Source organism: Rhizobium sp. NPDC092011 (assembly GCF_044756305.1).
In the GTDB taxonomy this organism is placed as follows: Bacteria; Pseudomonadota; Alphaproteobacteria; order Rhizobiales; family Rhizobiaceae; genus Rhizobium.
The window spans coordinates 499,939-555,481 of the sequence record NZ_JBIVSO010000002.1; the positions used below are offsets into that span (position 1 = coordinate 499,939).

The following is a 55,543-nucleotide window of genomic DNA, read 5'->3' on the forward strand; positions in this document are numbered from 1 at the left end:
TGGTGATGAAATGGGATCAGGGATGAGCGAGCTTAAAAACGCGCTGGAAGATGCGGCCGGCGAGGGAATTATCTCCGCCACTCAGGCGGAGCGGCTGCTTCCCTATTTGACCGAAAGAAACATCGGTGCGCGCGCGGGGAGCGGCCTTTCGGGCACGCGTTCGGGGGATGCAGCCAACCCGCTGGAAGACACGGAAGCCCCACGTTTCGTTCGCGGCTTCCACGATGTGCTGATCACGATCGGTATCATCGTCCTGCTCGTTGGGCTATGGGGGTTGGCACACCAATATCTATCGGTGCTGGCGATCATCCTTCTAGCGGAGATCCTGGTGCGTCGCCAGCGGTTGGCGCTGCCGGCGGTTGTCCTGACAATCGCCCTTGTCATCTGGCTCTGCTACACCATCGTAAGCTATGTCAGCGCGACGCCGGCCCTCTCCGATAATTTCACCATTGGCGCGCTGGTGCTGACAATTCCGTTTCCGCTGGTGCTGGCATTGTTCTATTGGCGCTACCGGATACCTCTGTCGCTGGCTTTGCTGCTTTTCTCCTTGTTCGGGTTACTGCTGGCGACGGTCTTCTATATCATCGGCTCGGCCCTTCGCTCTACCGACGTGCCGTCCGACTATCCGACCGTAACGCTCGTGATCCTGCTGGCGGCGGCTGTCGGCAGCTTTGCCTTGGCGATGCGCTTTGACCTGAGCGACCCGCAAAGGGTCACGCGCCGCTCCGACGTTGCCTTCTGGCTGCATCTCGCCACGGCCCCAGCCTTGCTCTATTCGACGATCCTGCTGGCGCTGCGGCTCGAGCTTGGTGACGGCGCTGCGGCCTTCGCCAACCTCGCCAATGTCTTTTTTGGGGGCTATGCGCAGGCCCTGACGGTTCTCGGCGTGGTTATGGTGATGATGCTGATCGGTCTTGTCATCGATCGCCGCGCCTTCGTCACTGCCGGTCTCGTGTCGCTCGGTCTCGCGACCGGCGCGCTTCTCCGTCACAACAATGCCGGGCTCGACCAGGTCGGCTTTCTTGTCTTGCTGATTGTCGGAGTGGTGGTGCTTGTTATCGGCATCGGCTGGACGACATTGCGTCGCGTCGTCGTGTCTCAACTGCCGGATGGCCTGCAAGCGCGGCTGCCGGCGCTCAGATAGGCGCCGGCAGCCAAAAGCTGTTACGTGTTGAAACGGAAGTGGATCACGTCGCCATCCTGGACGACATATTCCTTGCCTTCGTCGCGGGCCTTGCCTGCTTCCTTGGCGCCAACTTCGCCATTAAAGGCGATATAGTCTTCATAGGCGATGGTGTTGGCGCGGATGAAGCCGCGTTCGAAGTCCGAATGGATGACGCCGGCGGCCTGCGGGGCCTTGGTGCCGCGCTCGATCGTCCAGGCGCGCGTTTCCTTCGGTCCTACCGTGAAGTAGGTGATGAGGTGCAAAAGCTTGTAACCGGCGCGGATCAGGCGGTCGAGGCCTGCTTCGTCGAGACCGAGCGCGGAGAGGAATTCCGTCGCCTCTTCTTCGGGCAGCTGTGCCACTTCCGCTTCGATGGCGGCGGAGATGATCACCACTTCGGAATTCTGCTCCTTGGCCATGGCGGCCACGGCGGCCGTATGCTCGTTGCCGGTCACGGCATCGGCTTCAGCGACGTTGCAAACATAAAGAACCGGATGCGAGGTCAGAAGGTTCAGGCTCTTGAGGATGCGGAGTTCCTCGGCATCGAGCTTCGACAGCAGCGTGCGCACCGGCTTGCCTTCGTTCAGCAGGCTGAGCGAGGCTTCCATGATCGGCAGCATCGCCATGGATTCCTTGTCCTTGCTGGTGGCGCGCTTGCGCGTCTGCTCGGTCCGGCGCTCCAGGCTCTCGAGATCCGACAGCATCAGCTCGGTCTCGATCGTCTCTGCATCGGCAACCGGGTTGATGCGGCCTTCGACGTGCGTGATGTCGCTATCCTCGAAGCAGCGCAGGACGTGCACGATGGCGTCGACTTCGCGGATATTGGCGAGGAATTGGTTGCCAAGACCTTCGCCCTTCGACGCGCCGCGCACGAGGCCGGCGATGTCGACGAAGGAGATCCGCGTCGGGATCAGTTCCTTCGACTTGGCGATGTCGGCAAGCTTGCGCATGCGTGGATCGGGAACGGCCACTTCACCCGTGTTCGGCTCGATCGTGCAGAACGGATAATTCGCAGCCTGCGCCGCCGCCGTCTTGGTCAGCGCGTTGAACAGAGTGGACTTGCCGACATTCGGCAGCCCGACGATACCGCATTTGAAACCCATGGCACCTTGTCCATATCTTGAAAATCTTTGCAGTGCCTATGGGGGAAGGGCCGTTGCGGGTCAAGTCTTGTGCGGAAGCCGAGCCGATTTTCCGGCAAAAAGGGTCGTTTTGGAGGAAATGTCCGGCCCGTTTTCGATCGGGCCGGACATCCTTTCAAAGTCGGAACACCTTTACCTCATTGCCGCGCTCCAGCTCCTTGTTGGCAAGGAAGAGGGCGGTCTTGGCGTTCTGATTCTGGCGTTCTGCCAGCAGTTGCAGCATCGCCTCCAGCCGTCTTACCGCCAGCGCCTTGTTGCGGTGCTGAGAACGTTCATCGCGGCAGGTTACGGTAATGCCGGTCGCGATATGCGTCGCTCTGACGGCGCTGTCAGTCGTGTTTTGATGTTGTCCGCCAGGGCCGCCGGCACGCAATGTCTCGAAGCGGATATCGTCCCGCTGAATGCTCGGGATCTCCTTTGCCGTATCGGGCAATTCGATCTGCTTGACGCCCACGAACCAGTTTTGCCGTTTGTGTCCCGGCCTGATCCTGCTTTTGAAGATGAAACGGATCGAGCCACAATATTCCGCCGCGAGGCGATGAGCCTCCGCACCACGCAGCGTGACGATTGCCGAAACGGGGCCGTGCAGATCGGGTGCCCGCGACGCGGTAACCTCGAGCTCGCAGCCTTTGTCGCGGGCCTCGCTCTCCAGAATGGACAGGAGGGATCTCAGCGCGACCCGGCATTCTGCCGGGCCATTGCCTGAGGTTGCGAGAAGATGGATCTCAGACATCCCAGTGCCTCCCGCTTACTCTGCGGTTTCGCATGCGATCCTTCTTCGGCTCGTCTTGATCGATGCTGACTTTCTTGTAGGTGATCAGCGGCTTCATCGATGCCAGCGGCCGGATGAGGCCGTGATCGGCCAGATCGGAGATGACCTGACCGGCATTCTTGTAGGCGCCGGCCGCCTCCTCGATCGCGAGCTTGCGATCGTCGCAGATCGCGATGCCGCCCCAGGGATTGCGTAGCAGCGCCTCCCGCTCGGAGCGTGTGGAACCCGTCCGGCCATGCATGTTGCGACGATCATACTTCCGACCGGCTCCGTGCGAGATCGCCCAATGAGACTTAGCAGTAGCCGCAAGCGGTTCGACGACATAGCTGAGGCTTGCCCTGGAGCCGGCGATCGGTGCGATCGCGGAATCCTGGATGGCACCCGCGCCCTTATAGTGGACGTAACCGTCGGCCGTCGCCCGCACGAGATTGTGCGGGACGTCGGCGATCAGCCTGCAGTCCGTCCGCAGGGCTACAGCGGCCCGCTGCGCGATCATGCGCCGATTGAGCTTGGCCCACTCGACGCAAAGATCGTGAAGCTGCAGCCACTGCATGCCGGCTTCGGACATCGGATCGAAGCCTTCAGCCAAGCCGCCACTCACGGCGATGGTGCGGTTGAACACCTTGGCGCCGAGGTCGCGTGAGCCGGTGTGAACGAGTAGATAGAGCTTCTGCTTGTCCAGCAACTGGCCTGCATCTTCCTCAAGCAGGTCTTCGACTGCCTGGATCTCGCAGAAATGATTGCCGCCCCCAATCGTACCTAGCGTCTCTGTGCTGATTTCGAGTTCGAGCGATCGGTCGATTTGCGAGACATCCGGCACATCGAGCCTGATGTTTTCCAAGCCCCGCAGCATATCCGCCGCCTTGTCGAGCTTGAACTTACGCTGTGTCAGATCGAGTTCAAAAAGAGCCATGCCGCAGCCGATATCGTTGCCGATCAGTTGCGGATAGAGCCTCGATGCCAGTGCGGCCATGCCGACTGGCCCATATTTGCCGGGATGCAGGTCGGGAAAGCCGGCGACGGAAAGCATGCCGGGGAGCTTTGCGATCTCTCCGAGCTGTTCCAGTGCCGTTCCTTCGATCCACGACTTCGATGTAAAATAATGTGCGACCGCGGCAGCAGGCTGACCGCAGCGCATAGATATGGGACCGGAGGTCCCTATGCAATTGCCCATGAATATATTCCCAGGATGGGTCAATCTCTCGGCGTCAATGCCGATCGAAAAAGCTCATCGCAGCGCGTCGGCGCCGCTTAAGCTTGTGCCCCTAAGGGGCGCGATGAAGCTGTGCTCTTCATTTTGCTGCTCCCAAACCTGAGTTAATAGATGGCGCTTTATAAGCGAAATCAAACGGATTGCAAGTCCTGGTTTCGGTGAGGGCCGCTGCTGACCACGTTGTCACCTTGTCAGGACCGTCCTTGAACGATGTGGTGCGCTGCACTATAGTGACATCATCAATCTAAAGCCCTTTTCCTGTCGTCAACGGTGATGCCGATGAGTGACAATGATGTTGTCCTGAAACCCAAGATCAAAACGAAGCCGAAGGTCGATCGGCCGAAGCTCTATAAGATCATTCTCGTGAACGACGATTATACGCCGCGGGAATTCGTCATCATGGTGCTCAAAGCCGTCTTCCGCATGAGCGAGGAGACCGGCTATCGCGTGATGATGACGGCGCACAAGCTTGGCACCTGCGTTGTCATGGTTTGCGCGCGGGATATTGCCGAGACCAAGGCGCAGGAGGCGATTGACCTCGCGAAAAGCGGAGGCTTTCCGCTGATGTTCACCACCGAGCCGGAAGAATAGGTGCAATGATCTTCCGTCAGCTACAGCGCCGCGCGTCATCTGTGACACGCAAAAGTCGCAGCAGCACTTCAGATCTGCCGCATAATTTAATCCTCAGATCGATTCCGACCTAAGGAGTTATGCAATAGGGCGACGGATCTGAAAGCCGGTCTTGTCCTGCGTGAAGCCGCAATTGGCGTAGAAGCGCAATGTTGCAGGCTCCTTCGACCCGGTCAGCAACATGACCTTGTAGCAGTTTCTTTCCCAGGCGGTTGCGATGGCTTTGCGGATGACCGTGCCCGCCAGGCCGCGCTGACGGTAGTCGCCGTGTGTCACCACATTCTCGATAAGGGCATAGGGTGCCCCGCCGCGCGTGAGATTGGGAATGACCGCCAGTGTCACCGAGGAGACGGCTTTCTCGCCGTCAAAGGCGGCAAAGATGGTCATGCCGGGATGGGTGAGGATGTCTGCAAAGCGGCTCTCGGCCACCGACAGCTCCAGCGGAAGATCATCGACGTTGAGGTGCCGGTAGAGCGTGAGCAGCGTCGACAGATCCGCGCTTGCTACCGGCCGGATGACGATATCTGCGGCACATTCCATAGTCGCTTCCGGCATATCAATTGTCTTTCTTGCCGAACATCCTCTTCAGCATCTCGGCCATAGGGCCGCTTTCCGGGATCTTCGGCTGGCTGTGATTGCGAGCCTGATGAATATGCGACTTGGCCGTCGGCGCCTTCTTTTCAGGTTTTGGCGCGTCGTCTTCCGCCTTGCCGCCCAAAGCGAGCGCGACCTTATTCATCAGCTGCGAATCCTCACCGCGCACCAGCATGTCGGCGTTTTCAGCAAGCGTATCGAACAAGAGGTCAAGCCAATCCCTGTCCACCTTGGCGAAATCGCCGAGAACGTGATTGTGCACGAGTTCCTTGGCGCCGGGATGACCGATGCCCAGGCGCAGGCGTCGATATTCGCGGCCGACATGGGCGTCGATGGATTTGATGCCGTTGTGACCGCCATGGCCACCACCGGTCTTCAGCCGAGCCTTCCCGGCCACCAGGTCGAGTTCATCGTAGATCACGACAAGATGGGAGGGCTCCAGCTTGTAGAAGCGCATGGCCTCGCCGACAGCTTCGCCGGAGAGGTTCATGAAGGTTTGCGGCTTGATGAGCAGGACCTTTTCGCCGCCGAGTTCGCCTTCAGCGATCTCCGCCTTGAACTTCTTCGACCAGGGCGAAAAGTTGTGGCGGCGATGGATCGCATCGACGGCCATGAAGCCGATATTGTGGCGGTTGCCCTGATACTTGGCGCCGGGATTGCCGAGACCCGCGATGAGAAGCATGCGCTTCACCCCTTGGAAAATGCCGATGCCCTTCACCACAAGGATTTGACGGCAAAGTCAAGACGCGATGCGCTCAGTTCCCGAGGTGCAGGCCGTACTTCAGGAAAATCCGCTTCTGTGTGCCATCCGCGATCAACGCGCTCAGCCGGGTCTGCATCCTGCTGAGGAGATCGTCGGGGAAATCCTTATGGCAAGCGATGCCCATGGATTGCTGGGAAAGGACCGCTACCCTTTCCACAGCGTTGCCTTCACCTTTCAGCTTGTCGAAGTAGAATTCGGAGATCGGCATCATGTCGATGCGGTCGCTCATCAGTTTCTTCAGGCTTGCCTTGAAGTCGTTGCCGATGTCGAGGCGGGGAAAGTTGTTCCGGCGCAGTATCGTTGCCGTATAGTCCTCCCGCCAGGTGCCGACGAGATATTGCTTTGCTTCGTCCAGATTGGTTGCCGCGACTTTCGAACCGCGGCGCTTGATCAGGACGCTGCGATCGATCAGCAATGGCTCCACCCATTTGAACAGCGAGTTGCGCTCTTCATTATGTGCGGTCGCGAAGACGCAGGTCATGGGATCCGTCAGTGCCTGATTGTAGGCGCGGATCCAGGGCAGCACGGTAATCGTATAGCTCACCCCGATATCGGCCATCACCTTCTGGACCTGTTCAGTGGTGGCTCCGACCGGCATCTTGCCGTCGCGATAGTTGAAGGGCGGATATTCTTCTGTGGTGAAATGAACCGTTTCAGCGCGAGCTGGAGAGAGAAGAAAGAGCGAAAACAGGCTGTTTGCAAATATGAGCAGCGGCTTTCGCATGCGGTTCCTCGTCGCTAGGATGCTTGAGCTACAGGGGATGGGTGGTCTTGATGCAGGCCTGTCAATGTCTTCATCAGATTGTCCGGATGCGCCGGCCGGTAGAAGAGGTAGCCCTGGCCATAGTCGATGCCCATGGTCCGCAGGGTCGCGCATTCCTCTTCGGTCTCGACGCCTTCGGCTATGACCGTGCAGTTCATCTTGTGCGAAAGCGTGGTGATGCTTTCAACCAGCATACGGCTCTTGGCACTCACGTCGGACACCGTGTCGTTGATTGCCCGAACGAAGGACTGGTCGATCTTGATGATGTCGACCGGGAAGCGGTTGATGTAGCTCAGCGACGAATAGCCCGTACCGAAGTCGTCCAGGGCGATGCGGCAGCCATAGCGGCAGATTTCGTTGATGACCATGCGCGTCTCGGGATTGTCATCCATGAGCACGGCTTCGGTGATCTCGACGACAATGCGCCGCGGCGAGATATCGTGGCGCGCGAGCAGGGCGGCGATGCGCACGGGCAGCTCTGGCTCGAACTGCAACGGCGAGAAATTGATGGCGAGGTAGCTGTCCTGCATGCCGTCGAGACGTGACAGGTTCGCGAAACTGGCGATCGCCTTTTCCATGATGCGATTGCCGATGCGCACGATGGAACCTGTTTCCTCCGCGACCTCGATGATGCGGGCAGGGGGCAGGATCCCCTTCTGAGGATGATGCAGCCGCATCAGGGCTTCGAAGCCGGCGACCGAGCGGTCGTCGATATTCACGATCGGCTGCAGATAGGCTTCGAACCAGTCTTCGTTGAGGCCGCTTTCGATATTACTTTCCAACTCGGCGCGGCGGCGGGAGTCGTCGAGCATGCCATTGTCAAAGATTTGCGCGCCGTTCTTGCCGTCGCGCTTCTTGGCATACATGGCGATATCGGATTTCAGCAGTAGCTCGGCAGCGTTGGCGGCCTGGCGAGGATAGATGGCGATACCGATGCTTGCGCTGAGGCGGGCGTCGCCTTCGAAGGGCGCGTCGAAAATTTCGGCGATGCGGGCGGACATGTCGAAAGCCCGCGCTTCGGCGTCTTCCGCCAGCAGCAGGATTGCGAATTCGTCACCGCCCAGGCGAGCTGCAATATCGCCGGGCTTCAGGCATTCCTGCAGGCGCGAGACGAGTTCCCGCAGTGCTGCATCGCCTGCCGCATGGCCCATATTATCGTTGATCCACTTGAAGCGATCGAGATCGACGAAGAGGCAGGCAAGTTCACGCTTGCGCAGGTCTGCCTCATTGATCTTGGCGTCGAGTGCCGTCTCAAAGCCCTGACGATTGAGAAGGCCAGTCAGGTGATCGGTGATCGCCTGCCGCAGATTGCGGTCCTCGGACTGCTTGAGTTCGGTGACGTCGGTCATAACCGAAAGCGAGAGGCCGTCCTGGATCGCGGTGGTTTCGAGGATGAGGACATCCATAACCTGCTCGTCTCGGCAGAGGAATTTCACCGTCACGGCGAGGCGAGCGGCGCTGTCGGGATTGCTGTGTTTGCGCTCGGTATATTCCGAGCGTGACTCCGGCAGGACCAGGCTTGCGAACCGGCGCCCCAGCACTTCGGTTCGGTCATAGCCGGTGGCGGCCAGCCAATAGTCGCTGACGGCGGCGATGCAATCGTCCTTGTCGAGCGAGAACAGCATGGCGGGCGTCAGATTATAAGTGTCGGTTGCCCGGCGATGGGCAAATTTCAGCTCTGTTTCCTCACGCTGCAGCTTGCTCTGCATGTCGTTGAAGCTGCTGGCAAGCCGGCCCATTTCGTCATTCGACTGCCAGTCGACGTGATGACGCGAGCCCAGCCGGCGGGTGGCTTCGATCGCATGCGTCAAGCGCATCAAAGGCTGGATGACGAAAATGCGGTTGCCGATCAGCGCTGCGCCGAAGACGGTCAGCACGGCAAAGATGAAGATCGAGATGAAGACGATTTCTTCGTTCTTGAGGCCGTCAAAAAGACCAAGCTCGGGATAGAAAACGGTGATGGTGCCGAGCCTCTTGGCGCCGTCGACTCCATTGTAGATGATCGGGCGGGAGACGGATTCCAGATTGCCCTTGTAGGATTTCGGGATGGTCGACTGCGTAACGTCGAGCTGGCCGGAGAGGTCGCGAACATTCACCCTGACGATGGCACCTTCGGCGACCGTCGTGGCGCTGATCTGGGTAACGCTATCTTCGTCCAGATCCCATAGGGGCTTTGCCAGTGCCTGGGCATTGGCGACGAGCAGAACGGTAATGTGATCCTTAATCTCTTTTACTGCGCGTTCTGACGAGAGGAAAAGGAATAGAACGAAGAGCGGCGCTACGAAAACAAGTAGCGCACCGCAGACGATCGCGAAAAACCTGTTTTCGACCGAATGGCTCATTATTCCGTTAGCTCCCCAGTTGCAGGCCAGCCGCATCCTGGGCATGCCACCCCCTACAACTCTTTCGCGTAGATTTTCATGAATCTGTTAAATGTTGCTGAAACTCTGGGGTTAATGGAATTCAATTAAAGTATAGATTCAAGAAATCCTTATTTTTACTTTCTCTAATATTCTCGCAAAACGCGAAAAACCCGCCATCCCCAGGGGGAGGCGGGTTCGAATGCCTGCGATGAAGAGGCCGATTAGGCGCTGGCTTCTTCGCTGCCTTCTTCTTCAGCAAGGCCGGCAGCCGGAGCAACGATCGTTGCGATCGTGAAGTCGCGGTCGGCGATAACCGGCGTGACGTTCTTCGGCAGCTTGATGGCGGAGATGTGGATGCTGTCGCCGCTCTTCAGGCCGCTGAGGTCAACGGTGAAGAATTCCGGGATGGCATCGGCCGGGCAATGGACTTCGACTTCGTGACGAACGATGTTCAGCACGCCGCCAGCCTTGAGGCCCGGGGACTTCTCGTGGTTTTCGAAGTGAACCGGGATTTCCACGGTAACCGCGGTGTTGCCGGAAACGCGCAGGAAGTCGACGTGAACCGTGAAGTCACGGACCGGATCGAGCTGGTAGTCCTTCGGCAGAACCTTGATCTTCTTGCCGTCGACGTCGATCGTTGCGATCGTCGTCAGGAAGCCGCCGGCGTGGATGCGCTTCGTCACCTCATTGGTGTTGAGAGCGATAGAAATGGGGGCCTGCTTGTCACCATAGATGACAGCGGGGATCAGACCATTGCGGCGAAGTTCACGGGCGGACCCCTTACCAACCCGTTCGCGCGCCTCGGCCTTGAGCTCGTAGCTTTCGTGGCTCATAGCTATTCCTTTCGAGGTTATTTGGAGAGTTCATCCGGTCGGTCATACGCCGTACCGATTGAACTGGAGGAGGGCGTGCCCTGCCTCATCCGCGTTGCCTCCAAGGGTGTCTACGCGGACGCGTGGCGTATAATACAAAGTGGCCGAAGGTGCAAGCACCCCTGGAATGCGAGGGCCTGTGACGACATTGCAACTGAGGCGAAGGAGCCGCAGGTGTCATTTCTATCAACGACTTGACATATACCCTCGGCCTCTTCAACAGTCGAATTCAATCGATCAAGGTCAGAAGGTGAGGTCGAGCATGCGCTCCAAGGTTATCGTCGCTGCGATTTTCTCTATGGGCTTTGCTGGCATATCGAACGCTGCCGACATCAATCAGCAGGGTGCAGACAATCTGCGTGACATCCTGATCTCTCCGCTTTCGCGCGATCTCGCCAAAAGTGATTTCGTGACCGTGAAGCCCGCAGGCGACCAGTATGAGATTACTTACGATCTTGCGAAATTCTTCGACAAGATCAACTCCAGCGTGCTTTCCGTCACCGGTTTCAAACCGCTCTCTCTATTTGCAAAGCCCGTCGAACAAGGCCGGTGGCATCTGAACGGCGATAACAGCCTTGATGTCGCTGTGCATTCGCCGACCTCGGATATTGCTTATTCGATTGCATCAAGCTCCTTCGACGGCATATTCGATCCTTCGATCGAGATGATGCGCTCCATGGGCATCAAGAGCAGCGGCGTGAAATTTTCGAGCGTCGGCAGCGGAGCCAAAAGCGACCGCAAGGTCGATGCGACCATCGACAGCGTGTCGTTTGCCCATACGGTGACCGACAGCAGCGAGGCGGGCAAGGTCGACCTGCAAATGCAGGGTTCGCTGCAGCGCCTGAATGAGCAGCTCATCTTGCCGCAGGGCAGGGCTCTCAGCCTCAGCGCCGATAGCGTCAACACCAATCTCACCGCGACAAGCCTGCCCGTTCAGGAGTTGCGCGCACTCATTCGTTTCTTCGTGCAGCACGTCAAGACAAAGCAGCTTTCGGAAAGCGGCGGCGAGAAATTCGAGCAGCTGGTCCACAAAGCCCTGCCCATGTTCGGCTCGCTCGGCAAGACGGTGACGCTGAGCAGCGCGGTGATCGCGACGCAAAAAGGCAAGGTTGGCATCAAGCGGATCGACTACAGCTTCAAGATGGACGGCCTGACCAAGGCCTCCAATGTCAATCTGGAGCTTCGGGCCGAGCATTTGACGCCGGATGCGGACCTTGTTCCTGCCGCCTATGTTTCTTTCCTGCCCGAGACGCTGGATGTGCAGCTTGGCGTGCCCAACATCAATTTTTCCGGCCTCATAGATACGGCCCTCGATGCGATCACCACGCGGGCGACGCCGATGTCGGCCGAAGTCGTCAAGCGCACTATGTTCCCGAATGGATATGGCACGCTTGAATTTCCAAAGATCAGCGCTAGTTCGGGCGTCTACGACGTAGAGGTTTCCGGCGCATTGAAGGGTTCGACCAAGGCTCATTCCGATTATTCGCTGCAGGCGACGATCCTGGCGCGCGATTTTGACAAGACCGTCGCCGCCATTCAGGAGGCTGCGAAAGCGGATAGTCGTCTGAACAAGGTCTCTTTCGGTCTGCTGGCTGCCAAGGGTTTTGCAAAGACCGACCCCGATGGCCGGCTGCGCTGGGATGTCACGATGGACGAAGATCGAACGGTAACGGTCAACGGACAGGTGATGAAGAAGCCCTGAAGCGGCGCTGATGCGCGCCATGCCACAGGGCAAACACAAAACTCCGCTCGAAGGGCCAATCGGCCAATTTCGAGCTTTCACAATCTTTTTCCATCATATTTGGGGGTGAATTATGCGTTTCAAAGCGGTTGCCGCGGCAGCTGTTCTTGCGGCAGGTGTGGCCGGTGCCACGCAGGCTGCGGATGTCAGCGAACAGGGTGCGAAGGATCTTTTCAACAACCTGACCTATTTCCTGCCCGACGATATTGCCAAGAGCGGCAGCATTTCGGTCAAGCCGGCCGGTTCTCAATACGAGGTCACTTACGACCTGAAGGCGCTGTTCGACAAGCTTGACATCACGGGTTTCGAAATCAGCGGCTTGAAGCCGTTGACCATGCTCGCGGCACCGCTGGATAGCGGTCTCTGGAACGTCGAGGCCAACAATGCCCTCGATATTACGGCAAAGTCCAAGCCTGGCAGCGGCCCCGACACGGAGTTCCGCTATGCTTTGGCCTCGTCGGTTTTCAAAGGTGTTTTCGACCCGGCACTTCACTATCTGCAATCCGCAGATCTGCAGGGCAAGGGCATCACTTTCTCCACGACGACCAGCGATGCCGGCGTCCAGAAGAATGACGGCACGATCGACAGCATAGGCTACACGCTTTCTTCCGCTGATAGCGGTGAGGCAGGCAGGCTCGACGTCAAGATGAACGGCGGCCTGCAATCGTTCTACGACAAGATTTCGTCGGGGGATGCGACGCTTGCCGAGATCAAGGTGGCGGCGATCGATTTCGATGCCGGCGTGACCAAGCTGCCGTTGAAGGCTGTGAATTCCATTCTGCACTTCGTTTCCGAGCATAAAGACCAGAAGACCCTTTCGGATGCGGACGGTAAGGCGCTGAAGGCGCTGCTGATGGATGCTTTGCCGGTTGTCGGTTCCTTTGACGAGGCCATTTCCGCCAAGGATATATCCGTCACGACGCCTTTCGGCGAAGGCGGCCTGCAGAAGCTCGGCTACTTCGTCAAGCTGGCCGGACCCGCCAAAGCGATGAATTTTGACGTCGGTCTGAACGCGGCGAAGCTCACCCTGGCCACAGGTCTGGTGCCGGAAGACTATATTGCCTTCATTCCCGATTCAGTCGATTTCCAGATACAGGTGCCGGACCTGAATTTCTCCGCGTTGACGGAGGTCTTCCAGGAGACGGACTTCAGCAAGCACGATGGTGCGGAAGCCGTCGACGCCAAGTTGCAGAAGGCGATGTTCCCGGATGGAACCGTAACGATCAACTATCCGAAGATCAGCGCCGTCTCGAGCCTCTATGATGTCGAGGCGAGCGGCAGCATGAAAGGCTGGTTGGACGAGAAGGATCGCGTGTCGATGAAGATGACCGTGTTCGCCCGCGATCTCGACAAGACGATTGCTGCCGTTCAGGAAGCCGCCAAGACGAAGCCCGATCTTTCCCAGCTTTCTTTTGGACTGATGATGGCCAAGGGTTTTGCCAAGACGGATACCGACGGACGCGCGCGCTGGGATATCGATCTTTCCGATTCCGGCAGCGTAACGGTCAACGGCCAGGTCATGAAGTAAACCAATCCGGGATCTGACTGCGACCATGTTTGTCCTCAAGCCGCTGAGCCAGCGCTCGATCTCTCTTCTATGGGCCGGTCAAGTGCTGGCGGCTACCGGCTCGGAATTTTATATGGTCGCAGTCGTCTGGATCGCTGCCGATTTCATCGGCAGCGACGCGGGATATGTCTCCGCGCTGCAGTCTGGAGCGCTGTTGTTCGGCAGCCTCTTTGGAGGCATCGTCACCGACAGTTGGCGCCATAGCACGACGATGATCGCGGCGGATCTGGTCCGTGCTGCGCTGCTGCTGGTGCTGTCGGTCGCCGGTCTGCTGCATCTGATGAGCCTCCCCTTGCTGGTCGTGCTTGCCGGGTGCATTGCCTTGCTCACCTCCACATTCGACCCATCGTTACAGGCTACCTTGCCGACTATTGCCGTCGATCCCGATGTCCGGCACGCAACCAACGGCCTGTTCGACGCGACGCGGCGCATGGCGCGTATTCTCGGGCCGAGCCTGATTGCGCTCGTCAACGGTTTCCTGCCGAAATCACAGTTCTTCCTGGTCACGGCCACGACCTTTCTGCTCTCGGCGCTTGCCGTCTGGTTGGCGGTAGCAAAGCTGCCGGCCGCGCCGCGAAGGCGCGAATTTTCCGGAATGGCTGCCGTTGTCGACGGTGTTCTCGGCGGCTGGCGCATGGCTCGTGGCCATGCGGCCATTCTCTATGGTCTGTTCACCAATCTGATGGGAAATGTTGCCTGGGCGATGGGTATCCTGCTCGGCATGATCCTGCATCTGCGCGAGACCAGCGCCAATCCCTTGACCGACTATAGCTTGATGATGACCGCCTACGGCGTCGGCAATCTGACGACCAATCTCATTCTCAGCAGCTTCAAGCCGCGTCGGCCGGTCGTCTGGATCATCGCGGCAAAGCTGATCTTCGGGACGGGTGTCTTCCTGTTGCCGCTGATGCATGACCGGATGTGGCTAATGATCGTCGCTTGTTTCGCGGCCATCAACGGACCCTTCGAAAATCTCGCCATGCTTCATCTGATGCAGACGCGCAGTGAGCCGCATCGTCTCGGACAGGTCTATCGTTTGATGATGTGCGCGATTTTCTCCGGCCTGTTTCTGGCCTATCTCATGTCGCCGAGCTTGTTTGCATGGTTCGGCATCGGGCCGTCGATCATGGGCGCGGGGGTAGCCGTCTTCGTTTCGGGCCTGATCGGGGTCGGTCTGCTGGCATGGAGACAGACGCATCCCATCCTGGCCAGGACGTCCTGAAACGCCAGCCTGCCTTAAGGTGCGCTGCGATCTTCCAGATTAGCTTCTGGCGCTTCAGCAATCTTGCGCGACATGATTTAGTCGAACAGGCTGGAGACGGATTCTTCCTGGCTGGTACGATTGATGGCTTCGCCGATAAGGGTTGCCGTCGTGATGACGCGGATATTCGGCGCCGACTGAACCGCAGTCGTCGGCTGGATGGAATCGGTGATCACCAGTTCCTTCAGCTTCGAATTCGTCACGCGGGTGACGGCGCCGCCGGAAAGAACGCCGTGGGTGATATAGGCGGTGACGCTTGCTGCGCCTTGTGCGAGCAGGGCATCGGCCGCGTTGCAGAGCGTGCCGCCGGAATCGACAATGTCGTCGATCAGAAGGCAGTCTTTGCCTTCCACGTCGCCGATGATGTTCATCACTTCGGACTCGCCCGGGCGATCACGGCGCTTGTCCACGATCGCCAGCAGACAGTCGAGACGCTTGGCAAGGGCGCGAGCGCGCACCACGCCACCCACGTCCGGCGACACTACCATCACATTGCTGATGTCGTAATTGGCCTTGATGTCACGGGTTAGGACCGGAACAGCATAGAGATTGTCTGTGGGGATATCGAAGAAGCCCTGGATCTGACCAGCATGCAGATCAAGCGTCAGGACGCGGTCTGCGCCAGCCTCCGTAATCAGATTGGCGACCAGCTTGGCCGAGATCGGTGTGCGCCCCGAGGCGCGGCGATCTTGGCGGGCATAGCCGAAATACGGGATAACCGCAGTTATGCGTCGCGCCGACGAACGGCGCATCGCATCGATCATGATAAGCAATTCCATCAGATGATCGTTGGTCGGAAACGATGTCGACTGTACGAGGAAGACATCCTCGCCGCGCACGTTTTCCTGAATCTCTACGAAAATCTCCTGGTCAGCAAAACGTCTGACACTAGCCTTGCCTAAGGGAACGTTGAGATAATTGCAGATCGCTTCGGCAAGATGCCGGTTCGAATTGCCTGCGAAAACCTTCATTGTGGTCCGCCTGTTACCAACCTGATAGCCGCGCTTTTAATCACCTCGCTCTCGAATGCAAGGGGTAGAGGCGCGTTAGCTTTCATATTTCTGAAAAGCTTGTGACTATCCACCGTTGGAATTGCGCCAGGAGTTGAAGTCCGACATGGTTTTGGTGGCAATTTTCTGCATGACAGCGGGCGGAACGGCCGTCCATGGATCGCCGCGCCTCAATGGAGCGCTTTCGGCTCCCTGGATTCGGTGGACGCGGTTGCCGGCGCCGTCCAGGACATCCCAGACATAGGTCACGGAGATTTGCGGGCCGTCCTCGAAAGCGGAGAGGTAGCCCTTCAGGATATAGCTTGCACTTGCGTCGCTGGAGCTCTTGATCGTCAAGCCAAGCGAGCGGGCATCGGCGCCGAGTTGGCGTGATAGGGGCGTGACGGCTTGAACGGGCGCGCCAATGATCGGCAAAAAGCGAATGCTGTTGCCGCCGGAAGCGGCGGCTGGCGGCAACGACGCCTGTTGCTGGTCTGGTTGCTGATCGTCGGCGGCTTGCTGCTGTTGTGGCTGCGGGTCTTCCGAAAGACGGCGGTCCGCCTCGCGCTGTTCGTCGCTCTCGGAAAATTGATTGCCGCTGGCCGGGGGAATCGATGCGGTGCGGGCGCCATCAAGAGGACGCGAGGCGTAGGGATTGGTCCCGCTCGACCGCAGCGCCGACGCCTGTTCGTCGAGCGAGCCGCTGCCGCCGTAGTTTTGCGGCTGATAGGCTTGCTGCGAGGTTTGCTGCTGATAGCCGTAACTATCCTGCGAAGCCTGATAGCTGCGGCGGGGCTGCGGGGCGGCGGCCATGCGCTCGACCTCGCGCTGCGTAACCGGGCTGGAGCCGGCATCGCCGATCGCCTCGGGCGGCGTCAACGCGTCCGTGGTGTTGCAGGCAGAGAGCGCGAGGCAAAAGCCGGCGACAGTCAATGTTATCCTGACCAGTCCCATTGCGCGATCCTTCCTCTTTCCGGTCCTCCCGTTCAGGATCGCTACTTTACGCCGCTAACGGTTAAGAAATTCGAGCGGGTGTCGGGAGAGGGCTTTCGGGCTCTGGGACGTGGTCAGATAGGTCTGCCCAAGCGTCATGGCGGTGCCGCTGTCGGAGTCCATGATGATCATGTGGACGAAAAGAGACATATTCTCCGCGATTTCCTGCGGATTGCCTATGTGGAACATCTCGTGCTCCATCCATGAAGGCGAAAAACGGGCGCCAAGAGAATAGCCGCAGGCGTTCAATCGGTGACGGGAAAGGCCGCGCTCATCCATGATCCTGGCATGCATATCGAAAACGTCGCCGAATGTGTGGCCGGGTTTCAGGACCGTCTCGATCGCCTGCAGGGTTTCCAGGCAGGCGCTGTAGAGTTCGCGATGGCGATGGCTGGGGCTGCCGATGACGACAGTGCGCATCATCGCCGCGTGATAATGGGCATCGACGCCGGCCCATTCGAGCGTGAGCTGGTCCTCGGCATCGAGCTTGCGGCGGCCTGCCTTATAGCGGCAGAGCAGAGCTTCCGGGCCAGAGCCGATGATGAACTCATTGGCGGGATAGTCGCCGCCTCCCACGAAGACCGCACCTTGCATGGCGGCCAGGATATCGGCTTCGTCAGCACCCGGCTTGATCAAGGACAAGGCGGCATCGAGCGCATCGTCGGCGAGCGCCGCGGCGCGTTCGATGCGCGCGACCTCCGCAGGGCTCTTCGTCAGACGCAGGCGGCTGATAATATAGGAGGCGTCGACAATCTGGCCGAAGCTGGAAAGCTGATGGTCAAGCAGGTGGGCAATGCGGCCCGTCATGCCATGCGTGTCATATTCGACGCCGATGCGCGCACCGAGAAGATCAAGCTCGACGAGCAGTTCCTTGAGATCCGCCGCCGGATCGGCATTGGGGCGATCGACCCAGATGCGGATATCGGTGATGATTGATGTCAGTTGCGCCTGGCGAAGATCGGCAGAGCGCGTCAGAAGCGTCATCGATCCGTCTGCCTTGACGACAAGCGACTGAAAGAAGCAATAGCCGAAGGTGTCGTAGCCCGTCAGCCAATACATGCTCTCCTGCGCAAACAGCAGCATGGCGTCGAGCTTTTCTTCCTGCATTCTGGCAAGCAGCCGGGCGAGGCGGGCATCGAATTCGCTGCGTTCGAACTGCAGGGCCATGTCAACTCGTCTCCGCGATGGCGATTGCTGAGATCTGCCGACCGTAATCCGGCTCCTTCGCATGCGTCGTGCGGCGATAGGAGAAGAAGCGGTCGGAGTCGGGATAGGTGCAGAGATCAAGGCTTTCCGCTGTCACGCCTGCTTTGCGCAAGCGATCGACCGTCAGTGCCGGCAGATTGAACATTGCATGACCGCTGCGTTCGGAGGGTGCGAAATATTTGCTATAGCCGGCATCGTGCGCCAGGAAGCGATCCACGAATTCCGGGCCTACCTCGTAGCTTGCCTGGCTGATGGAGGGGCCGAGACAGGCGATGATCGCCTCGCGGCGGGCGCCGAGTGCGACCATAGCGTCGATGGTGTTTTCGAGTACGCCGGTCAGCGCCCCCTTCCAGCCCGCGTGGGCAGCGCCGATGATGCGATTTTCCGGATCGGCGAAAAGGATGGGACCACAATCGGCGGCCAACACGCCGAGCGCGATGCCCGGCGTGGCGGTGACCATCGCGTCGGCTTCCGGGCGGTTGCCGTCATAGTGGGCGTCGACGGTAACGACGTCAGGCGAATGAACCTGATGCACCGTCGCGAGCCTTGCTGCGGGCAAGCCGAACCAATCAGCGACACGGCGGCGGTTCTCCTGCACGTGCTCGCGCTCGTCCTTCGAGCCGAGCCCGACGTTCAAGCCGCGATAGATACCCTCGGAAACGCCGCCGGCACGGGTGAAATAGCCATGACGAATGCCGGCAGCCTCGGCGGCGCTCAGCAGCGTGCTTGCAATTGGTGTCGGCAACTGGAGCGTTCCTTGAGTTGTGGTTTTGCCTGTCGTGCGATGAATAACGCAGCTGCGGCGAAGCAGTTCGATTTAACCGGGATGTTGACCCAGCGCGGCGTTGACTGTCAATCCGCAGGATCGACAGTCACGGTTCAGCTGACGGGACGAAAGGGCAGGAGGTCGATCGCCGGGCTTGAAACCGCGAGAGCCTTGAAGAGCTCCCCCATCTTGCCTTCGCCGGCTGCGGCCAGCCTTTCCACGGCGATCTGGATGTTCTCCTGCGTTGTCGCATCCTGGTCGCGGCCGAGCGCTGCCGCCCGTTCCAGCAGGCCGAGCCCGACAAGAAAATCGCCCTGATGGCAGCATCCGTTGATGTGCATGCCGGAGGCGAGTGCGGTTTGAGCCAGATCTTGAAAGTCGACGTGGCTGGTCAGGTCCGCTTCGCCGGGATGCTCCAGCGGCGGGTCGTATTCGTGCATCCGTACGGCCTGCAGCGTGTCGCCAAAACCGGTGGCCATATGCCCGTAATCGATGGCGAGCGCCGTGCCGCCATGAGCCGCGAGCCTGTCGCAGATGGTGGTCATCACGGCCTGGCGGGCGGGTGCTATTTCAAAGATGGCGCCGATCGGCGGCGGCCCCCCATCCGGGAGAAGGGCGGGATCGAGCGTTGCGACACCGGTTGTGAAGGTCAGCTCGTCATTGATATCGAGCCCAACCGCGCGCTCGCGAAAGCCGCTCTGCGTTCGTACGAATTGGCGGATAGGGATGGCATCGAAGAGCTCGTTGGCGGCAAGCAGGGTAAAGCCGGCAGGGACTTCGCCGAAGTCCGTATGCCACGTGACCTTGGCACCGTGCGCCTCCAGCGTCTGCTTCTGAAAACCTTGCAACCGTTCGCTGGTCTCGACCAGATGTACCGTCATCGTGTCATAAAGTGGAGGCGCCAGCTTGCCGATGACGCGCAGCATGTCGGCCATCATGGTGCCGCGGCCGGGGCCGATCTCGACGAGCCGCACGTCGACCGGCGTCCCGTGGCGTTGCCACGCATGCACCATGAAGACACCGATCATCTCGCCGAAGAGCTGGCTGACTTCAGGTGCGGTGACGAAATCACCGGATTGGCCGAAGGGTTCACGCGTCTTGTAATAGCCATGCACCGGATCGGCGAGACACAGCGAAAAATAATCGGTGATGCTCAATGGCCCATTGGTGCGGATGATGGCTTTTATCTTTTCCCCGAGCGCCGTCGTCATTCGTTGCTTTCGCTAATGCGGGGCCCTGACAAGCTGGGAGTGCCTTCCGACAGAGACCACGCGATATTAAACCTCAACTCAAGCCGGCTGCCTGGCCGCTGCCCGGCCGGCACGAACAACTGCCCACAGGCCGATGGCAATCATCGGAAGCGACAACACCATGCCCATCGTCAGCCAGTTCGTCCCGAGCAGATAGCCGAGTTGCCTGTCAGGTTGACGGAAGAATTCGACAAAAATACGCGAGAGTGCGTAGCCGATAATGAAAATACCGCTCACTGTCCCCGGCTTCTTCAGTGCAAGTGTCCAACGGGTGAGCGCGAACAGGACGAAGAAGAGCACAATGCCTTCGACACCGGCTTCGTAAAGCTGGCTTGGGTGGCGCGGGTCGGGACCTGCAGCGCAGATTCCGTTGTTGGCATCGATCAGATGCTGACTGCAGAACACCATCGCCCAAGGAACATCGGTGACCCGGCCCCAAAGCTCGCCATTGACGAAATTGGCGATGCGGCCAAAGAAAAGCCCGATCGGCGCAACGGCGGCGACGATGTCGAACATGCTCCAGACCGGAATCTTATTGCGTCTGGCAAACAAAAACATGGCGATGGTGGTGCCGGTTAATCCACCATGGAAGGACATGCCGCCCTTGTTGATCTGTATAGCCCGTATCGGATCGTTCAAGACCGGACCCAGATCGTAGAACAGGATGTAGCCGATACGACCGCCCAGAACGATGCCGACCGCGGCCCAAAGGATGAAGTCATCCAGATGCTGGCGCGTCATCGGCGCAGTATCGTTCAGCCACAGCTTGCCGTTGTCGATCAGCTGCCTTGCATAGAGCCAGCCGAGCAGAATGCCCGCCACATAGGCAAGCCCATACCAATGAACCGGAACAGGCCCGAGCCAAATGGCAACCGGATCGAGATCCGGAAATGGGAGAATGGCGGCGAGATTGGCGGATGTCAGCAAGATCGTCAGGCCCGTTGTCGCATGTTTCCCGAAGGCACCCTGCCTTTTCGGTGTGAGACCATGCTATATCCAAATGTGCGCGGAACATGGCGTTCGCTATCGAAACGGTCAAGTCGATTGTTGTTATGCCCGTCTGTGCCGGCCCGGTTGTCCCGTCCTATCTCAAATTGCTTGCATCGGCCTCTTGGAAATCCTACCTCCACTCTATCTGGCCCATATTGATGCCTGACCGTTTAGGGCCGACGGGCGCAAGGAGATTGCTATGAGCACTGGACCGAACCGTATCATGGATGAATTCGCCAAGCTGATGACCGATGCCGCCGGTGCTGCCCAGGGCGTGCGCCGCGAAATCGAGACGGCTTTCAATGCGCATGCCGAGCGTTGGCTGAACAGCATGGACATCGTCAAGCGCGAGGAGTTCGAGGTCGTTCGTGAAATGGCGATCAAGGCGCGCGACGAAAACGACGCACTGCTCGCGAGAATCGAAGCGCTGGAAGCAAAGCTTGCATCCAAGGGCAAGTAAACACGCATTGCGTTAGTTGAGATCGGCGCGGCACACGTTTGCCGCGCATTTTTATATGAAATTTTTATCTGCTTTTCCACCTGTGGACATCATCAAAAAAGCCAATCGCCAGAGTCGGTTATGACTCCCTTCTGAATAGGTGTCGGAAGAGCTTTCCACAGCGCCGTTTCCAAAAACGAAGCTCAGGGGCTGGCAGGCCGGGCATGCCGCTATACACTGATTTTAAATGATGATTCGAAACGGACTTGGTAAGCTCCGGGCAGGGTGGACGCGTTAGTCTGGCAGCCGTTCAACATCATCCCGAGGATGTTTCCGGAGTAAAACTGTTTGCGTTCTCTCAGTGTTGAACCACGTGAAAACTGCATTCGTTCCGGTCAAGAAGGTGCTGCATGAGCCTGATGGAAGTGGAAGTCGAACGACAATCGAATCCGGTTGACATGATCGAGTTCGTGGCCGCGAACAACGACTGGTCGTTCGAGCGGTCCGGCGAAGACGAAATCGCCATGACCGTCGAAGGGAAATGGACCGATTATCATGTCTCTTTCTCGTGGATGGAGGAATTCGAGGCGCTGCATATCGCCTGCGCCTTCGACGTGAAGGTGCCCGAGCCGCGCGTCAACGAGGTGATCAAGCTGCTGTCCTGCATCAACGGGCAGGTGCTTATGGGCCATTTCGATCTGTGGCGGCAGGAAGATATCGTGATTTTCCGCCAATCGCTGCTGCTCTCGGGCGGCGCGGAGCCAACCAACCGACAGGTGGAAGTGTTGCTTTCCAACGCGCTTGACACCTGCGAGGCGTATTATCAGGCTTTCCAATTCGTTGTGTGGTCAGGCCTCGATGCCAACCGCGCGATGGAAGCCGTGCTTTTCGAAACCGTAGGCGAAGCGTGATATGACGAGCGAACATTCCGCCAGCACCCTGGCATCCTCCGGGCCGATCATCCTGATCGGCGCGGGCAACATGGGAGGCGCTTTGCTGACGGGATGGCTGAAGAACGGCGTGTCCGGATCTTCGGTTGTTGTCGTCGATCCCAATCCATCCGAGGCGATGCGCCAGACGATTGCGGATGCTGGTGCCAGTCATCTGACCGGCGTTCCCGTCGGTATCAAGGCTGGTGTCCTATTCGTTGCCGTCAAGCCGCAGGTCATGGATTCGGTTTTGCCGCCGTTCAAAGCGATCTTGGATGCCGAGACGGTTGTCGTATCCATCGCCGCCGGCAAGACGATCGCGTCGCTTGAAAACCACCTGGGAGAAGCCGCGACAGTGCGCGCTATGCCCAACACGCCTGCCATGGTCGGTCGCGGCGTCACCGGCGCCTTTGCGAATGCCAGGGTCAGCGAGCGGCAGCGGCAGCTCGTTCAGAACCTGCTGAAAGTTTCCGGGCCGGTCGAATGGGTGCCGGAGGAGGCCGATATCGATTCTGTGACGGCGGTTTCAGGCAGCGGGCCGGCCTATGTTTTCTATCTCGTCGAATGCATGGCGGAGGCGGGCCGGAAGCTGGGCCTGCAGGCGGACCTCGCTATGCGGCTTGCACGGGAGACTGTCGCGGGGGCTGGTGAGTTGCTCCATCAGTCCCCCGACGACGCATCGCGTCTGCGTCAGAACGTAACATCGCCTGGTGGCACGACAGCTGCGGCTTTGGGGGTTTTGATGGCGGAAGACGGTATGCAGCCCTTGTTCGATGCCGCGCTGGAAGCGGCGCGCAAGCGGGCACAGGAGTTGGCCGGCTAGAGCGACAACAGGAAAAGTGCGCGGCGGCCTTTGTCCGGAAGCGCGTGGAAACAACAAGCGGAAATGGTTCAGTGCTTCCAAGGAGCGCTGAACCATTTCCGCTTTGGATAGGAAAGGCAGTGCTATGGCGGAAGAAATCACCTTTGGCGATTTCGAGCGGGTGGATATTCGCGTCGGGACGATCATCGAGGCCGAGAATTTCCCGGAAGCGCGCAAGCCGGCATACAAGCTGCGGATCGATTTCGGACCGGAAATCGGCGTCAAGCGCTCGTCAGCGCAGATTACGGTCCATTACACGCCGGAGACTCTTGTCGGTCGCCAGGTGCTTGCCGTCGTCAATTTCCCGCCGCGCCAGATCGGGCCGGTGCGTTCCGAGGTTCTCACCTTGGGTTTCGAAGATGAGACGGGGGCGATCGTCCTCGCTGCAGTGACGCAGCCGGTGCCGAACGGCAAGAAGTTGATGTGATCGGTGCCCTTTCCTAAAGGAAAGGGCCGAGCTCAATGAATATCGCGCGACACAGGATCGGTCAGGCTGAAGTGAAGAAACTCCGCTTCGAAGCCTTCGCGTTGGGGAGAGCAGAAGGCCGGGCCGACCGCTAGTTCCTCCAATGTCGGATCGAACCAGGCAAGTCTTGCCATCCGCCATTCGTTCATGCGGTCGGTGCGATACTGGATGAAAAGAGCGTCGCCATTGCGGGTCACACGCGCTGATATGGCGTCGAACTCGTGATCAAGCCGGAATGCGGACCAATCGGAATTGCCGTTGGTGACGACGACGCTGAAATGTTTGGCGTTGTCGGTGTATTCGATCCCGCACTTCATCCAGTGCCTGGCGTCATGCCGGATCATCAGGCCGGCCTGATCGTAGAGTTGCTGATAATGCCCGATGAAGCTTACTTCCGCGGTAAAATCGCCGCGATGAGACTTGCCGAGGAAATGGCCGTCGTCGCGATGGAAACGATAGTAGGTTTCCTGCCAGAAGTCGGTCTTGTTATCCGAGCGTACGAATAGCCGTCCCTGGTTCATTTCCCACGCCTGCGGCGCATTCAGCCAGTGCATGCCATCGATGTCGATCGGCATAATTGCCTCCTCAGGCGGGGATTCGGATCGTGGCGCGCAGGCCGCCTAGCGGGCTGTCGCCGAGGGTGACATTGCCGCCGTGGCTGCGCGCAATGTCACGCGCGATGGCAAGGCCAAGCCCGGTGCCGGATTTGTCGAGATTGCGAGCGGAGTCCAGCCGGAAGAATGGCTTGAAGACATCCTCGCGCGCTTCGACAGGAATGCCCGGGCCGTCGTCGTCGAAGACGATGGTCAGCCATTTGGCACTATGCTTGGCTTCTATGCGCAGGTTCGTCGCGTAGCGGCGGCTATTGGTGGCGAGATTGGTGACCAGGCGGGTAAAGGCATTCGGGCGAACGGAAATTTCGTCGTCACCCTCGATGGAAAAGTCCATGGACTTGCCATGCAAGGTAAAGTCCTGCCGGATCTTTTCGAGAATATCGCTGAGTTTGAACTGGCCGACATCCTCCTCCGCTTCACCGCGCGCAAAGGCCATATAACCCTCTAGCATGCTCTGCATGTCCTCAACGTCTTCATTGAGGCCAATAAGATCGGGGTTGTCGCCGACGAGGGCGAGCTGAAGCTTGAAACGCGTGAGCACTGTGCGCAGATCGTGGCTGACGCCAGACAGCATGGCCGTACGTTGTTCCAACTGGCGCTCGATGCGCTCCCGCATGAGGATGAAGGCGAGGCCGGCACGGCGAATTTCATCGGCGCCTCTGGGGGAGTAGTTTTCGAGCCTCTGTCCCTTGCCGAAACTCTCGGCGACCTGGGCCAATGCCAGGATCGGCCGGATCTGACCGCGCAGGAACAGTACGGCGATGCCGATCAGCACCAGCGAGGTGCCGACCATCCAGAGGATGAAGATATGGGTGTTGGAGGCATAGGTCTGGCTACGCTTGGCGAAGACGCGCAGCACCTTGTCTGGCAGCTTGACGCGGATTTCGACGAGGCTGGAGTTGCCGACCGTATCGATCCAGAAGGGCAGGTTGATCTGATCCTTTATCTCGTCGCTCAGGATGCCGTCGAGGATCGAGAAAAAGGGCTTGTCGCGCGGTTGCGGCAGCTCGCCGCCCGGTTCGATCGATATGACGAGGTCCAGCTTCTGCCGTGCCATCTGGGTTACGGCGGAATAGTCGGCGTCCTGCGGGTAAGTCTGGATAATGGTGATGATCGCGGCGATGTCGCGCGTCGTCGCCATGGACAGCCGCTGCGTCACCATCTGCCAGTGACGTTCCATGAAGACGATCGTGACGACCGCCTGCAGAATGATCATCGGCAGAATGAATATGAGCAGGGAGCGCGCATAAAGGCCGGTCGGCAGCACATATCGGCGCATCCAGCGCGACAGCCACCGAAGCCCGTTGGTCGGCGTGTGATCCTGCTCGCGTCTGATCGAATCGAATGTCACCATCGCCGTTGATCCTGGAAGCCGAGCTCAGTCTATGCTCAGGCGGTAGCCGATGCCGCGCACCGTCTGCAGCCAGATAGGGTTGGCGGGGTCGTCTTCAATCTTGCGGCGCAGCCGGTTGATTTGGACGTCGATGGTTCGCTCGCCGACTTCGGCTTCATTGCCGATAAGCTCATGGCGCGGGATGGTCTCGCCGGCGCGCTTGGCGAAAAGCAGCATGATTTCCTGTTCTCTGTCCGTGAGCCGGATGAGTTCGGCTGATTTCTTCAGCTCCTTGCGGGTCAGGGAAAACGTATAGGGCCCAAACATCACAAGCTCGATCTTGGGGGAGTCGGCAGGGGTGTTCCGCCGCAGGATATTGTTGACGCGCAGCACCAGCTCGCGAGGATCGAAGGGCTTTGGCAGATAGTCGTCCGCGCCGGCTTCAAGGCCCGCAATGCGGGAATCGGCCTCGGCAAGCGCGGTCAGCATAATGACGGGAATGTTCTTGATGGCCCGCAAGCTCGATGTCAGCGAGATACCGGACTCTCCCGGCATCATCACGTCCATGATGATGAGATCGAAATCCAGTCCCTCGAGCTTGCGTCGCGCTTCGGCGCCATCGGCCGCTGCCGTCACGCGGAAGCCCTTTTCCATAAGGTAGCGATTGAGAAGGGCGCGGATACGCGTATCGTCATCCACCACCAGAAGATGTGCCGCATCGTCCGAAATAACTGTTTTCGTCGTCATTCGATCCGTCTCGATCCTGTCCTACCCACGATTGATATGAGGCATTCCGTACCGGATTCGCGGCTGGTATTGCCGTCACTTGCCTGTTTGCATTCCCCTCAGGAAGCGTTTCACGCTTTCGCGTGTCGCGTCCGATGCGCCCTCGAATGCCCTTTCAATACGGCGCGATTGCGGCTCCGCCAGTGCCAGCGCCAGATCGCGGCCGGCCTGTGTCGGATAAAGCTTGCGCTGCCGCCGGTCCTCCGGACCCGCAACCTGATGAATATAACCCGAATCGATCAATTGTTTGAGAACCCGTGCCAAACTCTGCTTGGTGATCTGCAATGTTTCCAAGAGGTCTGCAACGGTCATGCCGGGTTCGCGGTTAACGAAATGAACGACGCGGTGATGAGCTCGTCCGAAACCGCTCTTGATCAGGATCTGATCCGGGTCCGACACGAAATCGCGATAGGCGAAGAAAAGCAGCTCGATGATCTCGAAGTCGATGCTCCCCGCATTCTGCATCGGCGTTGCCAGCAGCTCAGCCCTTGCCGCGTTCTGGCTCATCTGTCGTGGCACTATAGCATTTCCTTTTTATTTTTTGCGCGTTTGCGAAATTTACGCAAAAATATGTCAGCTTTATTGACGTATTTTTACGCCATCGTTCGCTGCTGCACAATGCCGTGCGGTTTGAAAGACTGCGCCATTTCGGGAAATCTAAGTGTGGATCCGTAAAACTCCAACCTATTTCGACTTTTCTCTGCCGCCAAAGCGAGAGGCTGTTAAAAAGGGCTGTGTCTCCCTGCGGCAAGCAAGAGGTCGCCGTGATCGCATCAGTGCTTCCGGCGAAGCATCCCGAAGGGGAGCTTCCTTCGACAAAGCAAACACCGTCGAGTGATTGCAAATGGAACGGCTCAAGTTCCAGTCAATCGCGTTGCACACTCAGCCCTCTTTGTGCGCTGTCCGCAACGCAGCGCCGGCCACGCACGGTGCGGCCGCGGGAAAGCCGAATGTTCTGACCCGTAAGGGTCGGATGTTTTCTCCGACCCTTACGGGTGTGATCCTTACGACTTACGGCCGAGAACTGCGCCGACGATCGCCGAAAGCACGCCGCCGGCGATCAGCGCAGATATGCCTTGAGCTACAAGGCCGGTGAGGGCGTCGCTGCCGATAAGCTTGAGAATGACGCCGCCGCCGAGCCCGCCAATGGCACCCGCGATCGTTCTGGCAACGAGATTGATACCATCCTGCTTCAGGACGCCGCTCGCTGCGTTGCCGCCAATGGCGCCGGCTATCAGTTGTGTGATGATAGGCCCTAGACTTTCCATGTGATTGCCCTTCTCCCAGTGTTCCGGAGACGCTTCCGGATGCCTCTCGTCGCGCCCGGGATCGATGCCTGGGAGCGGCGGTAATCCTCACTGGTATTAGGACTACATCATGCACCGGCCGGTGGAAATAGAAGGGCAACCCAAACGAGAGAAAACCTGAATAATTTCAGGGGAAATCCAGGTTCTTGGCACGCGGCCTTCCGGCCACATGCCAATTTCGCCAACTTTCTCATGCCTGGCTGCGAATCATCGGTAGACGTAGACAATACGGCGTGTGCCCGGATCGACCAGCACCGGCTGGTGGTTCACCTCGACATAGCTGTATTGATAGTCCGGAATGCGATGCACTTCGACGCTGTGGGGAACCGTTGCGCCGACGGCCAGATCACCGCTCAGCTGAACCGTATCGACCGGGTTCTCATCGATATAGCTTCGGATTTCTTCAGGAGGCGTCACCGCGACCACTTCACCGCCGCTTTGATCGACCGGGCCTAACAACTGGTCGTCCGGGCCGGGTTGGGCGACTTGAACGCTACCGGTTTTGACCGGGTCCGTCTGTTCGTAGGTGATGGTCGGAATGCCGAGGTCGTCACGATGCTCCTGAACCATGACCGGCGCGCCGTTCTGTTCGACGCTGAGATATTGCGCATAGACCCAACCACGCATTCCGTTGACGTCGACGCGACACCAGCGGCTGCCTTCGACGCAGCCGTCAAGCGTTGCCTCGGAGCCACGTGTCGCGACGCCAATCTTTGGAAACTCGGCGCCGGGGCCGGAACGGACTTCAATGTCGCTAGCGGTGGTCGCGGCCATTTCGGCCCGCGCCAAGCCGGCGGTGCTGACAAGGACAAGGCCTGCCAGCAACAGATTTCTCTTCAAGGACATTGGTTTTCTCCTTCTGCCTTTAAAGACCCTTCCTCAACGCTTGGTGCGCTTCAGTGTTCCGATCGAGACGGCTTACTTCTGTGATCCGTTGGCAGAGTGATCGGGTAACTACCGGAATCATCTTCATAATTTTGACTGTATCGGTGTTGGGCGCATTGACTGGCGGTTTGTTCCGGATGGCTGGGGGCTGTTTTGCGCGGAGTTTGCGGCTATATCGACAATAAGGCATTCAAACAGACGAGGCATTCATGGGCATGCTCCAGGCCGGCATCATTCCGGTGACCCCTTTCGAACAGAACTGCACTATCCTGTTCGATCCGGAGACGAAAGAGGGCGTCGTGGTCGATCCAGGCGGCGATGTCGACATTATCCTGCAGACGGTGCGCGAGAATGGCATCGCCCTGAAGGCCATATGGCTGACCCATGGTCACATCGATCATGCCGGCGGTGCTGACGAGGTCAGGGAAAAGCTGGGTATCGAGGTGATCGGCCCGCATGAGGGCGATCGCTTCCTGCTCGAGGATATCGAGGGCAAGGCCAAGATGTTCAACATCGACGGCGTGCGTAATGTCGTGCCGGATCGTTTCCTGAAGGAAGGGGACAAGCTTTCCTTCGGCGAGCATGAGTTCGAGGTTTTCCATTGCCCCGGTCATGCGCCCGGCCACGTCATCTTCTTCAACCGCAAGCAGGGCTTTGCGCATCTTGGCGACGTGCTTTTCAATGGCTCGATCGGCCGGACGGACCTGCCGGGCGGCAATCATGAGCAGCTGCTTGATTCAATCCGCGACAAGGTTTTCCCGCTCGGTGACGAGGTTGGATTCATCTGCGGTCACGGTCCGGGCAGCCGGATCGGCGATGAACGCCGCACCAATCCCTTCCTGCGCGGGCTGTAGGAAGAGGTTGCTTGCTTGCGGGCGATCTAAAGCGCGTCGCGATCTTTCAGATTCGCTTCATGCGCTTTAGCTCTTTGATTTCACGCATGTCGTAGCCGCAAAACCGCTACACACTTTTGCGCGACATGCTCTAGCCGCCCCCACAGCATCTGATGTCATCGACAAGCAAAGTCGCTGCTTCTGCTCTCGGATTTATCAACCCGCTGCGGCCCTTAATCAGTCGGCCGTGCAGAAGTGGCGCATGCCGTCATAGCCGACATAGGTGCCGCTGCGGCCGTCGAAGCTTCTGTAGCGATCGTAGCAGTAGCGCATCCAGGCTGACGACCAGGGACGTAGGCCCGAGACCGGCGGCGCGTAATAGCTCACATCGCGCTCGACATAGACGCGGCGCGGTGCCGGGCGATAGTAGTAGGGCGGGGGAGGCGCGTCGTAATCCGGTTCGGCGTAGACCGGTCCAGGCTCCACATAGCGCGGTTGGCTGGCTATGGCCGAGCCGACGATCAGGCCGGTGGCGAGACCCGCGGCACCGAGCGCCCAGCCATCGCGATGACGCCAATAATCACCCGCCGAAGCGGCACTCATAGACGTCAGCGTCAATGCTGCAGCCATGGCGGACATGACGAGCGATTTGCCGAGTATGGTCATTGGTTTGTCCTCTCAGGAAAACGGGATAACTGTCGTTCCCGCTCTTTCATGAGCAGTAAATTATGCGCGGCAAACTGAATACAGACTGAATGACAAAACCCGGCATTTCTGCCGGGCCTCAACTCGAATGATAACCGTAAGGGTCTTAGCCAGCAATCTGGAGATTGACGGCCTTCGGTCCCTTGCCGCGGCGATCCGGTTCCGTGTCGAAGCTTACCTTCTGGTTTTCCGACAGTCCTGCCAGGCCGGAAGCCTGAACCGCAGAAATGTGTACAAAGATGTCTGCGCCACCCTTGTCCGGTTTAATAAAACCGAAGCCCTTATCGGTATTGAAAAACTTTACAGTGCCAGTCTCGGCCATGCCTCAGGTCCTTTTCTCTCTGCCCACCATCCACACGGGCAGCATTACTGTGTTGCCCCTGCGGGCGCTTGCAGGCAGTTCTCGAAATTTTAAGGAAAAGGTCCCCTATACCTCGGCATGGTCTCGATGCGATGTTTGCCACCCCGCATTTTAACCAGCTGACCGGAATATTAGCGTCTCCGGCGCGCAATTCTATTAGGACTTCCCATGCTCTAAAAATGCCCGAACATCGCTGAGATTGCTGTGTTTATTGGGAATTGGCAAGCAAAAGTTTTCTAACGTATCGCCGTGAACACAGTTCGGTAACCCGACTGTGCTAATGCGATTCGCAAATTTTCTCACTTTGGAACAAGTTTCTAAGGTTTTCGCATCGCTCGCGATATAGCTTTGGCGAAATTTTCCCAAATCGGCGGGGATGAACGCTGATTTTCGATTGTTCAAAAAAATTTCAAAAACTGTTGCAATCCAACGGATGTGGCCGCCATTTCAGGCCGTTTTCACGCTGCTGCGTTCCGCCGGCGCACCAATTCGGGCACCAGTTCTACGGCGAGCATGGCGACAAACATCAAGGCGCAGCCGGCATAGCCGAGCGGGCCCATGGTTTCGCCGAGGATCAACGCTCCCAGGGAGGCCCCGAACAAGGCTTCCGAAGCGAGAAAGATCGCGGCCTGCGGCGCGGTCGTGTAGCGCTGGCCGATGACCTGCAATGCGAATGCCAGCCCGGACGAGAATATGCCGACATAAAGGATTTCGCCGAGCGCTGCCTGGATGCTCGCAAGGCTGATCGGCTCGACCACGGCTGCAACGGCAAGGGCGAGCAAGGCTGTGACCGCGAATTGCGTGGCGGAAATGCTAAGTGGCCGGCCGGTCTCGATGACAGCAGATCCGGCGAGGGTGATTTGCGCTGCCCAGAAGAGCGCACAGACGACTGTCAGGAAATCCCCCGTCGTCAGGCGGGAGAGTGATCCGCCAGAGAGGAGATAGATGCCACAGAGCGCCATGAGCGCCGCGGGCCAGATGATCCAATGCGGTGAACGCCGCATGAAGATAACGGCGATCAAGGGGACGAAAACGACGTAGAGGCCGGTAATGAAGCTGGAATTGGTGACGGTTGTCGTCAAAAGTCCGAGTTGCTGTGTCGCGGCGCCACCGAATAGCGCGACGCCGATTATCGCAAAGGACAGCCAGTTACGGGTCTGCAATGGCTGCTTGGCCTTTCGGCTTTCCATCCAGACGAAGGGAAGCACGACCACCGTGGCGACAGCGAACCGCAGGCCGATGAACCAGAATGGTCCGATCGACTTCATTGCCGTCGACTGCGCGACGAAGCCGCCGCCCCAGATCGCGGCAGCAAGCAACAACAACAAATTCGCCTGTATGCGAGACATCTGCATCCTGCCGAAGGGGGGAACGAATAGCCGACCGTTAGCAGTTGCTTTTGCGCGCGGCAAGGGTGAAAGGCGTCGCAGCTACACCGCTAGTTCGTTGCTCTTGAAACCCGCAGCAGGGCGCCATTGTCTTCGTCCGTGGTGATCAAAAGCGCGCCGTCGGGGGCGACGATGATGTCGCGCATGCGGCCAAATTTGCCCTCGAACATGCGCTCGCGTTCGGTAATCTTACCGCTTGCGTCACGATCGAGGCGTGACAGCAACTGGAATTTCAACGCGGTAACCAGCAGATCGCCGTTCCATTCGGGAAACATCTTGCCGCGATAGACGGCAATCGCGCCGGGGGCGATCGACGGATCCCAATAGAAAAGCGGCTGCTCCATGCCTTTCTTCGCGGTGCCGATGCCGATCTTCGTGCCGTTGTAATTGACGCCATAGGAGATGACCGGCCAGCCATAGTTCTTGCCGGCTTCGGGCGCGTTGATCTCATCGCCGCCTTTCGCGCCGTGTTCGGCCGTATATAGCCTGTTCGTCTCGCTGTCGAAGGTGATGCCCTGCGGATTGCGATGGCCTTTCGACCAGATTTCCGGCCGGGCACGCTCACCGCTTTTGAAGGGATTGTCGGCCGGAATGCTGCCGTCGGAGCCGATATGGATGATCGAGCCGGCATCGTCGTGGAAATCCTGGGCGCGGTCCTGTTGGCCACGATCGCCAAGGCTGACGAAGAGACTGCCGTCCTTGGCGATGGCAATGCGCGAGCCGTACTGGATATTGCCGTGCGACAGCTTGTTCATCACAAAGATGCGCTTCACATGGGTGAGCTGTGTTTCGTCTGCCGACAATTTTGCGCGCAGGACGGCGGTACCGCTACCACCGGCTCCCGACACGGAAGCGGTGAAATAGAGCGTTCGATTGCTGCTGAATTTCGGATCGAGCTCAACATCCAGCAAGCCGCCCTGTCCGCGAGCGTGAACCGGGGGCACCCCGGCAATCGCCGGCGATACTTTACCATCGCGGATCAAGCGCATGCGGCCGGTTCGTTCGGTAACCAGGTAGGCGCCGTCGGGCAGAACGGCGACGGCCCAGGGGTGTTCGAGCCCGGAGGCTATCGTTTCGACCTTGAGCGCTACCTTTTGCGTCTTGAAGGGCTGCGCGGTATCCGCGATCGCGAGACTTGCGGGCAACAAGACGGAAGCTGCCAAGGCAATTGAAAGTCGTGTTGCTCCAACGCGCATGTTTCCATCCCCCGTTATACTGTTTTCGCAAGGTGGGTCGAAGTATCCGTCGTTCAAGTCCGTGCATGGTGTAGATAACGTCTTTGTGTTCACGAGTTCGGCGTTGCGATCTACGAGCCTTCGGACTGGCGGGTCGCCGAAGGCGCCGATCTCTCGACACAAAAATCCGGGCCGCTGCTTCAGGAAGGACGGCGACTCCAGGAGGCTATTGTTTTACATCGGAAATCCTGTCTGTCTTGAGAAATTGAATCAGGAACTTCGCAAACTGATTCAAGCTTTGAGCGGAGACGTGCGCGGTCCCGCTCGTCACAGGGCTGCCAAAATGTCGGGCGCGGTGCCTCGTGCTCGCCCGAAAATGGAAGAAGAGGTCAGGCCCGAAAGCCAGGAAATAAAGCCACTGTGACGCCTTTGCGCTTGAAACGTCGGCCCATATTCGACATAGAGCTTAGCGCAGAAATCTGGTCCACAGGCTTTCTGCCCACTTCAACCGAATAGGACCGATCATCATGGCCTTTCTTGCCGACGCTCTTTCCCGTGTAAAGCCTTCTGCCACCATCGCCGTTTCCCAGAAAGCGCGCGAGTTGAAAGCAAAAGGACGTGACGTGATCGGCCTCGGCGCCGGTGAGCCGGATTTCGATACGCCAGATAATATCAAGACGGCCGCCATCGACGCGATCAATCGCGGCGAGACGAAGTACACGCCGGTTGCCGGCATTCCGGAACTGCGCAAGGCGATCGCCGCCAAGTTCAAGCGCGAGAACAATCTCGACTATACTCCCGAGCAGACCATCGTCGGCACGGGCGGCAAGCAGATTCTGTTCAACGCCTTCATGGCGACGCTGAACCCGGGTGACGAAGTCATCATCCCGACTCCATACTGGGTGTCCTACCCGGAAATGGTGTCGCTGTGCGGCGGTACCCCGGTTTTCGTCGCGACGACGCAGGCCAACAATTTCAAGCTTCAGCCGGCCGACCTCGAAAAGGCGATCACGCCGAAGACCAAGTGGTTCATGTTCAACTCGCCGTCCAACCCGTCGGGCGCTGCCTATTCGCATGACGAGCTGAAGGCGCTGACGGACGTGCTGGTCAAGCATCCGCATGTCTGGGTCTTGACCGACGACATGTACGAGCACCTGACCTATGGCGAGTTCAAGTTCGCCACGCCGGTCGAAGTCGAGCCGAGCCTCTACGACCGCACGCTGACGATGAACGGCGTCTCGAAAGCCTACGCGATGACCGGCTGGCGCATCGGTTACGCTGCCGGTCCGCTGCAGCTCATCAAGGCCATGGACATGATCCAGGGTCAGCAGACCTCGGGTGCGACCTCGATCGCCCAGTGGGCCGCCGTCGAAGCGCTGAACGGTCCGCAGGACTTCATTCCGCGCAATAAGAAGATCTTCGAAGGCCGCCGCGATCTCGTTGTCTCGATGCTGAATCAGGCAAAGGGTCTTTCGTGCCCGGTTCCGGAAGGCGCTTTCTACGTCTATCCGTCCTGTGCAGGATTGATCGGCAAGACGGCTCCGACCGGCAAGGTCATCGAGACGGACGAGGATTTTGTGTCCGAGCTGCTGGAAGCGGAAGGCGTTGCCGTCGTGCACGGTTCGGCGTTCGGCCTTGGTCCGAACTTCCGCATTTCCTACGCGACCTCGGAAGAACTGCTCGAAGAAGCTTGCCGTCGCATCCAGCGCTTCTGCGGCGCTTGCAAGTAAGCACTCGAAAATAGATCAAGCGAAAGCCCGCCAGAGATGGCGGGCTTTTTGCGTTTGGGCTGCGTGTTGCAAATTCAACAACTGATTCAAGTGCTTCCCAAATTGAATCTGCTATTCGGCGCAAGTGCTTGAATTCGGAGTCAAAGTCCGAGAATCGTCAGCATGATGAAGGTGGCGAAGAGGATGAAATGGGTCATGCCCTCGATGGCGTTGGTTTCGCCGTCGTTGAGGTTGATGGCTGCGACGATCAGCGTGATCATGACCATGACTGTCTGCACCGGCGACATGGCCATGATGAACGGCTGGCCCGTATAGAGTGCGATCGCCTCCATGACGGGCACGGTCAGGATCACCGTCGATAACGACGCGCCCAGGGCGATGTTGACCGTCGCCTGCATACGGTTCCGCAGTGCTGCGCGCAGGGCCGTCAGGATTTCCGGGGCGGCCGAGATTGCGGCGACGACGATAGCGGCGATTGCGGGTGGTGCGCCGGTGCCTCTCAGGCCTGTATCCATGAATGCCGACATGAATTCCGCCAGCACGCCGATCAGGACGACACCGATCAAAATAGTGACGATGGATGTCGTTGTGGATTCATCCTCGTGATGTTCTTCGGGCATCGCAAGCTTCTTCTCGGTACGCGGATAGCTGTAGCTGAAGAAATAGCTGTGCCTGCCTACCTGCATGCGCAGGAACAATGCGTAGAGCGAGATCATCGCGACGATGGTGAAGGCGGAGTAATAATGCCATTTCGCGCTGGGAATGAACTCCGGCACGATCATCGAGATGCCCATGGCGGTCAGGATCATCACGCCATAGGTTCTGCTGGAGTCATCATTATAGGGTTGCTCGCCGTGTTTCAGGCCGCCGAGAAGGGCTGCAAGCCCGAGGATGCCGTTGATATCGAGCATGACGGCCGCGTAGATCGTGTCGCGCACCAATGTCGGGGAGCTTTCGCCACCCATCATGATGGCGAGAATGATGACTTCCACGGCAACGGCGGACAATGTCAGGATCATCGTGCCGTAGGGGTCGCCGACCTTCGCTGCGAGGTTTTCGGCGTGATGGGCAACGCGCATGGATGCCAGCACAATCGTTGCGATCAATGCAACGGCCGCGATCATTGACGCGGTCTGTCCCATTTCCAGCACCGAATGCTCGCCTAGATAGGCAATGACGGCGATCGCCAATGCCACGAACAGGGCCTTTTCCTGCTTAAACCACTTCGCTGAGATCACGTTCCCACCTTTGCGCCGATTCCCGGTTGCACTCTAAATCAATGATTTCGCACATCAAGCGTGCGTCATTGCGGGCGGGATTTGCAGTCGGCATCATTTAATGGAATACTGTGCATATCGGTCTGCCCAACCCAAACGTCGCGGCATCCTCGAATCCGTCTCAGATGCACGCGGTCCTGCCGGCAATGTCCGGATGTGAAGGTCTTGGCAGATGAGAAGGAGGGTCTGAATGATCAAGGTCGTATACGAAGTCGTGCCGCATGACGGCGGATGGGCATATCGTTTCCACGATGTCTATTCGGAGGCGTTTCCGACACATTCCGAGGCAGTGGAAGCCGCCAGGATTGTTGCGGCAGAGCAGCAGGTCGGGGGCGACTCCGCGGAGATCAGCTGGCAGGACGAAAGCGGCAAATGGCATGAGGAATATGCCGACGGCGGCGACCGACCGGAGACTGAAGTCATTGATGGCCAGAAGCATTTCCCGCCGGTGGATACGGCTCCCGGTGCATGAACCTACAGTATGCCGATCGCCTTTTCGATGATCGCGTCGACGAAGTGACGCTTCTCGGCGGTGTAGCGGTCGCCATCGTGCCGATGGATTTCGGCTAGTTTCAGCTTCAAATCGGCATAAGCTGCCGCGTCAACCGGGTGCGCTCGTAAATAGTCCCGGAAGATCATTCTGCGTTCATGTGTCCGGTTGTTCGGAGGACAAAGATAGACACGCTCGGGTGGCCGGCCATTGCGCAGGATGAAGGCCCAGACCTCATCTTCGTAACGATTGCCGCGCGGCTCGTAGCCTTGGCCCAGAAGATTTTGTGTTGCCGCCGGGATGTTGGCTGGGCTGCGTAGAACAATGTCGATATCGATGAGCGGCTTTGCTGTGAGACCTGGAATGGATGTGCTGCCGATGTGCTCGGTCGTCAGGACATGAGGCGACAGCAGCCGATCGAGCTTATCGCGGATGCGCAGGAAATCTTCCGGCCAGCTCGGGTCATATGGCACCAACTCCACGGCCGTACCTGCGGTCATGCTCGGCCCTCCAGATCATTTCCCTTGATATAATCAAGCAATCCGGCGACGAGGGCATCGAACGTCACGCGGCAGCGCGGCGATGTCTTCAGGTTTTCGTGCATCACGATCCAGGTCTCGATCGAGACCTCCATCTCGGGCAGCAGCCGCAGAAGGTTCGCGTCGCGGTTTGCCAAGGGGATTTGATAGAAACCTATGCCGATGCCGGATCGCAGGGCGTTATGCAGCGCGATGCTATGATCGGATCGAAAACTGAACGAGATGCCGTCGAGCATCGGGTATCGCTTCAGCATCGTGCGCACATAGGCCGTCTGGCGATCGAAACCGATCAGCTTGTGCTGGTGCAGTTCCTTGATCGTTTCGGGTTTGCCGTGGCGCTCAATATAGCTGCGATGAGCGAAGAGACCGAGAGAGATGGCGCCGACATGGCGGGCGAGCAACGCTTCTTGCGCCGGCGCGACCATGCGGACGGCAATATCGGCCTCGCGCTGGAGCAGGTCTTCCACAATGTCGGAAGCGGACAATTCCACGATCAATTCGGGATACTGCGCCTGCAGGCCGGCAAGGATCGACGGCAACACTTCCGTCCCGATCACCTCGCTGGCGCTGATGCGTACCGTGCCGCTGACCTTATCTCTTGCACCGGTGGCCGCGCGCAGCAGCGCTGCGGTCGTGCTGGCCAATGTCTCGGCGTAGGGTTTCAGAACGAGCGCGGCATCGGTCGGCAGCAGGCCTTGTTGCGAGCGGGTAAACAGTTCGGCACCGACCGATTGTTCCAGAGCATCGATATGCCTGCCGACCGTGGGCTGCGTCAGGCCGAGGTCGCGCGCAGCCGCCGACAACGAGCCGTGCTCCAGCACGGCAAGAAACGTACGATAGAAGTCCCAACTTGGTTCGGATAGTGATACCATACATTTATGTATATCATCTCTAGAATTTTCGGCAATTTCGTTTATCGCATGACCGACGCATAGTCAGCCCATCGAAACCGATGGAGACGACCATGAGCAACCACACAGAACATACGAAAACCGCTTTGATACTCGGCGCTACCGGCGGCATTGGCGGCGCTGTTGCCGAAGGGCTTGCCCTTCGCGGCTGGCACATTCGGGCGCTGAACCGCAACGCTGTGGGTGCCGCTCGCCGCCAGCCCCACTTCGATTGGGTGCAAGGTGACTCCATGCAGGCGGCAGACGTCCTCAAAGCTGCAGAGGGAGTTGATGTCATCGTGCACGGGGTCAACCCACCCGGCTATCGCAACTGGGGTCAGTTGGTCCTTCCGATGCTGGACAATACCATCGCCGCTGCAAAGGCCGTTGGCGCCCGGATCGTTCTGCCTGGTACGGTCTACAACTTCGGTCCCGACGTATTTCCGCATGTCGCCGAGGACAGTGCGCAGCGGCCAAAGACCCGCAAGGGCGCCATTCGCGTGCAGATGGAGCGGCGTTTGAGGGCGGCGGCCGAGCAAGACGGCACCCCTGTCATCATCGTCCGAGCTGGCGATTTCTTCGGTGGCGCCCGCGCCAATAGCTGGTTCTCACAGGCCATGGTGACGCCGGGCAAGCCGATCGGATCGATGACTTATCCGGGCAAGCGTGGTGTCGGTCATCAATGGGCCTATCTGCCCGACGTTGCTGAAACGATGGTCCAACTGATTGAAAAGGGCGATGAGCTGCCCGTCTTCGCCGTCTATCACATGCGCGGCCATTGGGATGGCGACGGCACGCAGATGGTCGATGCCGTGCAGCGCGTGCTTGGACATAAAATAAAGGTCAAGGCATTTCCGTGGTGGATGGTCCCGCTCGCCGCTCCCTTCGTTCCATTTATGCGTGAGCTGCGCGAAATGAGCTATCTCTGGGACGTGCCGCTGGAAATGCGCAACGACAAGCTGGTCGCCACCCTCGGCGAGGAACCGCACACACCCATCGATGCGGCGATCCGCGCAAGTCTGGCATCGATCGGTTGCTTACAGGCTAAGGCCGCCTGAGGCGGCCTGTGTACTCAATCTTGTCAAAGCACATTGGGCGACGGTGAGATGCAACCTAGCATTCTTTGCGTCATCGTCGCCCAGGAGCCATGCCGCCGAAAGCACCTGCATAGGTGCTGATCCATTGCAGCATGCGTTTCGATTCAAGGGCCTCCTCCTTGAAAACAACCATGTTCGGTAATTGTGGGCAGTTGTGGATTGTCGAATTTCTCGTCTAAACCGAGGGCAATCTTGAACATCGCGGTCAGTCTGTGCTCAGGGCTGAGGACAGGCTTTCAGCAGTTACAGTCAAAGTTGCTATCCCTTGCTTGAGGCGCTCGGCACTGCTGGCAGCGAGTAGCGGGATTACGTTTCCTGACGAAAGCCTCGCCCAGGCGAGAGCCGCCTGGCTCGGTGTCAGGCCGAGGATTTGCGCGGCCCTTCGAAGCCGGTCGAGCCGTGCCCGATTTTCTACGGTATCATAAGCCTTGGGCAGCACCCCTGTTTCATACGCACCGCCGAGAAGAGTGGCATAGGAAATGAGCGGTATATCGGATGTCTGCAGATAGGTTTCCAGTGTCGAATCTATCGTCTTCTGCGGACCAAAATCTGCGCCGGCCATCGGTTGTAGATAGCTGTAGCGCTGCTGCAGGCAGCAGTAGGATGACCAACCGTTTCGTTCGCTTATGCCCTTGGCAGCGATGATGCGTTCGAGGCTGTGGTTCGAGCAGGCGATGGCGCGAATCTTGCCGTCTTCGCGCAGGCGCTCAAAGGCGGATAGCGTTTCTTCCTGGGCGACGGCATCATCCTGGATATGCGCATAGTAGAGGTCGATATGATCGATGCCGAGCCTTGAAAGGCTGGCTTCTGCCGCCCGTGCGATTGCGTGCGCTGCGAGCCCCTCCGCTGCTTCGAAACCAGCGCCGGGGCGGGTCGGCTGCGCGCCGACTTTTGTCGCGATCGTCATATCATGGCGCCTGCCGCGAGCGCGAAGCCACTCGCCAAGCATCTTTTCGCTCTCGCCTCCAACGCCATTGGGAGCCCAGAACGCATAGTTGTTTGCGGTATCGAGAAAGCGGCCGCCAGCCTCATAGTAGGTATCCAGCAGTTCGAAAGAAGCGTCACGATCAAGCCTCGTGCCGAAGTCCAGACATCCCAGGCAGAGCTCCGAGACGTGCAGGCCAGAGTTACCGAGCGGCTTGGTTTTCATTGGACATCCCCCGATATCGTTGAAGTTTCCCGTCAATGATCGTCAGCGCCGATTGCAGCGCCGCCATATCCGCGACGACTTTTGCGCGGTGCTGCTCCAGCAAGGCGATGCGATCCGGCACGTTTGAAAGGCCGGCACGCACGAGATTGCTGAATTTCTTCATGTTGGCGATCGGCATGCCCGATGATCGCAGGCACATGAGGAGCGATATCCAGTGGAGGTCCGCATTCGTATAGACGCGGCGACCGGCGGAATTTCTCGCGACCATATCGAGCAACCCAGCCCGCTCGTAATAGCGAAGCGTATGCGGGCTCAAGGCCAGTCGCTCTGCCGCTTCCCCAATCGAAAATGCGTCCATTTTCCCTCCCGATCATCATGGCAGTCCGTCAATTATCGGACTGTACGATTTAGAGCGCGCTCCAAGTCAAGAGGGATCGAAGGGATTTCCGAAGGAGCGAGAAATCGGAATTATATAAATAAAAATAATCGGTTGGCTTCTGTGGGGTGTCGAGCTCAGCCGTGTCCGGTAATTCTGCAGGGCGCTCCCGCAAACGAATGTTGCGAGAGCTGTCTGATCGAGGCTGGTCTCACCGTCTGAACGTCAACGGCGGGTGCCTACGGATATCCCTGTGTTCAAGCTGCCTCGTCCAGCGTCGGATAATCGGCATAACCCTTTGCGCCGCCGCCGTAGAGAGTCGTCTGATCCCATTGGGCCAATGGAGCGTTTTCTTCCAGGCGCCGGACGAAATCCGGGTTGGAGATGAAGGGCTTGCCGAAAGCCACCACATCAGCCTTGCCGCTTTCGACGGCTTCGATCGCCATTTCGCGGGTATAGGCGTTGTTGACCATCCAGCCGGCCTTGCCGCCCGCGGCCTTATAGGCGGCGTGCAGAGCGTCGTAGTCGAAGGGCAGGGAGTCACGCTTGCCGCCGGTCTGACCTTCGATGACATGGATATAGGCGAGATCATATTTCGCCAGACCTTCGACCACGTAGGTGAAGAGCTGCTGCGGAGCCGGATCGCTGGCATCGCCCGAGGCTGTGACCGGCGAAATACGGATCGCCGTGCGGCCGGCGCCGATTTCCTTGGTGATGGCATCGACCACCTCGAAGAGGAAACGCGCGCGGTTCTCGATCGAGCCGCCATACTGGTCGGTGCGATCGTTGACATTGCCGCGCAGGAACTGATCGAGCAGATAGCCGTTGGCGCCGTGGATCTCGACACCATCGAAGCCGGCATCGATCGCCGCGCGGGCGGCCTTGCGATAGTCCTCGACAATGCCCGGGATTTCCGATGTTTCCAATGCACGCGGCTCCGAAACATCGGCAAAGCCGCCGGTGCCGTCGCTGTTGACGAGATAGGTCTTCGACGTCTCCGCGCGCCTGGAGGTGGAGGAGACCGGCTTGCCGCCATTCGGCTGCAGGGTGGTGTGGGAGATGCGGCCGACATGCCACATCTGCACGACGATCTTGCCGCCATTGGCGTGCACAGCGTCCGTCACCTTCTTCCAGCCCTCGAGCGCTTCCTTGGTGTAGAGGCCCGGCACGTTGGCGTAGCCCTGGCCCTGATGGGTGATGGCGGTTGCTTCGGTGATGATGAGGCCGGCGGTGGCGCGCTGGGCGTAGTATTTGACGTTCAGTTCGTTGGGCACGGCATTCGGGGAGCGATTGCGTGTCAGTGGCGCCATCACGATGCGGTTGGCAAGCGAGATGTCGCCCAGCTTCGTCGGTTCAAACAGTTTGGTCATAGTTCGTCCTTTCTATGTGGGGGGGAGGAGGAAGGATGTCAGCAGGAGGCGAGGGCTTCGTCCTTGGAGCGGACGGCAGCAAATGTGAGGAGAACGGTGATGAGGCCGAGGATCGCCATAGCCGCGCCGGCAAGCGGCACCTGTGAGAGCGAGAATCCCTGGTCTATGACTGCGCCGCCGAGCCACGCGCCCAGCGCGTTGCCGGCATTGAAGGCGCCGATGTTGATGGTCGAGACGAGGTTCGGGGCGTCCTTCCCGAAGGCGACGACGTTGATTTGCAGCGCCGGCACGGCGGCAAAGGCAGCGGCGGCCCACAGGAAGAGGGTGATCTCCGCGCCGATGAAGGAATGGATGGTGACGCTGAAGATCGCCGATGTCACGGCAATCGCGATGAAGACACCGGCAAGGGTAGTGCCGAGGCGCCAGTCCGCGAGCTTGCCACCGATGAGATTGCCGATGGTCAGGCCGACGCCGATGGACAGCAGCGTCCAGGTGACCGCCTTCGGCGAGACGCCGGTGACATCGCGCAGCATCGGAGCAATATAGGTGAACAGCGCGAACATGGCGGCGGAGAAGAACACGGTCGTCAGCAGCGATAGCCACAGGCCGATACCGCGAAGCGCCGAGATTTCGCGGGCGAGGCTGCCATTGCGAACTTCTTCAGTCTTCGGAAGCACTGCAATGAGGCCCGCGATGGATGCAACGCCGAGAAGAGTGACGATCCAGAACGGAGCGCGCCAGCCGAATGCCTGGCCGAATGCGGTGCCGAGAGGGACACCGAGCACGTTGGCGAGGGTCAGGCCGGTAAACATCAGAGCGACGGCGCGAGCCTTGCGGTCTTCAGGCACAAGGCTTGCCGCAACGACCGAGCCGATGCCGAAGAAGGCGCCATGGCAAAGAGCGGTCACGATGCGGGCAACCATCAGCATCCAGTAATCCGGGGCGATGGCGCAAAGGAGATTGCCGAGGATAAAGAAGCCCATCAGCATGATCAGGGCCGAGCGACGGCGCAGGTGAGCAGTCGAAACCGCCATGATCGGCGCGCCGATCGCCACCGCCAGCGCATAACCGCTCACCAGCCAGCCGGCTTGCGGGATGGTGACGGAGAGGTCCGATGCCACTTCCGGCAGCAGCCCCATGATGACGAACTCGGTCGTGCCGATGGCGAAAGAACTGAGCGCAAGGATAAGGAGCGCTAGGGGCATGTCAAAGTTCCTTTTGCATGGCTTCGAGGAATGCCGCGATGGTTTCCTCGTTACGTTTGTAGAAAATCCATTGGCCCAGGCGCCGTGTCGTCACCAGGCCGGCGCGGTGCAGCGTGCTGAGATGGGCAGACACGGTGGATTGCGATAGGCCGCAGCGTTCGAACTGGCTGGCGCAAACGCCAAGCTCCAGCGGATGTTCCTGGGTAGGGAAATGGGTATGCGGATCCTTGAGGTGGTTCAGGATTTCAAGCCGTGCCGGATTGGCCAGAGCCTTGAGTATCTCGTTCTTGTCCATGGTGTTCACTGGATGAATATCGAATAATTACGATTTATGTATCGATGGTTTTCGATATATCAAGAGCGCCGCAGAATATTATTTTCTGCAAGGCAGCCGGAGTGCGCGCTTAAAAAATGGGCAAAAAAAGAGGGCCACCGGTATAAACCAGGGCCCTTATAGGTGTGAAGGTCAAAACCTCCAGAGGGGAACAGCCAATGCGGTGGAACTGGGAGGAAAAGCCACCATGTGCATCAGCTGTGTGCGTTATGATGCTAATTTGTGCAGTGCGCAATGCTTTTTTGTGCATGGCAGTTATGCATTTGCCGCGCCAGATTCAAAAAGGCAAAAAAAAAGGGCCGCCGGAGTAAACCAGGGCCCTATAGGTATGAAGGTCAAAAACCTCCAGAGGGGAACAGCCAATGCGGTGGAACTGGGAGGAAAAGCCACCGTGTGCATCAGCTATGTGCGATATGGTAGTTATATGGGCAGGCTTCAACTCTATTTTGTGCATATCAGCCATGCATCATATGCGTGACTGATATGCCGATAGCAAAAAGGAGTTCGTTATCAGTGACTTACCTTCGTTAGAAATTCCAGTTTCTGGCCTTGGCGACGATAAAATCTCGAAAAACCTTGAGCTTAGCTGCGTTTTTCATCTCGTCGGGGTAGCAGAAATACGTATCGAAGGAGGGCACGTCAGCGTTGATGGCGAGCTGAATAAGGCCTGGGTCGCGACCGACGATGTAATCGGGCAGGACCGCAATACCGATGCCGAGCAGGCAGGCCCGCTTGATCGAGGTCTGACTGTTGATCTGCAGATGCGGTATGCGCTTGTTGTCCGACGACCTTCCGGCGATCTCAAGCCAATTGACATCGAGCAGGTAATTGGGCGCCGGTTCGCCGAAGCTGATGATGCGGTGCTCGTCCAGATCTTCCACCGATTGCGGCTCGCCGTGGCGGTTGATGTAGGAGGGGGCGGCGTAGACGTGCATATGCACCGTGAAGAGCTTGCGCTGGATGAGGTCCGACTGCTGCGGCTGGCGCAGACGAATGGCGCAATCCGCATGGCGCATGTTCACGTCCAGCTCCTCGTTGTCGAGGATCAGCTGAATCTGCATGTCTGGATAGAGCTGCAGGAATTCCTGGATCTTGTCCGTCAGCCAACCCTGGCCGAGGCCGACCGTCGTCGTGACGCGCAGCTTGCCGCTCGGCTTATCGGTCGTTTCGGTCAATTGCATTTTGACCGTTTCGAGCTTCAGCAGAACGTCGTGCGCCGTGCGATACAGCAACTCACCCTGTTCGGTAAGGATAAGGCCGCGCGCGTGGCGATGGAAAAGCTTTATGCCGACGTCCTGCTCAAGTGCGCTGACCTGTCGGCTGATGGCGGATTGGGACAAATGCAATTTATCCGCCGCATGCGTGAATGAACCCGCTTCGGCAGCCGCGTGAAAAATACGCAGCTTGTCCCAATCCAATGGCATGCCGTTTCCCCTCATTGGCTGCTTCACTCCGCAGCCACGGCGACGGGCATGTGCCCGGTCAAGTAGCGTTCCGCCTCAAGCGCGGCCATGCAGCCCATCCCCGCTGCAGTGATCGCCTGTCGGAACGTATCGTCGGTCACATCGCCGGCGGCATAGATGCCGTCGACGCTGGTCGCGGTCGAATCGGCTGCGGTCCAGAGATAACCGTTGTCCTTGAGCTTCAGCTTGCCCTTGAAGAGTTCCGTTGCCGGCGCGTGGCCGATCGCAACGAAGACGCCGTCGATCGGCAGCTCGGTGATGGCGCCCGTGCGTGCGTCGCGCAGGCGAGCGCCCGTCACAGACGGCGGCATCGGCGGCTTGGCCGGCGTACCGGTGATCTCGGCAACTTCCGTGTTCCAGAGAACCTTGACGTTTGCCTTGGCAAACAGACGTTCCTGCAGGATCTTTTCCGAGCGGAAGCTGTCGCGGCGATGCACCACGGTCACCGACTTGGCGATATTGGAGAGGTACAGTGCCTCTTCGACGGCGCTGTTGCCGCCACCGACCACGATGACGTCCTTGTTGCGATAGAAGAAGCCGTCGCAGGTGGCGCAAGCGGAAACGCCGAAACCCTGGAAATGCTGTTCGCTCTCGATGCCGAGCCATTTCGCCTTGGCGCCGGTGGCAATAATGAGCGTGTCGGCGGTCCAGATCTGGCCGCTATCCGTGTGGGCGACGAAAGGACGCTTGGTGGTGTCGACTTCGGTCACCAGGTCGTTGACGATCTCGGCGCCGACATGCTGCGCCTGCTGGAGCATCTGTTCCATCAGCCACGGACCCTGGATCGGATCGGCAAAGCCCGGATAATTTTCGACATCCGTCGTGATCATCAGCTGGCCGCCCTGTTCCATTCCTGCGATCAGTACCGGCTGCAGCATCGCGCGGGCGGCGTAAACAGCGGCGGTATAGCCGGCTGGGCCAGAGCCGATGATGAGCACCTTGGTGTGGCGGGCGGGCATAGTCAGTCCTTTCAATTCAGCGAGTTCGAAACCGCGGCTTCAATCGGGTAAAGCAGGCGATTTCGCGATCCGCCGCTCCATTTATGATTGCCTTATGCATTTATTCAAGGGCAGCCTTGCATTACTAACAGGGCAAATCTGCTTTGTGTAAGAATCGGTCAGCCCAGAGAAACTTTCTTGCGAATTTTCGTGCCTTATATAGAAGCTGGCGAGGGGGAATTAAAGAAAGGCAATTGCAAGTGCTTCGCGCTGAACTCGATGCCATCGATATCAAGATTCTGCGGGAACTCCAGCGGGACGGACGGATGACCAACGTCGAACTCGCGGACCGGGTGGGCATCTCCGCGCCGCCATGCCTGCGCCGGGTGCGCAAGCTCGAAGAGGCAGGCGTCATCGAAGGCTATCACGCCATGTTGAACAGCCCGAAGCTCGGCTTCGATCTCGTGGCTTTCTGCATGGTCGGTCTCAAGCATCAATCCGAGGCCAATCTCAAGGCTTTCGCCAGCTCGACCGCAGCATGGCCGCTGGTGCGGCAAGCTTGGATGGTCTCCGGCGACAGCGATTTTCTGCTGCATTGCGTCGCTGAAAACCTCACCCGATTCCAGGATTTCGTCATCGAGGTTTTGACCGCGAACGAACATGTCGATACGGTACGCACGATGTTGACCATTCGGCAGGTCAAGAAGCTTGGTCTGGTAGAGCTCTAGGTAGATATGACGCATCGGCCCTGGCATCGATCTTTGATCAAGTCCGGTGTGCGTGTGTTCCTGGGCGGCTCTCTGGCACATGTGCAGGATTGGTTTCCCGGGCTGACTATCGTCCGCAACCAGAGCGGCGGCGATGTGTTCTATCGCGGCGCCAAGGTCGCAGATCTTGCCAGAATGGATCGGTTGTGCGAGCGGTCCGGCGAGACGATCTATATCGTCGGCTCGGGGCCATCCATTCGTGATTGCGATTTGAGCAGCATGGAAGCCGGCAGCGCCATTCTGCTGAATGGTGCCATAAGGCTTGCCGGTGAGCGCATCGGTGAGCCGCTGGCAATCGCAATCGAAGATGAACGTTTCGTCTGGCGGCACATCGATACGATGCGCGCGAAGATTGCTCCCGGTTCACTCTGTCTATTCTCGGTCGCGGTGTTGCGTGCGCTTTGCGAGGTCGACGGGAACTGGTTGGCGGACAAAGCGATCATTCTAATCGACGACATTCGCAAGCCCTATGGTGCGCGGCGGCGCTCGCTCGACGATCTGCGGAAGCTTCAATATGTGCGCCTGGATGCAGCCGGCTTGGCCGGTTTCTCGCTCTCGCCGGATCAGGGCGTTTTTGTCGGCGGGTCGGTTGCCGTATCGGCGCTGCAATTCGCTCTATATTGCGCGCAGCGAACGATCGGCTTTCTCGGGATCGACATTTCCAACGCCCGTGAGCCTCGCTTTTACGAAACCACGCAGGATACTGCGTTTTCCGGCATCGCTCAGGCTGAGGGACGCATCGTCAAGCATCTTGTATTCGCCCGGAAAATAGCTGGAGAGCGCGGTGTATCGCTTGTCAACCATTCTCCGGTTTCGGCGTTGCTGAAATATGATTTCGGTTACGACGACAGGTTTGCGATAAAGCCGAAGGGGTAATATCCGCCTTCTCAGCGGTTTGTGGCGAGTACCTGTCGATAGACGTCGCCAATAGCGGTCGCTTCCTTTTCCAGCGCGAACTCGCTACGTACATGGCGTACGGCATTGTCGCCTTGGCGAAGCGCCTCTTCAGGATCGGCCAGATAGAACGCAATAGCCTTGGTCAGAGCTTCACCGTCCCCTGCTGGCACGACGGCACCGGTTTCACCCGGAACGATCATCTCGGCATAGGCACCGGCATCGGAAGCGACGACTGCGGTGCGCGATGCCATGGCTTCGAGCGGCGTCAGGCCGAAACCCTCATTGCGAGAAGGGGCGACGTAAAGCGTCGCGCGGCGATACCAGGGCTTGATGTCGTCGACTTCGCCCATGAAGCGGATGCGATCGGAGAGGCCGGCGCTAACGACCATCTTTTCTAGTTCGTCGCCAAAGCCGCGATGTTCAGCAGTGACCCGGCCGCAGACGATTGCCGTCCAATCGGGATAGCGCGGCAGAAGCTCTATCATCGCCTTGACGAAGAGATCCGTGCCTTTCTGGTGTCGAACGCGACCGAAGCAGCCGATCAGGTAGGTGCCGGGCAGTCCGGTAGCGGACATGCGGTCGTCCGCTGTTTCCGGTGGATGAAAGCGATTGAGATCGACACCGTGCTGGATGACGGTATGCGGAACCTGCAGGAAACTGCCGGAACGGGTGCTGGTGGCGATCACTGCATTCATGCGGCGGATGAGCCAGCGCGTATAGCCTGTGTGGCGCCGCTGCGCCGCCGAAGTGAAAACCAGCTTCAGCGGCATGCGCAATACCGAACGCAGCAGCAGGCCCACCAGCATTTCGTTGTTGCGGCGGGCGTGCCAGATACGATGGCGCTGCCGGCGAGGCCTTGTCCAAAGGCCGGGAAGCCTGAGCCAGCCGAGCCTTGGCAGATCTTCCGGCAAGCCAGGACCGAGCGTGGCGATACGATAACCAAGTTCGATCTGCTTGGGGATGAGTTGCACGATCGTCGAAGTCACGCCGGACAACCGGCGCTTGAAGTTCGTTGCGATGATCTCGATCTCGCGGAGATCGGAGGCATGCGCTGAATCACGATCGCGCACAGGCAATCAGCCCCAGGTGATGGAGAGGATTTCGTATGCCTTGGCGCCGCCTGGCGCATTGACTTCGATGGAATCGCCGACTTCCTTGCCGATCAGCGCGCGGGCGATCGGCGAAGAGATGGAAATACGGCCGGCCTTCACATCGGCTTCCTGGTCACCGACGATCTGATAGATCTTTTCTTCCTCGGTGTCCTCGTCGACCAGCTTTACCTTGGCGCCGAACTTGATCTTCGAGCCGGACATCTTGGTGAGGTCGATGACTTCTGCACGCGCCGTCAGATCCTCAAGCTCGCCGATGCGGCCTTCATTGTGGCTCTGGGCTTCCTTGGCTGCGTGGTACTCGGCATTTTCAGAGAGGTCGCCATGGGCGCGCGCTTCTGCAATTGCCTCGATGATTCGCGGGCGCTCTTCCTGCTGACGCCAGCGCAGTTCTTCCTGCAGCTTGACGAACCCGCTCTGCGTCATCGGTACCTTTTCAACCATTTTCCTTATCCTTCAGTCCCTGCGCTGCTCTTCCGCACACACAAAAGAAAACAGGTTCCGAAGGGGTACTTCGGAACCAGTAGAGCCACTATTTTGTCATCTATAGCAGATTGCGACAGCCGATTTCCAGAAGATTCGATGCTTAAAGGAGTGGCGCTTCCCGCTCGCATACGTTGAAGCCTGATCGACGAGGCGGCGGCTTCCATTATCCCTGCATCGGCTGAATCTTATCGAGGCGAATGTGAGCCAGCTATCGTTGCCCACATTCGCCGTGACGAATTTTAACCGTCAGAAGTAGCTCTGAAGCGGCCGAACCTCGAGGTTTCCGGCCTTCAGCGCCTTGATCGCCATGGCTGCGGCTTCGGCGCCGGCCATGGTGGTGTAGTAGGGCACCTTCTGCATCAGTGTCGCGCGGCGAAGCGATTTCGAGTCCGAGATCGCCTTGTTGCTGTCGGTCGTGTTGATGACGAGCTGGACCTGACGGTTGCGGATGGCGTCCTCGATATGCGGACGTCCCTCAAGCACCTTGTTGATCTTCGTTGCTTCGATGCCGTTTTCGGCGAGGAACCGCTGGGTTCCGCCCGTTGCAAGCACCTTGAAGCCCAGTTCGACCAGCATGCGGATGGCCGGCAGCACGCGCGGCTTGTCATCATCGCGAACGGAGACGAAGACCGTTCCGTCACGCGGCAATTCGACGCCGGCGCCGAGCTGCGATTTGGCGAAAGCCAGAGCAAAATCGGTGTCCAGACCGATGACTTCGCCGGTCGAGCGCATTTCCGGCCCGAGCAGGGTGTCGACGCCCGGGAAGCGGGCGAAGGGGAAGACGGCTTCCTTGACGGCGATATGCTTCAGTTTGCGCGGATCGGGCTTTTCGCCGTAGGCGGCAAAGGTCGCATCCAGCTTTTCGCCGGCCATGACGCGGGCGGCGATCTTGGCGATCGGCGCGCCGATGGTCTTGGCGACGAAGGGCACCGTGCGCGAGGCGCGCGGGTTGACTTCGAGCACGTAGACCGTGCCGTCCTTGATGGCGAACTGGACGTTCATCAGGCCACCGACGTTCAGAGCTTTTGCCATAGCCTTTGCCTGGCGTTCAAGCTCATCGATCATCTCCGGGGAGAGGGTGCGCGGCGGCAGCGAGCAGGCCGAGTCGCCCGAGTGGATGCCGGCCTCTTCGATATGCTCCATGATGCCGGCGACGTAGACGTCGGTGCCGTCGGATAGGCAATCGACGTCAACTTCGATGGCATTGGCGAGGTAGCTGTCGAACAGGAGCGGGTTCTTGCCCAGCAATGTGTTGATCTGGCCGGTCTTGTCGTTCGGGTAGCGCTGCTTGATGTCTTCCGGCACGAGTTCGGGGACGGTGTCGAGCAGATAGGTCTGCAGCTGGCCTTCAGAATGGAGGATCTGCATGGCGCGGCCACCAAGAACGTAAGACGGGCGGACGACCAGCGGGAAGCCGATTTCGGAGGCGACGAGGCGAGCCTGCTCGACCGAATAGGCTATGCCGTTGTTCGGCTGGTTGAGATCCAGCTTCATCAGGAGCTTCTGGAAGCGGTCGCGGTCTTCGGCAAGGTCGATCGCGTCCGGCGCAGTGCCGAGGATCGGAATGCCGTTCTTCTCGAGCGCTTCGGCAAGCTTCAGCGGCGTCTGGCCGCCGAACTGGACGATGACGCCGACGACTTCGCCCTTTTCCTGCTCAGCGCGCAGGATTTCGATCACGTCTTCCGCCGTCAGCGGCTCGAAATAGAGACGATCCGAGGTATCGTAGTCGGTCGAGACCGTTTCCGGGTTGCAGTTGATCATGATTGCTTCATAGCCCGCATCCTTAAGTGCGAAGGCGGCGTGGCAGCAGCAATAGTCGAACTCGATGCCCTGGCCGATACGGTTCGGACCGCCACCGAGGATAACGACCTTCTTGCGGTCGGAGACCTGTGCTTCCGAACGGGCGGTGCCGACGAAGGGCGTCTCATAGGTCGAATACATATAGGCGGTCGGCGAGGCGAACTCGGCCGCGCAGGTGTCGATGCGCTTGAAGACCGGACGGACATTGAGCCCGTTGCGGAGTTCGGCCACTTCCTTCGGGCGCTTGCCGGTCAGCGTCGCAAGGCGTGCGTCGGAGAAGCCCATGGCCTTCAACATACGCAGGTTGGCCGCATCCTGCGGCAGGCCGTGCTCGCGGATACGCGCTTCCATATCGACGATATTCTTGAGCTGCTCCAGGAACCAGGGGTCGATCTTGCAGCCTTCGTGCACCTCTTCCGGCGTCAGGCCAAGGCGCAGCGCTTGGGCGACCATGCGCAGGCGGTCCGGTGTCGGGGTGCCGATGGCGGCGCGGATGGCGTTGCGGTTGCCTTCGCCTTCCTCAGTGCCGGGGATTTCGATCTCGTCCAGGCCCGTCAGGCCGGTTTCGAGGCCGCGCAATGCCTTCTGCAGCGACTCGGCGAATGTACGGCCGATGGCCATGACTTCACCGACCGATTTCATGGCGGTGGTCAGAACCGGGGAAGCGCCTGGGAACTTTTCGAAGGCGAAACGCGGGATCTTAGTGACGACATAATCGATCGACGGCTCGAAAGATGCCGGGGTCGCGCCGCCGGTGATGTCGTTTTCCAGCTCGTCCAGCGTGTAGCCGACGGCGAGCTTTGCTGCGATCTTGGCGATCGGGAAGCCGGTGGCCTTCGAGGCGAGGGCGGAAGAGCGCGAGACACGCGGATTCATTTCGATGACGACGAGACGGCCGTCCTTCGGATTGACCGCGAACTGCACGTTCGAGCCGCCGGTTTCGACGCCGATCTCGCGCAGGACCGCGATCGAGGCGTTACGCATGATCTGGTATTCTTTGTCCGTCAGCGTCAGGGCCGGGGCAACGGTGATCGAATCGCCGGTATGGACGCCCATCGGATCGATGTTCTCGATCGAGCAGATGATGATGCAGTTGTCCGCCGTGTCGCGGACCACTTCCATCTCGAATTCCTTCCAGCCGAGAACCGATTCTTCGATCAGCACTTCGGTGGTCGGGGAGGCATCGAGGCCGCCGCCGATGATCTCGAAGAACTCCGAGCGGTTGTAGGCGATGCCACCGCCGGTGCCGCCGAGCGTAAAGGATGGACGGATGATCGCGGGCAGACCGACATGGTCAAGCGCCTGCGCGGCTACGGCCATCGCGTGGCTCATATAGCGCTGCTTGCGATCGCTCTCGCCGAGGTTCCACTGGTTTTCCAGTGTATCGAGCGCCTTGTCGAGTTCGGCGCCTGACAGCGACGCCTTCAGCTTGCTGCGCTCGGCCTCGTGGGTCTTGCGATCGGCATCCTTGATGTCGGTGGCGTTCGCCAGCATCGAGCGCGGCGTTTCGAGGCCGATGCGGGCCATGGCTTCGCGGAAGAGGGCACGATCTTCGGCCATGTCGATGGCGGCGGGCTTGGCACCGATCATCTCGACATTGTAGCGATCGAGCACGCCCATGCGCTTCAGCGAGAGGGCCGTGTTCAGTGCCGTCTGGCCACCCATGGTCGGCAAGAGCGCGTCCGGGCGCTCCTTGGCGATGATCTTGGCGACGACCTCAGGCGTGATCGGCTCGACATAGGTCGCATCCGCAAGACCTGGGTCGGTCATGATCGTTGCCGGGTTGGAATTGACGAGGATGACGCGGTAGCCTTCCTCTCGGAGTGCCTTACAGGCCTGGGTGCCTGAATAGTCGAATTCGCAAGCCTGGCCGATAACAATCGGTCCTGCGCCGATAATGAGGATCGATTTGATATCTTGGCGCTTCGGCATGGGCTCACATCCATTTTTTGTTGCGCAAAAAGCCGGCCAGGGTGGGAGATCACCGGTCGGGGCGCATGGGCAATATTTTCAGGCTAGAAGCGGCTTATAGGCAAATGTATTTGCAAACGGAACCCCATAAATGGCGGAATCGACATGAATTCTGCCGAGATCATCATGCAAGCGCAAAATGAGGTGCCGCACAGGCTATGTGACGCCGGCGTCGGGCTCCCCGACCTAGCTAGGTCTCTATATAATGAGGGACGAAGCGTGAAGTATCCCGCGTGATCGGGGTGTCGTCTTCGCGAATGCCGATACCCGCAGGCTGCCCGGCGACGACCCAGGAGCCGATCACGGTCCAATCGTTGCCGAAGCGGGGCAGCAAGTGCATTGCCTGCCTTATATATCCCTCTTCGCCATAGGGTCCTTCAACCTGATATATGCCGCCGCCGGCTTCGTGATTGACGAGCATCACATTCGCGCCTTCGCGGGATAACAAGGGTTTGCGAACGTAGCGATCGCCGAGGTCGCCGATACGCGGATCGTCTTCGAAATAGGCCGGCAGCAGATTTTCGTGGCCGGGGAACATGTCCCAAAGCACTGCCAACAATCCCTTGTTCGATAAGGTCAGCTTCCACAGTGGCTCGATGACGCGGGTCGAGCTGAGTGGCAGATGGCGGCCAAAAGGCTCGCGAACCATATCTTCAAGCGGATAGAGCTTGAACAGGCAGTCGATCCGTTCGTCCTCAAGATCGATGAGCCAATGCTTATCATCAATGCCGATATCGGGCATGGCGATAAGCTTCGCCGTGCAACCGGCCTGGGCGGCGCAATCGATCAAGTAGTTCAGGGTTACAAGGTCTTCTTCCGCTTCCAGCATACCGGCGAAATGCATGCGACCTGAAGGTGCAGCGAGGATGCGGATCGCATCGATCAGGCGCTCATGCAGCGAGTTGAACTGGTCTGCCGAATATGGAAGTTCGCCGCGTTGCTTCATGTCTTCCAGCCACTGCCATTGGAAAACCGCGCTTTCGAACAGGCTGGTTGGGGTGTCGGCATTGAATTCGAGAAGCTTTGCCGGACCGCTTCCGTCATAGGAGAGGTCGAAACGACCGTAGAGATCATGTTCCCGATTGCGCCAGGATCGCAATATCGCATCGTGATAGGCTGGCGGAATGGCCATGCGACGCATCAGTTCGCTATCGCAAGCGATCCTTTCGGCTGCCGCGTAGCACATTTCCAGCAGCGTGGCCGAGGGCTCCTCCAGCTTCGTCTCGATTTCCTCAAGGGTGAAAGCATAAGCATGCCGTTCATCCCAATAGCGTTTTCCGTACATGGAATGGATGGTGAAGCCACAAGCCTCCGCTAGAGCTTTCCAATCCGGCCGTTTGTTCACGACAATACGCTTCATGCTCTCACCCGTTAGCTCGAAAGATGGAATCCGCGAAAGCCCCAGCCGCCACGTTCCACTGAGCCGCCAGAACGTCCGGCGCGGTCGGAAGATCTCCCCCAAACGCTGCCACCGCCGCCACCGCCACCGGAAGACGCCGCCGCTTGCCTGTTGTCGTCCTTTCTTTCCACATTAGCCGCTTTCCCAAGCGGCATGCCGTTCGCAAGGCTCCGCCCGGCTGCCGTGCGAAAGTCGCTGCTTCCACGCGGCTGATAAAGCGCGTTTGTGCCGACCGAGCTGGTACCATTTCCAGCTAGATAGCCGCCCAATACGGGAATGAAGTGACCGACGCCGGCCCGATGCAGGCCGGTCGTTGGCTGGCAGTTGTAAGTGCCGTAGTCCTTTTCGCAGTTCGCGGCCGTTTCGTAGGCTGGTGCGCTTTGCAAGCGCTCCGTTTCGGCGGCAGCAAAATCAGATCTGCATTCGTCAGCGGAAACTATATCGGCGGCGATACATGCGTTGATGTCCTTGTATATCCGAACCGTGTCTTCCTTTTCGCCACAGGCCGTCAATGCCGCTGTTCCCATGAGCAGCAGAGACACACTCATCGATCGCTTCATAAAACCTCCTGCGCAATGCGCGTTTACGCACTTGGATATTCCTGAGGACCGCCGGCATAGGTCGACCAGCCGCGAGCCGCACAAAAGCGGCGTCACGGTTGTCCGCATATGTAAGGGCACAACGTAAAGAATATGGGCGCGAAATCAGAATTAGGTGTAGATCGGCCGCATTTAAAGAACGTAGGCGTGCGTTTGACGGGAATATTTTAGACCAATGGTTGTGGTCGTAAAGAATCTCTTTCCAATTTTTCTGAGTTGCCGTGACACGATGCGGCTGAAATGGAGCGAGCTCTCGCTCTCCTGATGCCTGAACTATCGGGAGGAGCCCGTGGATCGGGGCGATATCGCCAAGCCTTCGGTCTGTTAGCCGAACCGGCGACGGACGGCTTCGGCGTAGGGACGGCTCACGGGCATTTCTACGCCGTCGCGCGTTATGACAAGAAGCTTGCCGTTGTCGCGTTTCAATCCTGCGACATGGTCTGCGGCTATCCAGTGGGATCGGTGAAGACGCAGGCCCTCGGTGTCGCCGACTTCCATCAAGGCATCGCCGAAGCGGAGTAGAATGAGCTCGC

Annotated in this window: 56 protein-coding genes (1 of these 56 cut by a window edge); 16 read left to right on the forward strand and 40 right to left on the reverse strand. The window is 58.9% G+C overall.

Annotation, left to right across the window (positions count from 1 at the left end):
• Positions 1–22 precede the first annotated feature (22 nt).
• Entirely contained in the window at positions 23–1,144 is a 1,122-nt protein-coding gene (locus ACIQJ2_RS10860; protein ID WP_400673616.1) for a hypothetical protein, read from the forward strand.
• A gap of 20 nt (positions 1,145–1,164) precedes the next feature.
• Here ACIQJ2_RS10860 and ychF read toward each other — a convergent pair whose 3' ends face one another.
• From ychF to ACIQJ2_RS10875, 3 genes are all read right to left on the reverse strand, one after another.
• Positions 1,165–2,268 carry a redox-regulated ATPase YchF gene (ychF, locus tag ACIQJ2_RS10865; protein WP_199142516.1) on the reverse strand — a complete coding sequence of 368 codons (1,104 nt, stop codon included), beginning with the start codon at positions 2,266–2,268 and terminating at the stop codon, positions 1,165–1,167.
• Between the two features lie 154 nt (positions 2,269–2,422).
• Positions 2,423–3,040 carry a peptide chain release factor H gene (prfH, locus tag ACIQJ2_RS10870; protein WP_400673619.1) on the reverse strand — a complete coding sequence of 206 codons (618 nt, stop codon included), beginning with the start codon at positions 3,038–3,040 and terminating at the stop codon, positions 2,423–2,425.
• Positions 3,033–4,253, reverse strand: a complete 1,221-nt coding sequence (locus ACIQJ2_RS10875) for an RNA ligase RtcB family protein (protein WP_400673621.1) — start codon at positions 4,251–4,253, stop codon at positions 3,033–3,035. The genes prfH and ACIQJ2_RS10875 overlap by 8 nt, the downstream gene beginning before the upstream one ends.
• Positions 4,254–4,571: 318 nt before the next feature.
• Here ACIQJ2_RS10875 and clpS point away from each other — a divergent pair, with 318 nt between their 5' ends.
• A complete protein-coding gene (clpS, locus tag ACIQJ2_RS10880) occupies positions 4,572–4,883 on the forward strand; it encodes an ATP-dependent Clp protease adapter ClpS (protein WP_400673624.1) in 312 nt (103 codons plus the stop codon).
• A gap of 117 nt (positions 4,884–5,000) precedes the next feature.
• On the opposite strand, the gene ACIQJ2_RS10885 is transcribed toward clpS, so the two are convergent.
• The 5 genes from ACIQJ2_RS10885 to ACIQJ2_RS10905 form a co-directional block, all read right to left on the reverse strand.
• Entirely contained in the window at positions 5,001–5,462 is a 462-nt protein-coding gene (locus tag ACIQJ2_RS10885; protein WP_400673627.1) for a GNAT family N-acetyltransferase, read from the reverse strand.
• Between the two features lie 16 nt (positions 5,463–5,478).
• Complete coding sequence (gene pth / locus ACIQJ2_RS10890; protein WP_199142507.1) at positions 5,479–6,198, reverse strand: aminoacyl-tRNA hydrolase; 720 nt, start codon at positions 6,196–6,198, stop codon at positions 5,479–5,481.
• A 73-nt stretch (positions 6,199–6,271) separates the two neighbouring features.
• Positions 6,272–7,003, reverse strand: a complete 732-nt coding sequence (locus ACIQJ2_RS10895; RefSeq protein ID WP_400673631.1) for a substrate-binding periplasmic protein — start codon at positions 7,001–7,003, stop codon at positions 6,272–6,274.
• Between the two features lie 14 nt (positions 7,004–7,017).
• Positions 7,018–9,384: an EAL domain-containing protein gene (locus ACIQJ2_RS10900; protein WP_400746522.1), complete on the reverse strand. Its 2,367-nt coding sequence runs from the start codon at positions 9,382–9,384 to the stop codon at positions 7,018–7,020.
• Positions 9,385–9,626: 242 nt separating this feature from the next.
• A complete protein-coding gene (locus ACIQJ2_RS10905; protein WP_199091513.1) occupies positions 9,627–10,238 on the reverse strand; it encodes a 50S ribosomal protein L25/general stress protein Ctc in 612 nt (203 codons plus the stop codon).
• 301 nt (positions 10,239–10,539) lie between these two features.
• Between ACIQJ2_RS10905 and ACIQJ2_RS10910 the strand changes: the two genes are divergently transcribed.
• The 3 genes from ACIQJ2_RS10910 (at position 10,540) to ACIQJ2_RS10920 (ending at position 14,807) form a co-directional block, all read left to right on the forward strand.
• Positions 10,540–11,979 (forward strand): hypothetical protein, encoded by a 1,440-nt coding sequence (locus tag ACIQJ2_RS10910; protein WP_400673636.1) that lies wholly within the window; start codon positions 10,540–10,542, stop codon positions 11,977–11,979.
• 112 nt (positions 11,980–12,091) lie between these two features.
• Positions 12,092–13,546, forward strand: a complete 1,455-nt coding sequence (locus ACIQJ2_RS10915; protein WP_400673639.1) for a hypothetical protein — start codon at positions 12,092–12,094, stop codon at positions 13,544–13,546.
• A gap of 25 nt (positions 13,547–13,571) precedes the next feature.
• Positions 13,572–14,807 (forward strand): MFS transporter, encoded by a 1,236-nt coding sequence (locus ACIQJ2_RS10920; protein WP_400673641.1) that lies wholly within the window; start codon positions 13,572–13,574, stop codon positions 14,805–14,807.
• Positions 14,808–14,884: 77 nt separating this feature from the next.
• Here the strand turns inward: ACIQJ2_RS10920 and ACIQJ2_RS10925 are convergent, their stop codons facing one another.
• The 6 genes from ACIQJ2_RS10925 to lgt form a co-directional block, all read right to left on the reverse strand.
• Positions 14,885–15,817, reverse strand: a complete 933-nt coding sequence (locus ACIQJ2_RS10925) for a ribose-phosphate pyrophosphokinase (protein ID WP_199091523.1) — start codon at positions 15,815–15,817, stop codon at positions 14,885–14,887.
• Between the two features lie 105 nt (positions 15,818–15,922).
• On the reverse strand, positions 15,923–16,789 hold the full coding sequence (locus ACIQJ2_RS10930) for a hypothetical protein (RefSeq protein ID WP_400673644.1): 867 nt from the start codon (positions 16,787–16,789) through the stop codon (positions 15,923–15,925).
• A 54-nt stretch (positions 16,790–16,843) separates the two neighbouring features.
• The gene (locus ACIQJ2_RS10935; RefSeq protein ID WP_400673647.1) at positions 16,844–17,995 is read right to left on the reverse strand and encodes a M24 family metallopeptidase; all 1,152 of its coding nucleotides are present in this window, start codon (positions 17,993–17,995) and stop codon (positions 16,844–16,846) included.
• Between the two features lies 1 nt (position 17,996).
• Complete coding sequence (gene pgeF / locus ACIQJ2_RS10940; protein ID WP_199142491.1) at positions 17,997–18,779, reverse strand: peptidoglycan editing factor PgeF; 783 nt, start codon at positions 18,777–18,779, stop codon at positions 17,997–17,999.
• A gap of 134 nt (positions 18,780–18,913) precedes the next feature.
• The gene (locus ACIQJ2_RS10945) at positions 18,914–20,011 is read right to left on the reverse strand and encodes a class I SAM-dependent methyltransferase (protein ID WP_400673651.1); all 1,098 of its coding nucleotides are present in this window, start codon (positions 20,009–20,011) and stop codon (positions 18,914–18,916) included.
• A gap of 78 nt (positions 20,012–20,089) precedes the next feature.
• On the reverse strand, positions 20,090–20,977 hold the full coding sequence (lgt, locus tag ACIQJ2_RS10950) for a prolipoprotein diacylglyceryl transferase (protein WP_400673654.1): 888 nt from the start codon (positions 20,975–20,977) through the stop codon (positions 20,090–20,092).
• Positions 20,978–21,239: 262 nt separating this feature from the next.
• On the opposite strand from lgt, the gene ACIQJ2_RS10955 reads away from it, so the two are divergent.
• The 4 genes from ACIQJ2_RS10955 (at position 21,240) to ACIQJ2_RS10970 (ending at position 23,697) form a co-directional block, all read left to right on the forward strand.
• The gene (locus ACIQJ2_RS10955) at positions 21,240–21,500 is read left to right on the forward strand and encodes an accessory factor UbiK family protein (RefSeq protein WP_199142485.1); all 261 of its coding nucleotides are present in this window, start codon (positions 21,240–21,242) and stop codon (positions 21,498–21,500) included.
• Between the two features lie 389 nt (positions 21,501–21,889).
• Positions 21,890–22,390, forward strand: coding sequence for a YbjN domain-containing protein (locus tag ACIQJ2_RS10960; RefSeq protein ID WP_184703153.1), 501 nt, complete (start codon positions 21,890–21,892; stop codon positions 22,388–22,390).
• 1 nt (position 22,391) lies between these two features.
• Positions 22,392–23,231 (forward strand): pyrroline-5-carboxylate reductase, encoded by an 840-nt coding sequence (gene proC, locus ACIQJ2_RS10965; protein WP_400673658.1) that lies wholly within the window; start codon positions 22,392–22,394, stop codon positions 23,229–23,231.
• 124 nt (positions 23,232–23,355) lie between these two features.
• Positions 23,356–23,697, forward strand: a complete 342-nt coding sequence (locus ACIQJ2_RS10970) for a tRNA-binding protein (RefSeq protein WP_199142481.1) — start codon at positions 23,356–23,358, stop codon at positions 23,695–23,697.
• Between the two features lie 32 nt (positions 23,698–23,729).
• Here ACIQJ2_RS10970 and ACIQJ2_RS10975 read toward each other — a convergent pair whose 3' ends face one another.
• The 6 genes from ACIQJ2_RS10975 to ACIQJ2_RS11000 all read right to left on the reverse strand — a co-directional run bounded on the left by ACIQJ2_RS10975 (position 23,730) and on the right by ACIQJ2_RS11000 (position 28,622).
• The gene (locus ACIQJ2_RS10975; RefSeq protein WP_400673661.1) at positions 23,730–24,311 is read right to left on the reverse strand and encodes a DUF1349 domain-containing protein; all 582 of its coding nucleotides are present in this window, start codon (positions 24,309–24,311) and stop codon (positions 23,730–23,732) included.
• A 10-nt stretch (positions 24,312–24,321) separates the two neighbouring features.
• Positions 24,322–25,704, reverse strand: a complete 1,383-nt coding sequence (locus ACIQJ2_RS10980; RefSeq protein ID WP_400673664.1) for an ATP-binding protein — start codon at positions 25,702–25,704, stop codon at positions 24,322–24,324.
• Between the two features lie 24 nt (positions 25,705–25,728).
• Positions 25,729–26,430, reverse strand: coding sequence for a response regulator (locus tag ACIQJ2_RS10985; protein WP_199091544.1), 702 nt, complete (start codon positions 26,428–26,430; stop codon positions 25,729–25,731).
• Between the two features lie 75 nt (positions 26,431–26,505).
• On the reverse strand, positions 26,506–26,976 hold the full coding sequence (locus ACIQJ2_RS10990) for a MarR family transcriptional regulator (protein ID WP_199091575.1): 471 nt from the start codon (positions 26,974–26,976) through the stop codon (positions 26,506–26,508).
• Positions 26,977–27,473: 497 nt separating this feature from the next.
• The gene (locus ACIQJ2_RS10995; RefSeq protein WP_199151698.1) at positions 27,474–27,737 is read right to left on the reverse strand and encodes a hypothetical protein; all 264 of its coding nucleotides are present in this window, start codon (positions 27,735–27,737) and stop codon (positions 27,474–27,476) included.
• Positions 27,738–27,983: 246 nt separating this feature from the next.
• The gene (locus ACIQJ2_RS11000) at positions 27,984–28,622 is read right to left on the reverse strand and encodes a DUF1236 domain-containing protein (RefSeq protein WP_400673668.1); all 639 of its coding nucleotides are present in this window, start codon (positions 28,620–28,622) and stop codon (positions 27,984–27,986) included.
• 248 nt (positions 28,623–28,870) lie between these two features.
• Here ACIQJ2_RS11000 and ACIQJ2_RS11005 point away from each other — a divergent pair, with 248 nt between their 5' ends.
• Positions 28,871–29,515 (forward strand): MBL fold metallo-hydrolase, encoded by a 645-nt coding sequence (locus tag ACIQJ2_RS11005; RefSeq protein WP_400673671.1) that lies wholly within the window; start codon positions 28,871–28,873, stop codon positions 29,513–29,515.
• A gap of 216 nt (positions 29,516–29,731) precedes the next feature.
• Here ACIQJ2_RS11005 and ACIQJ2_RS11010 read toward each other — a convergent pair whose 3' ends face one another.
• From ACIQJ2_RS11010 to ACIQJ2_RS11025, 4 genes are all read right to left on the reverse strand, one after another.
• Positions 29,732–30,160 (reverse strand): BA14K family protein, encoded by a 429-nt coding sequence (locus tag ACIQJ2_RS11010; RefSeq protein ID WP_400673674.1) that lies wholly within the window; start codon positions 30,158–30,160, stop codon positions 29,732–29,734.
• A 145-nt stretch (positions 30,161–30,305) separates the two neighbouring features.
• Positions 30,306–30,521 (reverse strand): cold-shock protein, encoded by a 216-nt coding sequence (locus ACIQJ2_RS11015; RefSeq protein WP_004116423.1) that lies wholly within the window; start codon positions 30,519–30,521, stop codon positions 30,306–30,308.
• 497 nt (positions 30,522–31,018) lie between these two features.
• Positions 31,019–31,909, reverse strand: a complete 891-nt coding sequence (locus ACIQJ2_RS11020; protein WP_400673679.1) for a DMT family transporter — start codon at positions 31,907–31,909, stop codon at positions 31,019–31,021.
• Positions 31,910–31,998: 89 nt separating this feature from the next.
• Positions 31,999–33,144 carry a PQQ-dependent sugar dehydrogenase gene (locus ACIQJ2_RS11025; RefSeq protein WP_400673682.1) on the reverse strand — a complete coding sequence of 382 codons (1,146 nt, stop codon included), beginning with the start codon at positions 33,142–33,144 and terminating at the stop codon, positions 31,999–32,001.
• Between the two features lie 506 nt (positions 33,145–33,650).
• On the opposite strand from ACIQJ2_RS11025, the gene ACIQJ2_RS11030 reads away from it, so the two are divergent.
• Positions 33,651–34,853, forward strand: a complete 1,203-nt coding sequence (locus ACIQJ2_RS11030) for a pyridoxal phosphate-dependent aminotransferase (RefSeq protein ID WP_400673685.1) — start codon at positions 33,651–33,653, stop codon at positions 34,851–34,853.
• Between the two features lie 140 nt (positions 34,854–34,993).
• Here ACIQJ2_RS11030 and ACIQJ2_RS11035 read toward each other — a convergent pair whose 3' ends face one another.
• Positions 34,994–36,049, reverse strand: a complete 1,056-nt coding sequence (locus ACIQJ2_RS11035; protein ID WP_400673776.1) for a calcium:proton antiporter — start codon at positions 36,047–36,049, stop codon at positions 34,994–34,996.
• Between the two features lie 271 nt (positions 36,050–36,320).
• Between ACIQJ2_RS11035 and ACIQJ2_RS11040 the strand changes: the two genes are divergently transcribed.
• Positions 36,321–36,602 (forward strand): DUF2188 domain-containing protein, encoded by a 282-nt coding sequence (locus ACIQJ2_RS11040; protein ID WP_199144982.1) that lies wholly within the window; start codon positions 36,321–36,323, stop codon positions 36,600–36,602.
• Positions 36,603–36,604: 2 nt separating this feature from the next.
• Here the strand turns inward: ACIQJ2_RS11040 and ACIQJ2_RS11045 are convergent, their stop codons facing one another.
• Both ACIQJ2_RS11045 and ACIQJ2_RS11050 read right to left on the reverse strand, forming a co-directional pair.
• Positions 36,605–37,120: a GrpB family protein gene (locus tag ACIQJ2_RS11045; protein WP_400673689.1), complete on the reverse strand. Its 516-nt coding sequence runs from the start codon at positions 37,118–37,120 to the stop codon at positions 36,605–36,607.
• Entirely contained in the window at positions 37,117–38,031 is a 915-nt protein-coding gene (locus ACIQJ2_RS11050; protein ID WP_400673692.1) for a LysR family transcriptional regulator, read from the reverse strand. Before ACIQJ2_RS11050 ends, ACIQJ2_RS11045 begins: the two co-directional genes overlap by 4 nt.
• 92 nt (positions 38,032–38,123) lie before the next feature.
• On the opposite strand from ACIQJ2_RS11050, the gene ACIQJ2_RS11055 reads away from it, so the two are divergent.
• Positions 38,124–39,107 carry an SDR family oxidoreductase gene (locus ACIQJ2_RS11055; protein ID WP_400673695.1) on the forward strand — a complete coding sequence of 328 codons (984 nt, stop codon included), beginning with the start codon at positions 38,124–38,126 and terminating at the stop codon, positions 39,105–39,107.
• Between the two features lie 244 nt (positions 39,108–39,351).
• On the opposite strand, the gene ACIQJ2_RS11060 is transcribed toward ACIQJ2_RS11055, so the two are convergent.
• From ACIQJ2_RS11060 to ACIQJ2_RS11080, 5 genes are all read right to left on the reverse strand, one after another.
• Positions 39,352–40,296 (reverse strand): aldo/keto reductase, encoded by a 945-nt coding sequence (locus ACIQJ2_RS11060; protein WP_400673698.1) that lies wholly within the window; start codon positions 40,294–40,296, stop codon positions 39,352–39,354.
• On the reverse strand, positions 40,274–40,654 hold the full coding sequence (locus ACIQJ2_RS11065) for a MerR family transcriptional regulator (protein ID WP_400673701.1): 381 nt from the start codon (positions 40,652–40,654) through the stop codon (positions 40,274–40,276). Before ACIQJ2_RS11065 ends, ACIQJ2_RS11060 begins: the two co-directional genes overlap by 23 nt.
• 275 nt (positions 40,655–40,929) lie before the next feature.
• Positions 40,930–42,042 carry an alkene reductase gene (locus ACIQJ2_RS11070; protein ID WP_400673704.1) on the reverse strand — a complete coding sequence of 371 codons (1,113 nt, stop codon included), beginning with the start codon at positions 42,040–42,042 and terminating at the stop codon, positions 40,930–40,932.
• A 38-nt stretch (positions 42,043–42,080) separates the two neighbouring features.
• Positions 42,081–43,247 carry an MFS transporter gene (locus tag ACIQJ2_RS11075; RefSeq protein WP_400673707.1) on the reverse strand — a complete coding sequence of 389 codons (1,167 nt, stop codon included), beginning with the start codon at positions 43,245–43,247 and terminating at the stop codon, positions 42,081–42,083.
• 1 nt (position 43,248) lies between these two features.
• A complete protein-coding gene (locus ACIQJ2_RS11080; protein WP_199145002.1) occupies positions 43,249–43,542 on the reverse strand; it encodes a metalloregulator ArsR/SmtB family transcription factor in 294 nt (97 codons plus the stop codon).
• A 226-nt stretch (positions 43,543–43,768) separates the two neighbouring features.
• On the opposite strand from ACIQJ2_RS11080, the gene ACIQJ2_RS11085 reads away from it, so the two are divergent.
• Entirely contained in the window at positions 43,769–44,059 is a 291-nt protein-coding gene (locus ACIQJ2_RS11085; RefSeq protein ID WP_400673710.1) for a hypothetical protein, read from the forward strand.
• Between the two features lie 49 nt (positions 44,060–44,108).
• Here the strand turns inward: ACIQJ2_RS11085 and ACIQJ2_RS11090 are convergent, their stop codons facing one another.
• Both ACIQJ2_RS11090 and trxB read right to left on the reverse strand, forming a co-directional pair.
• Positions 44,109–45,005, reverse strand: coding sequence for a LysR family transcriptional regulator VtlR (locus ACIQJ2_RS11090; RefSeq protein ID WP_004116399.1), 897 nt, complete (start codon positions 45,003–45,005; stop codon positions 44,109–44,111).
• 23 nt (positions 45,006–45,028) lie between these two features.
• A complete protein-coding gene (gene trxB, locus ACIQJ2_RS11095; RefSeq protein ID WP_199144967.1) occupies positions 45,029–46,003 on the reverse strand; it encodes a thioredoxin-disulfide reductase in 975 nt (324 codons plus the stop codon).
• A gap of 239 nt (positions 46,004–46,242) precedes the next feature.
• On the opposite strand from trxB, the gene ACIQJ2_RS11100 reads away from it, so the two are divergent.
• Entirely contained in the window at positions 46,243–46,710 is a 468-nt protein-coding gene (locus tag ACIQJ2_RS11100; RefSeq protein ID WP_199144965.1) for an Lrp/AsnC family transcriptional regulator, read from the forward strand.
• A gap of 6 nt (positions 46,711–46,716) precedes the next feature.
• Positions 46,717–47,625 (forward strand): glycosyl transferase, encoded by a 909-nt coding sequence (locus ACIQJ2_RS11105; protein ID WP_400673716.1) that lies wholly within the window; start codon positions 46,717–46,719, stop codon positions 47,623–47,625.
• A gap of 11 nt (positions 47,626–47,636) precedes the next feature.
• On the opposite strand, the gene ACIQJ2_RS11110 is transcribed toward ACIQJ2_RS11105, so the two are convergent.
• The 6 genes from ACIQJ2_RS11110 to ACIQJ2_RS11135 form a co-directional block, all read right to left on the reverse strand.
• Positions 47,637–48,716, reverse strand: coding sequence for a glycosyltransferase family 4 protein (locus ACIQJ2_RS11110; protein WP_400673719.1), 1,080 nt, complete (start codon positions 48,714–48,716; stop codon positions 47,637–47,639).
• A gap of 6 nt (positions 48,717–48,722) precedes the next feature.
• The gene (gene greA / locus ACIQJ2_RS11115; RefSeq protein ID WP_199144959.1) at positions 48,723–49,199 is read right to left on the reverse strand and encodes a transcription elongation factor GreA; all 477 of its coding nucleotides are present in this window, start codon (positions 49,197–49,199) and stop codon (positions 48,723–48,725) included.
• A 288-nt stretch (positions 49,200–49,487) separates the two neighbouring features.
• The gene (carB, locus tag ACIQJ2_RS11120; protein ID WP_199144957.1) at positions 49,488–52,973 is read right to left on the reverse strand and encodes a carbamoyl-phosphate synthase large subunit; all 3,486 of its coding nucleotides are present in this window, start codon (positions 52,971–52,973) and stop codon (positions 49,488–49,490) included.
• A gap of 229 nt (positions 52,974–53,202) precedes the next feature.
• Positions 53,203–54,372 carry a glutathionylspermidine synthase family protein gene (locus ACIQJ2_RS11125; protein WP_400673724.1) on the reverse strand — a complete coding sequence of 390 codons (1,170 nt, stop codon included), beginning with the start codon at positions 54,370–54,372 and terminating at the stop codon, positions 53,203–53,205.
• A gap of 11 nt (positions 54,373–54,383) precedes the next feature.
• On the reverse strand, positions 54,384–54,959 hold the full coding sequence (locus ACIQJ2_RS11130; protein WP_400673727.1) for a DUF1190 domain-containing protein: 576 nt from the start codon (positions 54,957–54,959) through the stop codon (positions 54,384–54,386).
• Between the two features lie 375 nt (positions 54,960–55,334).
• Positions 55,335–55,543: the 3' portion of a LytTR family DNA-binding domain-containing protein gene (locus tag ACIQJ2_RS11135; protein WP_400673729.1), read on the reverse strand. 637 nt of this gene lie beyond the right edge of the window; the window shows 209 of its 846 coding nt (coding positions 638–846); the start codon falls outside the window, past its right edge; the stop codon is at positions 55,335–55,337.

Excerpts from the sequence above, each read along its gene's own strand:
- ACIQJ2_RS10860 (WP_400673616.1), top strand. The coding sequence starts at position 23 with ATGAGCGAGCTTAAAAACGCGCTGGAAGATGCGGCCGGCGAGGGAATT.
- ychF (WP_199142516.1), bottom strand. The coding sequence starts at position 2,268 with ATGGGTTTCAAATGCGGTATCGTCGGGCTGCCGAATGTCGGCAAGTCC.
- prfH (WP_400673619.1), bottom strand. The coding sequence starts at position 3,040 with ATGTCTGAGATCCATCTTCTCGCAACCTCAGGCAATGGCCCGGCAGAA.
- ACIQJ2_RS10875 (WP_400673621.1), bottom strand. The coding sequence starts at position 4,253 with ATGGGCAATTGCATAGGGACCTCCGGTCCCATATCTATGCGCTGCGGT.
- clpS (WP_400673624.1), top strand. The coding sequence starts at position 4,572 with ATGAGTGACAATGATGTTGTCCTGAAACCCAAGATCAAAACGAAGCCG.
- ACIQJ2_RS10885 (WP_400673627.1), bottom strand. The coding sequence starts at position 5,462 with ATGGAATGTGCCGCAGATATCGTCATCCGGCCGGTAGCAAGCGCGGAT.
- pth (WP_199142507.1), bottom strand. The coding sequence starts at position 6,198 with ATGCTTCTCATCGCGGGTCTCGGCAATCCCGGCGCCAAGTATCAGGGC.
- ACIQJ2_RS10895 (WP_400673631.1), bottom strand. The coding sequence starts at position 7,003 with ATGCGAAAGCCGCTGCTCATATTTGCAAACAGCCTGTTTTCGCTCTTT.
- ACIQJ2_RS10900 (WP_400746522.1), bottom strand. The coding sequence starts at position 9,384 with ATGAGCCATTCGGTCGAAAACAGGTTTTTCGCGATCGTCTGCGGTGCG.
- ACIQJ2_RS10905 (WP_199091513.1), bottom strand. The coding sequence starts at position 10,238 with ATGAGCCACGAAAGCTACGAGCTCAAGGCCGAGGCGCGCGAACGGGTT.
- ACIQJ2_RS10910 (WP_400673636.1), top strand. The coding sequence starts at position 10,540 with ATGCGCTCCAAGGTTATCGTCGCTGCGATTTTCTCTATGGGCTTTGCT.
- ACIQJ2_RS10915 (WP_400673639.1), top strand. The coding sequence starts at position 12,092 with ATGCGTTTCAAAGCGGTTGCCGCGGCAGCTGTTCTTGCGGCAGGTGTG.
- ACIQJ2_RS10920 (WP_400673641.1), top strand. The coding sequence starts at position 13,572 with ATGTTTGTCCTCAAGCCGCTGAGCCAGCGCTCGATCTCTCTTCTATGG.
- ACIQJ2_RS10925 (WP_199091523.1), bottom strand. The coding sequence starts at position 15,817 with ATGAAGGTTTTCGCAGGCAATTCGAACCGGCATCTTGCCGAAGCGATC.
- ACIQJ2_RS10930 (WP_400673644.1), bottom strand. The coding sequence starts at position 16,789 with ATGGGACTGGTCAGGATAACATTGACTGTCGCCGGCTTTTGCCTCGCG.
- ACIQJ2_RS10935 (WP_400673647.1), bottom strand. The coding sequence starts at position 17,995 with ATGGCCCTGCAGTTCGAACGCAGCGAATTCGATGCCCGCCTCGCCCGG.
- ACIQJ2_RS10945 (WP_400673651.1), bottom strand. The coding sequence starts at position 20,011 with ATGACGACGGCGCTCGGGGAAAAGATAAAAGCCATCATCCGCACCAAT.
- ACIQJ2_RS10955 (WP_199142485.1), top strand. The coding sequence starts at position 21,240 with ATGAGCACTGGACCGAACCGTATCATGGATGAATTCGCCAAGCTGATG.
- ACIQJ2_RS10960 (WP_184703153.1), top strand. The coding sequence starts at position 21,890 with ATGAGCCTGATGGAAGTGGAAGTCGAACGACAATCGAATCCGGTTGAC.
- proC (WP_400673658.1), top strand. The coding sequence starts at position 22,392 with ATGACGAGCGAACATTCCGCCAGCACCCTGGCATCCTCCGGGCCGATC.
- ACIQJ2_RS10970 (WP_199142481.1), top strand. The coding sequence starts at position 23,356 with ATGGCGGAAGAAATCACCTTTGGCGATTTCGAGCGGGTGGATATTCGC.
- ACIQJ2_RS10975 (WP_400673661.1), bottom strand. The coding sequence starts at position 24,311 with ATGCCGATCGACATCGATGGCATGCACTGGCTGAATGCGCCGCAGGCG.
- ACIQJ2_RS10980 (WP_400673664.1), bottom strand. The coding sequence starts at position 25,704 with ATGGTGACATTCGATTCGATCAGACGCGAGCAGGATCACACGCCGACC.
- ACIQJ2_RS10985 (WP_199091544.1), bottom strand. The coding sequence starts at position 26,430 with ATGACGACGAAAACAGTTATTTCGGACGATGCGGCACATCTTCTGGTG.
- ACIQJ2_RS10990 (WP_199091575.1), bottom strand. The coding sequence starts at position 26,976 with ATGAGCCAGAACGCGGCAAGGGCTGAGCTGCTGGCAACGCCGATGCAG.
- ACIQJ2_RS10995 (WP_199151698.1), bottom strand. The coding sequence starts at position 27,737 with ATGGAAAGTCTAGGGCCTATCATCACACAACTGATAGCCGGCGCCATT.
- ACIQJ2_RS11000 (WP_400673668.1), bottom strand. The coding sequence starts at position 28,622 with ATGTCCTTGAAGAGAAATCTGTTGCTGGCAGGCCTTGTCCTTGTCAGC.
- ACIQJ2_RS11005 (WP_400673671.1), top strand. The coding sequence starts at position 28,871 with ATGGGCATGCTCCAGGCCGGCATCATTCCGGTGACCCCTTTCGAACAG.
- ACIQJ2_RS11010 (WP_400673674.1), bottom strand. The coding sequence starts at position 30,160 with ATGACCATACTCGGCAAATCGCTCGTCATGTCCGCCATGGCTGCAGCA.
- ACIQJ2_RS11015 (WP_004116423.1), bottom strand. The coding sequence starts at position 30,521 with ATGGCCGAGACTGGCACTGTAAAGTTTTTCAATACCGATAAGGGCTTC.
- ACIQJ2_RS11020 (WP_400673679.1), bottom strand. The coding sequence starts at position 31,909 with ATGTCTCGCATACAGGCGAATTTGTTGTTGTTGCTTGCTGCCGCGATC.
- ACIQJ2_RS11025 (WP_400673682.1), bottom strand. The coding sequence starts at position 33,144 with ATGCGCGTTGGAGCAACACGACTTTCAATTGCCTTGGCAGCTTCCGTC.
- ACIQJ2_RS11030 (WP_400673685.1), top strand. The coding sequence starts at position 33,651 with ATGGCCTTTCTTGCCGACGCTCTTTCCCGTGTAAAGCCTTCTGCCACC.
- ACIQJ2_RS11040 (WP_199144982.1), top strand. The coding sequence starts at position 36,321 with ATGATCAAGGTCGTATACGAAGTCGTGCCGCATGACGGCGGATGGGCA.
- ACIQJ2_RS11045 (WP_400673689.1), bottom strand. The coding sequence starts at position 37,120 with ATGACCGCAGGTACGGCCGTGGAGTTGGTGCCATATGACCCGAGCTGG.
- ACIQJ2_RS11050 (WP_400673692.1), bottom strand. The coding sequence starts at position 38,031 with ATGGTATCACTATCCGAACCAAGTTGGGACTTCTATCGTACGTTTCTT.
- ACIQJ2_RS11055 (WP_400673695.1), top strand. The coding sequence starts at position 38,124 with ATGAGCAACCACACAGAACATACGAAAACCGCTTTGATACTCGGCGCT.
- ACIQJ2_RS11060 (WP_400673698.1), bottom strand. The coding sequence starts at position 40,296 with ATGAAAACCAAGCCGCTCGGTAACTCTGGCCTGCACGTCTCGGAGCTC.
- ACIQJ2_RS11065 (WP_400673701.1), bottom strand. The coding sequence starts at position 40,654 with ATGGACGCATTTTCGATTGGGGAAGCGGCAGAGCGACTGGCCTTGAGC.
- ACIQJ2_RS11070 (WP_400673704.1), bottom strand. The coding sequence starts at position 42,042 with ATGACCAAACTGTTTGAACCGACGAAGCTGGGCGACATCTCGCTTGCC.
- ACIQJ2_RS11075 (WP_400673707.1), bottom strand. The coding sequence starts at position 43,247 with ATGCCCCTAGCGCTCCTTATCCTTGCGCTCAGTTCTTTCGCCATCGGC.
- ACIQJ2_RS11080 (WP_199145002.1), bottom strand. The coding sequence starts at position 43,542 with ATGGACAAGAACGAGATACTCAAGGCTCTGGCCAATCCGGCACGGCTT.
- ACIQJ2_RS11085 (WP_400673710.1), top strand. The coding sequence starts at position 43,769 with ATGTGCATCAGCTGTGTGCGTTATGATGCTAATTTGTGCAGTGCGCAA.
- ACIQJ2_RS11090 (WP_004116399.1), bottom strand. The coding sequence starts at position 45,005 with ATGCCATTGGATTGGGACAAGCTGCGTATTTTTCACGCGGCTGCCGAA.
- trxB (WP_199144967.1), bottom strand. The coding sequence starts at position 46,003 with ATGCCCGCCCGCCACACCAAGGTGCTCATCATCGGCTCTGGCCCAGCC.
- ACIQJ2_RS11105 (WP_400673716.1), top strand. The coding sequence starts at position 46,717 with ATGACGCATCGGCCCTGGCATCGATCTTTGATCAAGTCCGGTGTGCGT.
- greA (WP_199144959.1), bottom strand. The coding sequence starts at position 49,199 with ATGGTTGAAAAGGTACCGATGACGCAGAGCGGGTTCGTCAAGCTGCAG.
- carB (WP_199144957.1), bottom strand. The coding sequence starts at position 52,973 with ATGCCGAAGCGCCAAGATATCAAATCGATCCTCATTATCGGCGCAGGA.
- ACIQJ2_RS11125 (WP_400673724.1), bottom strand. The coding sequence starts at position 54,372 with ATGAAGCGTATTGTCGTGAACAAACGGCCGGATTGGAAAGCTCTAGCG.
- ACIQJ2_RS11130 (WP_400673727.1), bottom strand. The coding sequence starts at position 54,959 with ATGAGTGTGTCTCTGCTGCTCATGGGAACAGCGGCATTGACGGCCTGT.